The sequence below is a fragment of the Blautia intestinalis genome, from assembly GCF_014297355.1.
GTDB classification, from domain to species: domain Bacteria; phylum Bacillota; class Clostridia; order Lachnospirales; family Lachnospiraceae; genus Blautia_A; species Blautia_A intestinalis.
The window spans coordinates 1-57,671 of record NZ_JACOQE010000003.1 but is presented as its reverse complement, the minus strand read 5'-3'; the positions used below and the strand labels follow the sequence as shown (position 1 = coordinate 57,671).

Genomic DNA, 57,671 nt, shown 5'->3' with positions numbered 1-57,671 from the left:
ATTCCAAGAGGAAGAAGGATCGCCATACCTCTTAAATTCATATGAAACAGTGCGTTCAGATTTTCGATTGCAAAATTGGTATACTTAACTCCCCCAAGCATACCAAAGTTCAAGATCAGACCGAAAATCAATATTTTCCGTGCCGCTTTATGATTTCCCTTCGTTTCCACTTTCTCAATCATAAGAGCTGCAAGCCACGTAACGATCGTAGAAAACAGGATGAACACGACGAATCTCAGACCGCCTGCTATGTAATAAATATAGCTGAATACCAGAAGTGCCAGCCACTGCCATTTATGAGGCACTATGTAATAAACCAGTACAGATGCCAATACAAACAACAGAAACAGATTTGATACTAACGACATAATAATTTCTCCTGCATAGACCACAACAGGGCGCTGCACTAATTCCTTAATGCAGCGCCCTGCCTCTTTGTATTAATTTAGTGTAACTGTTCAGTACCCTCACAGTTACGAGTCAAAATGCATTCCAAATCACCTTCGGTGATGGCATTTTGCCTTATATGTCTCGGGATTTTGGCAAAAAACATGCCAAAACGCCTCGCGGGATACTGCCTTCTGAATAGTTACAATTTAGTTCAAAATTGCATTGTCCAGACATCCGTCATCGGCACCATCATCAGAGCTATCATCAGAGCTATCATCATAATCATAGCTGTTATCATAATCATAGCTGTTATCATAATCGTAGCTGTCGTCATAATCGTAGCTTTCGTTGTAATCATAACTTTCTGCAGTTGCCTGTGCTGCCGGCGCTGCTGTTGGTGTCGGTGCCAGTGCTTTCTCGGTATCCAGAGTATTGATGGATTTCTTCTGGCTTGTGCTGTCAAATACGAGGTATGCTACACTGCCTTCCAGATGAAGCTCAGCTTCTTCTGTATCACCAAACGGGAATGTATGGATTTCAGCGGTTGTTCCATCTTCAAACGTAAGCTGAATGTTGTATTTCTGAACTTCATTTTCTTTTGCTTTGGTCTCGTCCGTCTTTTCTGTATCTGCAGTTTCATCTTTTTTGTTTGTGTCAAACCACAGTTCGCGTTCTTCGTCTGCTGCAAACTTGTCGTCTTCTTTCAGAAAGTTTTCCGGATATTTCTCATCTTTTTCATTCTTAACGGCAAATCCTGTGACTACTTTACCGGTCAGATTTTTAAGTTTGACATCCAGAACACCTTCTGTTTCTTTCTCTGGTTTCTCGCCGATGGTCTTTAACTCTTCTGTATTAGCTTCGGAAGTCTCGTCTGCTTTTGCAGTATCTTCTGTCTGTGCAGTCGTATCTGCTGCCATAGCTGTCTGTGCAAATAACATGTTGCTTCCGATTATCGCTGTCATTAATACTGTTACAAGTTTTCTTTTCATGATTCTAATCTCTCCTGTGATCTCTTATCTGACTTTGCTTGTTTTAACATACTGAAGGGTACCCTTCTGTCCATAAGTGATCTTGTATCCGGTGTAACCCTTCTTGCCAAATTCACTCTGGAAATTCGGATCATATACATAAGTCTTTCCGTTGGATTTGATTTCTACCCATGCATGTGGTGCCAGACCTTTTCCTTTATTTACAGATCCTTTTACATATTTTGCATCATATCCGGCAACTTTCGCCATCTGATAGAAAGTAGCCGCCTGTACATAGCAATCACCACGGAGTGTCTGGAAGCCATATTTTGCGTAATTAGCAACGTTTTTCTTCGCAACTTTGTAGTTTCCTGCATAGCGAACGGAAGCTGACCAGTTAAATGCCTTCTTAAGGTTGCCGCCACATTTCTTCAGGCGGATAGCCGCCAGTGTCTCTACAGCGGACAGTTTCTTTGCACGACCGTTTTTGGCAATCTTATAATAAGTTTTCGCATTGTATTTGTAATATTTTTTATTTGTTACAAGTTTGCCGTTCTTTGCAAATACATAAGTATACTTGCCTATTTTCTTTACACCGGTGACCTTCTTACCATTTTTGTCATAATAATATTTATGATTTTGGCTCCATGCATTCTTAAGTGTTTTTGTGGTTGTAGTTGCTGCCGCAACTGTCTGCACATCCATGATCGGAGCTGCTGCAGGTGCTGCCGCGATCACTGCACTGAGAAGCATTGCAGTAATTTTCTTATTTACTTTCATTTTTCATTCTCCTTTTCGCTTATTTATTTTTAGTATCTCTGTGATACACTTTCCACGATTTCAGCACTTGCATCCTTACCTGTCGGGCGGAATACACTCAATTCAATATTGTCATATACATAAACGACATCGCTTCCCTTTCCATTACCAAAGCAGCTTTCACCGATAACAGATACCTTTTTGTATTTGCCGAGAAGTTTCTTGATCTGAGTTGCATTGCTGTTGATTTTGGCTGCGTTTCTGTACATTGCAGTTTTTTTCTTGTCGTATACACCTTTTGAATTAAAGAAATACAGATTAGGCATACTATATGCAGGAGAACTTCCACCACGAAGGCCTTTGACCATATGTCCCTGATAGTCAAATCCATAATATTTACCCTTGATTTTTTTGACAAGAACGCCTGTCTTGCCCATCGCAGCTTTGTTTGCCTGATAAGCTCTGCCTTTTTTGTCAAAGTAGAATCTGTATTTTTTCTTTCCCACTTTAATGGTACGCCATTTGTTGCAGACTTTCTTTCCGTTTTCGTAAGCATAATACTTGCCTTTTACTTTTTTCAGTTTGGTCTTTGTCCTGGCTGCTGCCTCTACCGTAACCGGCTGTGTGGCTGCTGTAACCACCGGTGCTGCAATAAGAAGCATGAGCAGCAGAACCGCAAATACTTTTTTGAATTTTTTCATGTTTCCTCTCCTTATTTAATATTAAAATTTTATTTTGTACTGCACTGTATATGCAGGACGAGAACTTGCTCCAAATAATGTGCCGTACATGTTGTCATAATACAGTCCATCAATCATAACAAAACTATGTCCATCCGGAATTGTAATGACATACGGCTGATAGCCAAGCTCCTTCGCTACTGCCGCTACTGAACTGGAAATACCATAACAATTGCCAGTCAGTCCATTCTGGAACATCTGAAGTGCATATTTATACACCCAGGTTTTTTTCTTAAATTCAGCCGGTGTCGGATCCATATTTCCGACAAACCGATTATACCATATAATCTGATTAAAACAAGCGCGTAATTTCTGCCGTTTGCTCATTTTTGACGTGGTATGCAGTGAAATAAATCTCCTGGCAGCTGCCTTGCAAAGAGCTTTCGTGGATGTGGCATAACCGTTTTTATTTAGCCGAATGCCATCTACAGTCTGATTCACCGCACATTTTCCTGTTTTGGATGCATAATATACCTTATTTCCAAGCTTCTTCCATCCTTTTACTGCCTTGCCTTTTTTGTCAACGAGATATGTTCTGTTCTGTATTCTGACAGCTTTCGTCTTCCCTGGAGTAAGCTTGCGTGCCAGCGAATCAAACACATAATATGTTCCTTTCACTTTGCAGGCACCGTTTCGTGCTGCAACACCATCTGACTTAAACCAGTAATACCTGCCTTTGATTTTTTTCCATTTGTTCTTTATGGTTTTGCCTTTTATGTAATAGTGGTAGCCGTCTTTCTCCCTGACCAGTCCTTTTTTGACTGTTCTGGTAACAGTTGCTACCGTGGTTTCGGCCACTTCCGGCCGTCCTTCTGTACTATCAGCATACACAGCTGTTCGTCCGGATACAATCACTAACATAATAGCAAATACCATTGCACACATTGTAATATTCAGTTTCTTTTTACCCATATCTTTTCTCACTCCTTCTATACGTTACATTTTAATATATACTCTATATAAATTCAATCTTTCAGAACTGATTTTTCGCATAAAAAACACCGATATACATCACTGTATTTCGGTGTTTCTGTCATCCATATCCTCAATCGGGGCAACAGGATTTGAACCTGCGACCTCACGGCCCCCAGCCGTGCGCGCTACCAAGCTACGCCATACCCCGGTGAGAATTATTATAGCAATCTGTTTTCTGTTTTGCAACCGTTTTCTCTCTGATTTCATCTATTATATCAGTTCTGAATATGAATCTGATTCCGCGCAGCATCGGTGTGGCTATATCTGTCATATCTTGTCTTTTTATTTGTAAAGGTTACAGCTGCCACTTTATTATTTCGATCCAGCACAACAATCCCGTTTCTGTCATTCAGACTTACATTCGAAGTCTGTGCCGTGATACTCTCAAACACATAACGCAGAGTTTTCTTTTCGCTGACCGTATACTTTCCCATCGGAAGATTGGTAAATGTGCAGCTTATCACTGCATACTCTCCGTCTGTCAGATACTCTCCTTTTCTGAATTCCACATAATCTTCATATATATGTGTAATATCACTGGTATCTGTTCCGCGGACACTGAAGCGAAACACAGGATTTCCGTGCGCCCATGTAATATCCTGTTCCCGAATCCTTTTTGTGACAGTAATCTGCCCGTCTACCGGTTCTTTTGGGATTTCTCCTTTTACCCATGAGGAATTTGTCTGCTGTGTATCCTGCATTTTATCCGAAATAATAGTTCTGGAAGCCTTGTTTTCAATAGTATAAATATTTTCATTTTTTCTGTAATGTCCATGGACTTCTATCGTGTCATTATTTCCGGCCGTGACTTTTATCCGGAAATAATAAGTCACATCGTTATATGCCTCATCCGTCTTCAGAAATGCCGTATTAGCTGTAAACGTTACTGTATTCTGTATATTTTGAATACTAAACCGATCTGTTACATCTTTTCCGGATGCAGTTGTCACACTGGCACTTTGAAACTGGAGGCATGGATCCAGTGTATCCTGTAGCGTGAAAGCTGAATAAGAACCAGGCAGAAGTCTCTGGCTGATTATGTAATCATAATTTTTTCCTTCTGTTATTTCATAAGGTGGATCAGTCTGTGTATATTCATGCCTGCTCATCTGTTCATAATCCATCCCGTCATCTCCGACTTTCTTTTCGGGACCCGGATTTGGTTCATATGTTCCCACTGTTTTACCTGTTGTCGAAAAATACGCATTTTGTGGGTATGTAGCAGTTTTCCAGTTTTCCTGTGAATTCCAGTTCACCATAAAATAACCGTCAAAATCAAGCTGACACCACGCCTTTACATCGTCACTTTCTGTATCTATCCCTTCTGGGCTTGCTATCTCATTATAAATCGAACCATTTGCTATACTTCCGGTTGTTTTCTTCAGATAATTATAACCTTTTCGCAAATATATATGATTTACACCCCATCCGTCATAAACACGAATTCCCTGTCCGGCATCCAGATCTTTCATTGTTACATGTCCTTTAGGAGATATTTTGTTTTGTGTTGCATGATCCAGAAATTCAAAGCGAAATCTTACGGTTCCTACGGCAATTGTATTTAATGCAAGTTTATCTTTGTAAAATAATACACAGGGAATAATTTTTTTGCCATTTTTCCCAACATGATTTTTATTTACAGCACCCCATTTTACAGCTGTCACTTTCAGATCCACGATTTTTCCATTATATTCCCCTACATTGCTGTATATGGCTGTGATCGGATCTGTATAATCCTTATCATCAATTGCACATCCGTAAAATGTTTTACAATAATTTTCCGTAAATCCACGTTCATCACCATACCAGTCATGCATCTTTGCATTCAGTGTTCCATTATGCCTGCTGATAGATGTAAGCTTTGTCGTATTCTTGCGAAATGCATATGTAAATGCATATTCATCCCGCATTTTATATCCTGCCTCTACCCACTGCACCGGAACACGGCTTGCCGCTCTCGCTACCATGGCTTCCGGATCAGCTGTTTCCGCTTCCTGATGATCTTCTTCTAACTCCTCGTCTCCATCCGAAAATGTTTCATCTGTATTAAATTCAATAGCCGAAACTTCTTCTGAATCAGATTCTGTGTCAGAAATCTCCACATCCTCACTTTCTGTCAGATCAATATCCGCTCCATCCTCTTCACTTTCATCTACAATAATTTCCCCGGTGTCGTTGTCTCCCACGCCATTTTCATTATCCCCGAGCGTTTCTCCGGTGTTTTCGCTTTCCGCGTCTCCCAAAATGTCTTCCAACTCTGTCACTTCTTCCGATTCTGCATAAGCCGATGCAAATTCAATAGATGTCTGTGCTCCGCACCACATACCCAAAGTTACGGCAAGTGCAAGGCAGACCCCTGTAATTTTTCTTTTCATGGCTTTTTCGCTCCTTTCCATTTCTTTATCACCGGTATACTGATGCCAGCCGCCAGCAACAGCAAGAGCATAAGTTCTACCGGCATGGAATCGCCTGTTTTTACAGAGGATTTCTGTCTGCTTCCGGTATCTTTAACAGATGCCTGTGCAGAATCTCCGGAAAGGCTCTGCGCTCCGTTTTGTTTCTGTTCTTCTGTCTGATTCACCCCGGAAGTTTCATCCTGCACAGCAAATATCCACGAAACATCTGTTTTCTTCAAAGCCCATGCATTATCCCATTCTTTCGGAATCTCCAGCAAAAATTTAAGTTCACCTGATGCCTTACTTTTGAACACTCCAAGTGAATGATTCTTTTGAAGTTTTGCAGCATCCAGTGTTCCCCTGTAAAGCACTTTTTTCCCCATAGCAATCTGAAAGCGGATATTTTTCAGCATATCAGTTTTTTCTTTTGATCTTCCCTCTGTACTGATTCTGAAAAAAATCTCCGCATCATTCTTTGTAGTATTTGACACCTTTACTGTATCCGTCAGAACATCTCCTGGCATTGCTGTTTCCAGATTCGCAAAGAAATCATCCGGGACTGCAATCAGTTTGTGGGCTTTTCCCTGAAATTCCACAGACAGTTTCCGCTCGCCTTTTTTGCAGGTCATTGTTCCGTTTGTTTCGTGAACACAATCCTGAATTTCCTGATTACCCCACGGTGACATGGCAGTAAAGTCCGGTTTGAAATTAGCCGCCTGTATCGCATCTGCCTGTACCGTAACGCTTAATTTCTGTCCGCCATGTTCTTCTGTCCACACAGCCGGAACAGATACACTCTGAAAAAGATCCACAGATTCCTGTTTTTTCAAAACCTTCGTATAATAATAGTAATCCCCGCGCTTTATCCACCCTGATGAAATTCCTTCTATATTACGGTCACTCAGCATTTCCATATCGTCTTTATCGCTTCCGTAACTGATATGCGCCCGTATCCAACATGGAAGAGCCCTGTTCTTAATACGCGGAATCTTTGAAATCCGTTCACCAGGAAATATATATGCCGGATCACGATATTTCACTTCTCCGTTCCCTTTTCGCGCAAACTCTGTCATATTTATCCGAATATCTCCCATGGTAATATGATTTTTGATTTCCAGACTATCCGAAAAATAACCATAAGCACCTGTTGCCATACAAAGCAGCGCAGCAAGAATTCCAACCAGCATTTTTCTTTTTTTCTTCACATGTCCACCTGCCTTCTCAGCCCTGTTTTTCATAAGCCTCCCATGCTGCCTGATAGGACTCATATGGTTTTGCCTCTACAGACTCCTCATACACCTGAATTTGGAAATCCTTCAATTCCTTCCAGTATGTTTTTTCAATTTTTTCCGCTTCCACCATAAATCCTGTACATAATGGTCTGGTCGATTCTCCTTCTTTCAATACATTTTTGTAATAATAAAATCCATCATCACTGTATACCCAGTCAGTCGTATTCTGCCCTTTCATCGTGACAGCCCTGCCGATATCACTGTTTGAATACGCCAGAGAAACACGTACATAACAGTCTACACTTACCCCATCCGCACCCTGTTCACGATTTGTCACCCATATTTTTTTCGTGATATCTGTATTTTTATCTGGCGCAACCGGCGTCGGAGAAGGAAATTCTTCCCCGATTTCAGTTGTATTGCTTCCCGCACGTATGATATTTTCTGCTGCATCAAAAGCACTCTGATATGCTGCTATTCCCTGCACAGTCACCAGAATCCCCATTGTAGCCGCCAGAACTGTGATTCTCTTTTTCCTTCCTGTCATACTGTTTCCCGCTTTCCGTTATTCTGTTACTTTTCCATCCTGATTCTTATTCTGATTTACATATTTTTCATAAGCTGCTTTAATCTGCTCTGGCAGATTATCTGAACTGCCACCTGTATAAGAGGTCTGTATTGCATAGGCTCTGACCGGAATTTCAAGTGTCTGTCCGTCCAGCTGCCCCTCAATCAGATTCAGAAATTTTACAGTATCAAATAAAGTTTCCGAAGTCTCCTGTGGTTTCAGTATTTTCTTGTATGCATATGTATATGTCCGTCGACTTTCTGCGTTCTGTACACTCAGCTGCGTCCAGCTGTCTTTTGCTTCAAAGGAAAATAACTCCTGCACTTTTTTACCAAGACGCTCACCATTTTCTGCCGCCGCCTCTACATTCGCCATTGGGATTGAAACCTCCATATACACAAAGGCATCATTTGTCCCTGTATTCGTGATCTGCGGATCTTTATAAATTACTTTTGACGGTTCAATCATCCTATTTTCCTCTGGTTTCCATTCCGGTTCTTTCAGTTCGATATCAACCTTTCCGACGGTAAACTCATTGGATACTTTCTCATAATCCGTCAGATACGCAGACACGCCTCCAACTGATGCCAGGCATAAAATTCCTGCCAGTGCCATAATTTTCACTGTATTTTTTTTCATATTTGTTTTCTGCGCCTTTTTTCGATGCGCTCTCCTTTCCATTCAATTACCAGAAAGACCAGTTCCTGAAAGATCATGAGCAGCAACAGCATTCCCACCGTTTTTTCCTTTAAAAGCTCTGCTGCATAACCTACAAGTGGAACTGTCAGAATCACCGTTCCTATAATCTGTTCCGATTCCAGCAGTGATACATCCTCCATATTATTTGCATCACCTTTTGTTATGTAACTCTGTTTCTGTTTTGCAACTACTCTGTGACTGACTTTTCCCTGCGCATTTCGAAACGTTACAATATCTCCGACAGATGGCTCTGTTCTTTTTGTATCTGTAAAAACAATTCCTCCTGTTTTTAGCGTCGGTTCCATAGAACCGGACATAACAATATCCACAGAAATACCGATCTTCGGTAGAAAAAAAACAGCAAGACCGAAAAGGCCGATCACAGTCAGTAAAATTCTTGCGGCTTTTTCCGCAATTCGCATAAATCACCTGCTTTCTTATCGTGGAATAAAATACAAAAATAAATGGATTTTTTGCAGATCTGCATTGATTGATAAAATCAAGATTGTCTTAAGATGGTTTAATCTTATGCCCTGAGCCCATAAAAGTCAATAAAATTCGTTCGTCATGTTCTGACAGGATTATAAGACAAAAAACGACACATCCAAAAGGATGCGCCGTTTTAATCAAAATTTACTTAGTTGTTAATGAGCTTGTCTTCGCCGTTCCAGCTGTACAGTTTACGGATTTCTTCGCCAACTTTTTCTGACGGATGTTCGGAAGCAAGTTTTCTCATTGCTTTGAAGTGAACCTGTTTTCCTGCATCAGACATATCAAGCAGGAAATCTTTTGCAAATGTACCATCCTGGATGTCTGTCAGAATCTGTTTCATAGCTTTCTTTGTTTCTGCTGTAACAATCTTCGGTCCTGTGATATAATCGCCGTACTCAGCAGTATTGGAGATGGAATATCTCATTCCTGCGAATCCTGACTGATAAATCAGGTCAACGATCAGTTTCATCTCATGGATACATTCGAAATATGCATTTCTCGGGTCATATCCGGCTTCGCAAAGTGTTTCGAAACCAGCCTGCATAAGTGCAACAACACCACCACAGAGAACTGCCTGCTCTCCGAAAAGGTCTGTTTCTGTCTCTGTACGGAATGTAGTTTCAAGAAGACCAGCTCTTGCTCCACCAATTGCAAGTCCATAAGCAAGTGCTTTGTCAAGTGCTTTTCCTGTGTAATCCTGCTCTACAGCTACCAGACAAGGAGTTCCTTTTCCAGCCTGATATTCGCTTCTTACTGTATGTCCAGGTGCTTTTGGTGCAATCATAGTAACATCGACATATTTTGGTGGAACGATACATCCAAAATGAATGTTGAAACCATGAGCAAACATCAGCATGTTGCCTTCTTCAAGGTTCGGCTCGATATCTTCTTTGTAAAGTTTGGCCTGTTTTTCATCATTGATCAGGATCATGATGATGTCAGCCTGTTTTGCAGCCTCTGCTGCTGTATATACTTTAAAGCCCTGTTCTTCGGCTTTTTTCCAGGACTTGCTTCCTTCATACAGACCAACAATGACATTGCATCCGGACTCCTTTAAGTTCAGCGCATGTGCATGTCCCTGGCTGCCATAACCGATAATCGCAATTGTCTTACCATCCAGTAATCCTAAATTACAGTCTTCCTGGTAAAAAATCCTGTTTGCCATCTTTGTTTCCTCCTAAGCTATTCGTAAAATAATGTTTATCGTTAAAGGGCTGTACCCCTTAGCAAACGTAATAAACTACTATGTAAAATGCCCTGCATCCTACAGAAATTTTACATCGCTGGCACCACGTGAAAGTCCTGTGATACCTGTTCTTGCAAGTTCCAGTATCTCATATTCACCGAGAAGGTCAATAAAAGCACCGAGCTTACTCTTACTTCCGGTCATCTCAATGACTAAAGAAGTCTTACCGACATCAATGACATTGGCACGGAAAATATTTGCAATGGAAATAATTCCCTCTCTCTGCTCCGGCCGCGCTGCGACCTTCACAAGTACCAGTTCACGGCTTACACTGTTATCCGGTTCGAGAACCTTAATATCTCTTACATCTACCAGCTTTGCGAGCTGTTTTGTAATCTGTTCCAGAATCATTGAGTCCCCACTGCATACGACTGTCATTCTGGAATATCGTTCATCCGCAGTCACGCCGACTGTCAGACTGTCAATATTATAACCTCTGCGGCTGAAAAGACCGGCAATACGACTTAATACACCGGCAGTGTTATCTACTAACAGGGACAAAATTCTTTTCTGCATAACGCACCTGCTTTCAAGTTACTGTTCACTGCATTTACAGCAGTGTTTTCAATACTTTAATCTTTTAAACAATTCCATTGTAAAATTGTCTGCATGTTTATCATTATAGCAATATTACATCGTTTGTCAATGCAAAATTTTGTATACATTACAATTTTAAAACACTTTTTTGTATTTTTATACAAGGTATTTTTTGCGCAGAGCCTCGATCGTTTTCGGATTCATGTACAGTGCTTTTTTCATAAACTGTTCAACTGAACCATAGTCTTTTTCGATGGTTTCGAATACACAGTCAAGGTATTCTTCTTTTACACGATAAAGCAGACGTATCTTGTCCATGGTTTGGTTGTCCACGATCATCTTTGACTCCAGATAGCGAACCATATGATTCATTTCCCCATCCAGATAAAGATTTGTTTTCATATAGTCTTCATAGATTGTCTCTCTCGGAACCCCCAGTGCACATAGGAGAAGCACCGTTCCCACACCTGCACGGTCTTTGCCGATGCTGCAGTGCCACAATACTGCCCCTTCTTCCTGATGAAGCAATACATCCAGAAAACGTGCATACTGTCTGACACTGTAGGAATCGTGCACCAGTGAAGCATACTGGTTCAGTACAAAATCTTCCGGAATATCTTTAAAACTTTTTATAATCTCATCCAGTCTTCCGGATCTGGTAATGCCGGTCGTTTCCTCATCCACAATCGGTATATCGCAGTATTGTACTCCCCCCATGACTGTATCCGGTTTTTCCAGAACTTCCGATTTTGTACGGAAGTCGATCACAGTCGTCAGATGATAGTCTTTCATCAGGGTGTCCTGGTCTGCGATCGAAATATGATACAGTGTTCCGCTTCGGAGAAGTCTGTGCGGAAGAATATGACGTCCGTCTGATGTCATCAGTGCACCCAGATCTCTTGTATTCGGCAGACTCTGGAGAGGGATTCTGCCGCCTTTCGGAAAACCTGTCACAATATTCGGATTCAGCGCTTTCAATAACTGAATACAGTCCTGAATCTCACGGTCCGTCAGATCAAACTGATATCTTTTTTTACGGCGTGTAATGATCACCAGCGAGCTGGTACTGAACTGCTTCTGTGCCCCGCCTTCTATTCCTTCTTTTCTTTTATATGCCCATAAGATATCTTTGCACGGAAGATAATTCATCATCATGTGTTTCGCAAAAATGAAATTACCATCCTCGATTCTTATTTTTCCGTATTTCATATTTTCTCCTTCTATATAAGCCCTAAATGTTCAAGTCCGTTACGGATACCGTAATGGAACATATCCGTCGTTACATAATCGGCCAGTTCTTTAATCTTCGGTGAAGCATTTCCCATTGCCACCTTTGTTGCTGCATATTCAAACATGGACAGATCATTGTTACTGTCTCCGAATACGATCGTGTCTTCCCATGCGATATGAAAAATCCTGCAGACTGCTGCAATTCCGACTGCTTTATTACATCCCTTCGGAACCATTTCAATCGTATTTCCCACAAAGTTATTAGATTCGTGATAGATCATATCATAATACGGAGAAAGTTCTGAGCATGCCTGCTGCGCATTGCAGCCTTTTTGTTTCTTCGCGCTGATCTTGTTGATGTGCATGCAGTTTTCATTTCCACGGATCGGTCTCCACTTTTCTCCAAGTGATTCTGTGATCAGATCAGTATACCAGTTCACATCTGTCGTATATTCATCCTTATCATAATACATATAGTCGGCACCTTCCATGACCGGAATCAGCCCATATTTACGAAGTATCTCAACAGAAAGCTTTGCTACCTCCGGTGTTCTTTCGTTATTATACAGTCTTTTTCCGTCTTTTTCGATGGTCGCACCACATGCACTGATAATACCGGTAAACGGAACTTCTTCCAGATACCGGGACACAAATGCACGGCTTCTTCCGGTACAGAGCCATGCCAGATGTCCGTTGGCAACCAGCTTTTTGATTGATTCTACTGCACTGTCCGGTACTCCTTTTTCCATATCGCAGATAGTTCCATCTGCATCAAAAAAAACTGCTTTTTTATCACTCATTGTATTGTCCTTCTTTTCTACTCTATATGGCAATCTGTTATGCAAAAAGTTCCCCTGCCACCCGGATCAGATATTCAGTGTCTTTTACGCCTGCGGTCTCATAAGGAGAATGCATGGCAAGCTGTGGAAGTCCGATATCTACTGTATTCATGGCAACCTGTGTATTGGAAATATTGCCTAGTGTCGAGCCACCGGCAATATCAGACCGGTTTACAAACGTCTGATATGGAACATCCGCCTTTGCACAAAGCTCTATAAACTCTGCAGCAGATACTGCATCTGTACAATACTTCTGATTTGCATTATATTTGATGACAATTCCCTTATTCAGAACAGGATGATTCACCGGATCCGTCTTGTCTGCGTAATTCGGATGAAGCGCATGTGCATTGTCCGCCGAAACCATAAAACTTCCGGCAAGAGTCATCAGATATTCTTCATAAGTTCTGCCAAGCCCTGTATTGATACGAAGAAGTGTATCCTTCAAAAAAGTAGATGCCGCCCCCTGTTTTGTGCTGCTGCCGACTTCTTCATTATCCAGCACACAATGTACTGCAATATTTTCTCTCGGTTCTGCCCGCAGAAGTCCCTCCATAGAAGAAAACGCACACTGCAAGTCATCCAGCCGTGCAGAGGAAACAAATTCCTGATCTACGCCCCATATCGTACCCGGCATACGATTATACAAAAATAAATCGTGGCTGAGAATATCTGATCTGTCGGCCCCGATCTGCTCTGCAATCATTTCCAGCAGCGTTCTGTCTGTATTTTCTGCTGCAAAAAGAGGCAGCATGTCTTTCTGCGGATTATATGCGGTTCCGTTATTTGCCTCACGATTCATATGAATAGCAAGATTCGGGATCATCACCAGATCACGTTCTATGTTTACCAGCTTTTCCACAAGTCTGCCATTCTCTTTTACAACAACTCTTCCGGCTACAGAAAGCGGGCGGTCAAACCACGGTGCCATCAGCATTCCGCCATATTTTTCCACATTCAGTTTTACATAGCTGCCGTCCACTTTCATTTCCGGATTTTCTTTTATCTTGAATGCCGGAGAATCACTGTGGCTTGCCATAATATGAAATGCAAACGGCGGATCTTCCGGTATTGCAAAAGCAATCAGTGCGGAATTATTTCTGGTCACTACATATTTTCCACCCGGTATGAGATTCCAGTGTTCTCTCTCCGAAAGCACCTGAAATCCACCTTCCGTAAATCGTTTTTTCATTTCATCCACTGCCTGAAATGCAGTCGGACTTTTCTCTATAAATTCCAGTAATTTTTCTGTTGTTTCTATGTACATCTGTAACAACTCCTCAGTCCCGGATCGGGTATTTTCTTAACTGTTCAGTTCCCGCACAGTTACGGGATACTGCCTGCTGAATACTGCTTATATTCTTAAATTATTTCACTACGATTATACGGTATATTTTTTCGTATGGCAACGAAAAAGAGGCAGTTTGTCAAAAACCACCTCTTTACACTGCCCAAAGGCATGATTGTTTATTCAAATTTTTATAATGCCTTGATTCTTCTGAGAGCTTCCTGTGTATTTTCATAGCTTCCGAAAGCAGTCAGACGGAAGAAGCCTTCTCCATGAGCACCAAATCCTGATCCCGGTGTACCTACTACATGTGCATTTTCAAGCAGATAATCAAAGAAATCCCAGGAACTCATATTGTTCGGAGTCTTCAGCCAGATGTACGGTGCATTCACGCCACCTGATACGGAGTATCCTGCCTCTTTCAGTCCGTTGTAGATCGTATGTGCATTTTTCATATAATATGCAACCTGCTCTTTCAGCTGTGCCTTTCCTTCCGGAGAATAAACAGCTTCACCGGCGCGCTGTACAATATACGGTGCACCGTTAAATTTTGTTCCATGCCGTCTTGCCCAAAGGTCATGCAGTGCAACACCTTCTCTTATAAGATCTTTCGGAACAACGGTAAATCCAAGGCGGACACCTGTAAATCCGGCATTTTTTGAAAAGCTTCTAAGCTCGATCGCACAGGTACGTGCACCTTCACATTCATAAATACTGTGCGGAACATTTTCTTCTGTAATATAAGCCTCGTATGCCGCATCATAAATGATCACTGCACCATTTTTATTTGCATAATCTACCCATTCCTGAAGCTTGTCCTTTGTGATTGCCGCACCACTCGGATTGTTCGGGAAGCAGAGATAGATCAGATCCGGAGTCTCTGTCGGAAATTCCGGAAGGAATCCGTTTTCCTCCAGACACGGCATATAGATCACACCGTCAAAGTTTTCTCTTTTTGTATTATACGCTCCGGTACGGCCCGCCATAACATTTGTGTCAACATAAACCGGGTAAACCGGGTCACATACAGCTACTTTATTCTCAATACCAAAGATTTCCTGAATGTTACCGGAATCACTCTTTGCTCCGTCAGAAACAAAGATTTCATCTGCATGAATGTCACATCCGCGTGCTTCGTAATCGTTTTTTGCAATTGCACTGCGCAAGAATTCATAACCGAGATCCGGTGCATATCCATGAAATGTTTCTGCATTAGCCATCTCGTCAACGGATTTATGCAACGCATTGATAATTGCCGGTGCCAGCGGCTGTGTGACATCTCCGATTCCCAGACGTACGATCTGTACATCCGGATTTGCTTCCTGATATGCAGCTACTTTCTTTGCAATTGTGGAAAAAAGATAACTTCCCGGAAGCTTCAGATAATTTTTATTTACTGTAACCATAATATTCTCTCCTAATCTGTCTACAGATTCTTTCTTCGTTCTACTTCTTTTACAAGAGCCTCGCGTACTGCATCCGGACTTGCCTTGCCCTTCAGTTCCCTCATCATCTTACCGACAAAGAATCCGAAAACTTTTTCTTTACCGCCAAGAAGTTCTTCCAGCGGTCCCGGGTTCTCATCCATGATCTTCTGTAATGTATCATTGAGAAGTCCGGTGTCTTCAACAATTTTCAGACCGTGTTCTTCAATATAAACTACCGGCTCAATGTCTTCTTCAAAGACTTTTTCAAAGACTTTCTTTGCATTTTGGGCGCTTACTTCTTTTTTCTCCACCATGGAAATCAGATCTGAAAGATGTTTTGGTGCAAAGGAAACTTTTTCTACATCAAGTCCTTTATCTTTGGTAAGGCGGAGAACTTCTCCCATAAACCAGTTGGCTGCTTTCTTCGGATTTCCGCAGAGCTTTGCCACTTCCTCAAACAGCAGCGAAAGATGTCTGGACTCTGTAAGAATCCCTGCGTCATATGCGGACAGTTCATATTCTGACTGATAACGAAGCTGCTTTTCTTCTCTGAGTTCCGGCTGTGATTCACGTATCTGCTGAATCCACTCATCAGATATATGAATCGGTGGAAGATCCGGATCCGGGAAATAACGGTAATCTTTGGCATCTTCTTTTGATCTCATTGCATGGGAAGATTCTTTATTATCATCCCAGCGACGTGTTTCCTGGATAACAGTTCTTCCCTCTTCGATCAGTTCAATCTGACGTTCTCTTTCTCCCTCGATGGCTCTTGCAATTGCCTTAAAGGAGTTCAGGTTCTTCATCTCTGTTCTTGTTCCAAAAGATTCACTTCCGACTTCACGAACAGACAGGTTGACGTCAGCTCGCATGGAACCTTCCTGCAATTTGCAGTCGGATACACCGAGATACTGCATCATACAGCGCAGTTTTTCAAGGTATGCAATAACCTCTTCTGAACTTCTCATGTCCGGTTCGGAAACGATCTCTATCAGCGGCACACCGCTTCGGTTATAATCTACCAGTGAACAATCTTCCCACTCATCATGAATCAGTTTACCTGCGTCTTCTTCCATATGCATTTCGTGAATGCGGACTTTTTTATTTCCTGCAGAAGTCTCGATTTCTACCCATCCGTCATGGCAGATTGGCAGATACAGCTGGGAAATCTGATAATTCTGCGGGTTATCCGGATAAAAATAGTTCTTTCTGTCAAATTTACAATACTGATTAATCTGGCAGTTTGCCGCAATTCCGGCCTTCAGTGCAAATTCTACTACCTTACGGTTCAGAACAGGCAGCGATCCCGGCATACCGGTGCAGACCGGGCAGGTATGTGTATTCGGAGCACCCCCGAATTCTGTGGAGCATCCGCAGAAAATCTTTGTTTTTGTTGCAAGTTCTACATGGACTTCAAGGCCAATGACTGTCTCATACTGTTTCATGCCTTTTTGCCTCCTTTCTCCGGAGTGGGGAATGCTCCCCTTACTGCCTCATAGGCAGCGGCTGCACGGAGGATCTTCTTCTCTGCAAAACAGTCACCGATCATCTGGATACCGATTGGCATTCCGGCTTTGTCCATTCCACATGGAACCGTGATTCCCGGCAAACCACAGAGATTGACTGCAACGGTATAAATATCACCAAGATACATGGCAAGCGGGTCTTTCAGACTTTCCCCGATCTTTGGTGCTGTATAAGGTGCCGCCGGTGCAAGGATCACATCATATTTTTCAAATGCCTGATCAAACTCTTTCTTGATCAGCGCTTTTGTACGCAGTGCTTTCAGATAATATGCGTCATAATATCCGGAACTTAATACAAATGAACCAAGCATAATACGACGTTTGACTTCCTCACCGAAAGCTTCGGTTCTTGTTTTTTTGTACATATCATGCAAACCTTCATACTCAGCTGCACGATAACCATATTTTACACCGTCAAAACGCTCCAGGTTTGAGCTTGCCTCTGCGCTGGCAATGATATAATATGCAGGAATCATATATTCCATAGTCTCTACAGAGAAAAACTCTACGATTGCGCCCTGTTCAGTAAGTGTCTTCAACACATTCATAAAAGAATCTCTTACTTCCGGCTCAAGGCCTTTTGCAAGAAATTCTTTCGGTACACCGAATTTCATTCCGAGAAGCTTCTTATCTTCCAGACTCTTTGAAAAATCAAGATCCTGTCTGTCGAGTGAAGTGCTGTCTTTCGGATCATGTCCGGCAATCACTTCAAGAAGCGCGGCACAGTCTGCCACATTCTTTCCTACCGGTCCGATCTGATCCAGCGAAGACGCATAGGCAACCAGACCATAACGGGATACGGTACCGTAAGTTGGCTTAATTCCGGTCACACCACAAAAAGAGCTCGGCTGACGGATAGATCCACCTGTATCAGATCCTAGTGCCATAAACGTTTCTCCTGCTGCAACTGCCGCACAGGAACCACCGGAAGAGCCGCCCGGAACATGTTCTGTGTTCCACGGGTTTCTTGTCACTCCGTAAGCTGAAGTCTCTGTAGTACTTCCCATGGCAAACTCATCCATATTTGTCTTACCTATAATGATCATTCCTGCTTTTTCCAGACGGTCAATGACCTCCGCATTGTACTGTGGAACAAAATTCTCAAGGATTCTGGATGCACAGGTTGTTTTCTTTCCTTTGATACAGATATTATCTTTTATTGCAATCGGAACACCTGCAAGCGAACCCGTATAAGTACCGTCTGCAATTCCTTTTTCCACTTCTTTTGCGCGTGCATATGCTTCTTTTTTATAAAGGTCAAGGTAAGCATGCACCGTTCCTTCCTTACTCTCAATCTGGTCAAAGACTGCTTTCACGCCATCCACTACATGGATCTGACGCTGTTTTATCTTTGCAGCCAGTTCTAATGCTGTCATTGTTTCCAGTTCCATAATTCATCTCCTCTATCCGGATCACTTCTGTTATCCGATGGTCTTCGGTACCTGATACTGTCCTTCTTTTGCCTTCGGTGCATTTGCAAGCATTGCTTCTTTATTGTCTCCGTTTGTTACCACATCTTCACGGAATACATTCTGATCACCAAAGATATGTGAAAGCGGTTCAACCCCTTTGGTATCCAGTTCATCCAGCTTTTCCACATAATCCAGCATCTTCTGCATGTCTTCTTTTGCTTTTTCCTTTGCTTCCTCATTCAAAGAAAGTTTCGCAAGAATGCATACATTTTCTATTGTTTCATCATCTATGATCTTTGCCATTTTTGTTCCTCCTGCTTATCCTACGGCTCCAGTCTGTTCAGATCTCTCGGGAACAGACATGCTTCACGGACATTCTCCTCACCAAGAAGCTGCATAGTCAGACGTTCCAGTCCGATACCAAGACCTCCGTGCGGCGGCATTCCATGTTTGAAAGTATCCAGATACTGCTCCATACCATCTTCTTCCATACCACGGGCAGCAATCTTCGCTTTGAGCTGATTGTAATCATGGATACGCTGGCCTCCGGTTGTTACTTCCAGTCCGTGGAACAGAAGGTCAAAACTTAATGTAAACTTATCATCTGCCGGATCATCCATTGCATAGAATGGACGTTTCTTTGACGGATAATGTGTTACAAAAACAAAATCAGCATCATATTCTTCTTTGAAATATCTTCCGATCAGTGCTTCTTCTTCCGGTTCCAGATCATACGGGTTACGGATCTTGCGGTTATATTTTTCAGCGACAAGTTCTTTTGCCTTGTCAAAACGTACCGCCGGAATCTGATCTACTTTCGGAAGTTCGATCTTAAGGATCTGAAGTTCCTTTGCATAGTCCTTCTTAAGCAGTTCCATCGCATACTGAAGAAATCCTGTTTCCATTCCCATGATATCTTCGAATCCGTCAATATATCCCATCTCAAAATCAAGACTGGTATATTCGTTCAGATGACGTTTGGTATTATGTTTCTCGGCACGGAATACCGGTCCGGTCTCAAACACGCGATCAAAAACACCTACCATCATCTGTTTGTAAAACTGCGGGCTCTGTGCAAGGACGGCCGGTTTGTGGAAATAGCTGAATTTGAAAAGGTTTGCACCACCCTCGGCTCCTCTTGCCCCGATCTTCGGTGTATGGATTTCAGTAAATCCCTGTTCGTAGAGGAAATCACGGAAAGCACGTGTCAACGCTTCCTGAATCTTGAATTTGGAGCGCTCCTGCACATTACGAAGTGCGATCGGACGTAAATTCAGTTTTGCCTCCAGAGAAGTATTTAATTTCCATTTATCAATTGCCAGCGGCATCGGTTCTGCCGGTGTTGAAAGAATCTCTACCTCCCGGATACGGATTTCTCTTCCATGAGGAGCTCTTTCTTCCTCATTCAGAATTCCTTTTACACGGAGGGTCATCGCTTCTTTCAGATCATGAACGGAAAGATTTGCTTTTTCATTCTCAACAACGGTCTGAAAAAGTCCCTCTCTTCTTCTCAGGATCACAAAAGCCACATCGCCCATATTACGGATGCTGTGAACGGCTCCTTCCAGAATAACTTCCTGATTTAAGAGAGAAGTACCTAACAGTTCATCCCATTCGGTTACTTCTTTTTTGTAAATACCGTTCAAAAACTCCATTTCCTCATCCTCCATATATCTCGTCTTTTTATATTGTGAAGTCCGGATCAAAAAAATCCGTTTCTTACTTCCATCATTACTGTATCAGCTTTCATACAACAGCATCAGAAGCATCTGTGCTGTCTCCACCATATTCGTTCCGGAATCCATACTGGATTTCTGGATATACCTGTATGCATCTTCTTCATTTAAATGATTTCGCTGCATCAGCATCATCTTCGCATTGGAAATATAATTCTGTTCTTTCTCCGAACGAAGTTTGGGTTTCTTTTTTTCTTTACGTCTCTTGCGATCCTGCTGCATCAGGATCATGCTGACCGTGTTGACCAGATCACCGGACTTTATCGGCATCTCCACTGAAAGAATAGAGGATGGCACTTCACAGATCACCCTCGCAGATGCCAACAGCAACATTTCAAAATCTCTCGGCAGACACTCAGACAGATCCAGATAGTTCATATCCGGCAGACGATGTCCGCAGATCAGAACACCGCTTCCAAGTTCCGAGGCATTCGAAAGGGCACTTGATGCAGTACTGCATACAGAGGCTACCGTAAATCCGTGACGTTCAAGAACGCTGCGGATTTTTTTGGCATCTTCTATTTTGGGCAATGCAATAACAATACTGCTCATAAAAGTGTCTCTCCTCTTCCCCTTGTCTTATTCATCTCACTTACAGTATGTGTAAAGTCTCATTACAGTCGATACAGATATTCTGCGATTTCCCAGTCAGTTACCTGCCTGGTATATCTCAGCCATTCATTCTTTTTCGCTGCAACATACTGCCTGCAAAATTCCTCACCAAGTACTTCTTTTACCCATGAACTGGACTCAAAATAATCAATTGCTTCCTTTAATGTTTCCGGAAGATGTTCTGCCTGCTGATCCTGTGTCGCAAGATTTGATGATTTTGTCGGTGTAATCTTGTTTTTGATTCCGTCAAGACCTGCGGCAAGGCAGACTGCCAGTACCACATATGGGTTTGCAGAAGCATCAGGGCTTCGGAGTTCTACGCGGATCCCCTCTCCTCTGGTTACCGGAATACGGACCAGCGAATTTTGGTTATTCTCAGTCCATGTAAGTTCTGTCGGTGCATCATATCCCGGAACAAGTCGCTTATAGGAATTGACCAGCGGATTGGTGATCAGCGCCATTTCCTTGCTGTGTGCCAGAAGACCTCCTATAAAATAATATGCATCTTCACTGAGTTCTCCCGGACGGTCTGCGCATTCAAATACATTTTCCCCGTTTTTGATCAGAGAAAACTGGATGTGCATACCGGAACCATTTGCTTCTGTCTTTGGCTTCGGCATAAATGTGGCATGAAGTCCATGGCGTTTTGCCACAATACGAACTGCCATCTTGAAAGTCATGATACAGTCTGCAATGTCACGCACCTCACCATAGCTGAAATCAATCTCATGCTGTGCCGGTGCTGCCTCATGGTGAGAGGATTCTACTTCCATTCCCATATCTTCCAGTGTCAGTACCATATCACGTCTTGCATTCTCACCAAGATCCAGCGGGCTCATATCCAGATAGCCTGCCTTTTCATGTGTTACGGTTGTCGGCATTCCATTATCATCTGTATGGAATAAAAAAAACTCACATTCCGGATCGATATAGCAGGTGTATCCCTCCTGCTCTGCCTCTTTTGCCACACGCTCCAGAATATATCTCGGACTGTTTTTGTATGGTGTGCCATCCGGACAGTAAAGATCACAGATCATTCTCGCAACCTTTCCCTGCTGCGGACGCCACGGCAGAATTGCAAAGGTATCCAGTATCGGGCTGAGATAAAGGTCTGAACCTTTCTCCATATCCATCCCCGCAATCTGTTCGCCGTTGATCATACAGCGATTATCTAACGCACGGGGAAGTTCCCGAGCCGTCACAGCGATATTCTTAATTGCCCCAAACATATCGGTGAACTGAAGACGAATAAATTCTACGTCTTCCTCCTCAACCATCTGCAATATTTCCTCTCTGGTATAATTCCCCATAGTATTCTCTCCTTATATTTGAAAAATAAATAAAAAAAGGGCGTACTTTCGGAAGGTTACCCTCCAAAAGAACGCCTTTGTTCATGCAGGTATTATAGCAACCGACATGGTCTTTGTCAACGTTTTTTTCCACGTACGGACCGCTTTATCTGCCGGCAGAGCTGACGCATCCACAGACGCTCCTCCTCAGTCACCGGTTCATTTCCATAGCTTGCCCTCAGGATCAGTTTCTGAAGTCTGTTGCCATCTTCCTCCGTAAATACAGGACAGAAATCCCTGATAAAGCGAATCGTTCCGCCATCTGCCGCCGTGCAGTCCTTCGACATGCCCTTTTTGTACAGAATACGACAGATATAGCGATAAATCGCCCTCACCGCCTCTGCCGGATCTTCTCCCACTCCGTAACGAGCCCTATGTGCGGCACGGATCTTTATTCCGCTTCCGAGAACAAGCATCAGCAAGCACAGTACAGCGCATAACTTCAGAATATCTGCAAGGTGTCCTGTGAACCACCCAGCAATACGGACTGCAAAACCGGATACACTGATTTCCTCCTCTTCCGTCTCCGTCTTCGCTTCCTCCGGAACACGGTCACTCTGCTCTTTCTCTTCTGTCTGGTCAACAAACTCTGTTTCCATACCCGGTGTCACTTCCACCGGAGTCCATCCGAGAAACGGCTGATAGATCTCCACCCAGGTATGCGCATTGTCATCCTCCAGAACGGCAGTATAAGTCTGGTCAGCATTTTCCGAAAAAAGCTCCTGTGGTGCCACATATCCCACCACATAACGCGCCGGAACGCCAAACATACGGAACATCATCGTCGCAGCCGCCGCAAAATGCATACTGTAGCCTTCCTTTGTGTCATAAAGAAAAGTCTCCACAAAATCCTGGCCGTCCTTCAGCTTGTCCGTATCTGTCTCATAGCTGCAGTCACGAAGAAGTCTTTTTACCACATACTTGCGAATCTCTTCATACTCATCTGCAACTGCCCAGTCCGGCATCTCTGCACCCGTCTCAGATTCTCCCCAGTGATTCTCTTCCTTCGCTTCCGCACATTCCTTCTTCAGCCTTTCAAGCCCTTTTTCCGGAATCTGAAGATCATAGGTACTGCAAAAATTCCGATACGATTTTTCCGTATCATTCAGCACACCGGAAGTATCCTTACCGTCACGATAGCTTTCCAGGATCTCTTTGGCATTGCTTCTCCAGTAGCAGGAAAAAATATCCTCCTGCCTGCTCTGTCCGCACACTGCCCCATCCCCGTTGCTGATCTGATATACATCATTCAAAAAAGCATCATATGGAACATACGTGTACTCCGGGTTGGCATTCAGGTTTTCTACTGTGATCTGGTTCACTGCACTCTCCGACTCCCCGGCATTCTTTCCTGACGACTGCTTCTCATAATACATCGTCCTCAGAAAAGGAAGATTCTGTATATAGATTGTGGAATCTCCGTCTGTTTTCCAGACAGCCGCTGCATTCTGAAAGTTTTCCTCCGCTCCCGGCTCAAAACTGTTCCCTGTATAAGTCTCACCGATATATCCTCTCAGATAGACCGTCTCCGAAGGTCTCTGCACACTGGTCACTTTCAGGGCATCCACCCCGGTAAAAAACACACCGTCTGTCGTTCCGAGTTCTCCGTTGTCCACCCCTCCGGCGATTCCTTCCAGAGAGAGCTGCAGATTTCCCCCTGAAATCTTCGGTAGAAAACTCCACAGAGACTGCAGGAGCCGATTCTGTATTCTTGTCGTGCCTCTTTGAATTGCCGGGATCTCCACTCCTGCCAATGGCATGGAAATACACCATGACGGGACAGATACTACCACGGCAGCAAGAAGTGCCGTCAGCCCCGCTTTCCATCCACAGAAATAGCTCCGCCCTGCAGTAAACAAAAGCAGAATGCTCATTGCCAGAAAATACATCCAGAGATTTCCCGGTCTGCCTCCGGCGATCATCATCAGCGCGACCAGCGGAAACAGTATGGAAAGAATCAGAAGCCAGTTTCTCCTTCTGACAATTCCAGCCCCCAGAAGCCCCGTCACCGGAAAAAGTACAGGCAGCCAGAAGATCACCATATCACCGCTTTCATATGCTCCATACAGCCTCATGTTTCCATGATAGACCTGATTGATCCTGCTCATCACAAAATCAGCTGTCTGATAAAAGCCTGCGGTGATTCTGTTCTGCAGAACAAAACAGACTGCCATATAAAGGATCACGATTGCAAGAAAACCATAGATTCTTCTCGAATCCAACCTTCTGTCCGCATAAAACCAGCTGAAAAACAGGCTGAACAGAAAGATTCCCGGTATCAGAAGCCACAATCTCTCATCCCTTATCGAAAACGCTGAAACCAGACTTCCGGCAAGAACTCCGACCGCCCCAAAAAGCACCAGAAAAGACAGCAACATTCCGCCTTTCTCTGTCTGCTTCTTTTGTGACTGAGGAACATACCCTGAATCCAGGATAAGCACCTCCATATTGTTCTGTTCCTTCTGTGTCTGTTTTTTTCTCATAAACGTCCTTCACCTTCCGGAAAATATCGCTGTATCCGTCCGTCCATCGTGATTCTGACGCCACCATGCTCCGGCACCAGAACATTGTCGGATATTCCCTGACAGATTCCCGGAATACACTCCAGTGCCTGATAAAAAGCTTCCCTTCCGTTCACCTCGAAATGCAGGGCTTCCTTCGTCCCCTTTTCCATCCAGACATATTCAAACAACTGTTCTTTCTCAACCAGCGCATTTCCCAGAGATGCCGCAAGATCCAGAAACTCATCCAGCTGATCAGGCGTTGTCTGTTCTTCCGTCCCGTCCGATGTATCCAGATAAACACTGACCATCCTTCCGGCCGGCATACTGAATTCCTTTACAAGAAGTTCATCTTCCTTGGCACTGAGCTTCCAGTGGATATTTTTGAGCATATCTCCCTGATGGTAATATCTCGTATCAAAAATCTCCTGACTGTCCGTACCTGCCCTGGCTGCATTTTCGTTGTCTTCCTCTTCCCCGTAAAATCCCTGTACTGTTTCCTCGTCCATCAGATGGATCCTGGGGATGACTGCGATTGTCCTGGCAAGAGAAGGAATCCTGATCTTTGCCGAAAAAAGTCCAAGATAGTCGAATACTCTGAGTTCTGTCACACCGACTCTGAAAAAACCGCAATGTACCGGTTCCAGAAAAATCTGCCACGAATCCCTGCTCTTTCTGTCTGCCGCAGTGTGCCGGATGATCCTGCCTGCGCCTGTGACATCCATCACGATCTGGATATCTCCGACCGGAAAAACCGTCGAGTTCTCGATCTCAAGAATAAATTTTTCCCGCTCGCCTCTGGTGACTGCAGAACTTTCCGTCTTCGCCGATACGCGAAGCTTTCCCGCCACATACCATACACCGGCTGCCATACACACTGCAAAAAGAAGCTCAAAAACCAGCAGAAAAAAAGCAAACTCTCCTCTGCCGGCTGCTGCCGCCCACAACGTAGCCAGCACCAGTACCATATATATGATCTTACTTTTCATACCTTATCTCTCCGGTCGCGGCTGTCTGACAGATTTCAGGATCTCCCCGATGATCTGCCTCTGATCTCCCTGACTTAACTTCGCCCTCGCACTGCATTTGAGACGATGCACTGCAGCCGCTGGAAAAACCTCCGCCACATCCTGCGGCAGTACAAATGTACGGTCCTGCATATATGCACTGGCTTTTGCCATCCTGGTCACTGCTATGGCACCACGGGTACTCAGTCCCAGAGACACCAGTTCATGTGAGCGCGTTGCATTTACAAGATCCACGATATATCGACAGACCGTCTCATGGACAAAAATCTCCGAGACTTCTCTCTGCATCCGGGCGAGATCATCCGCACTGATCACAGCCTTTACATCCTTCATTGCCCCAAACCCGGACTGCTCCATCAGAATCTGCACTTCATCCTGAATATCCGGATAGCCCATCTCAATACAGACCATAAAACGGTCCAACTGAGATTCCGGAAGTCTCTGCGTTCCGGCAGACCCGATCGGGTTTTCTGTCGCAATGACGATAAACGGATCCGGAACATTCCTTGTCACACCATCTACGGTAACCGTTCCTTCCTCCATAACCTCAAGAAGCGCAGACTGCGTCTTGGCAGAAGTTCGGTTGATCTCATCTGCAAGAAACAGGTTGCACATCACCGCTCCGGGCTGATAGACAAATGCCTCTTTTTCCTTGATAAACATGGAAAATCCGACAATATCCGACGGCAGTACGTCAGGAGTAAACTGAACACGGTTCTGTGTCAGGTTCATTGCCCTTGCAAAAGCAAGTGCCATGGAGGTCTTGCCGACCCCCGGGATATCCTCGATCAGAATATGACCGCCCGCAAGAATCGCCGTCATTACCTGACGGATACATTCATCCTTGCCGAAAATCACCTTACGGACCTCTCTCATGATCTCTTCTGTTTTTTTATTTTCCATTTTTCACTTTCTCCTGTCTTTCTCAGTATCATCACGATTCACTCTGACCCTGGGTCAGAGTGCTTTTATCCTTTTTTCTTCTTATCATGGTGCCTCTTTATGAGGATCAGTAAAATGATCACACCTTCTGTTACTGCCACACCTGCCATCATAAACAGGAACCATGGCCATACATCTACCACTCGCTTCGCCATTGCCGCCGGGCGGATCTGCGAAACTGTTTTTGCCTTCTCCTCCCCTGTATACGGCACACGGTGTCCTCTCACAAGAAGGCGGTATGTATTGACAGCATACGGTGTGCAGGTGACAAGCGTCACATAATCCTTTCCTTCCACAATATCCAGATCCGAAGTATCCTCCGGATCGACCACCTTGATCTGATCAACTTCATACGCAAGTACCTCATCCAGCACATGAATATAAAACTGATCTTTTTTCTGTACTTTGTCCATATCTGTAAAAAGCTTGGCATCCGGAAGTCCTCTGTGCCCTGTCAGCACACTGTGTGTGCTCTCTCCTCCCAGCGGAAAAGAAGTTTCCGGAATGTAGCCAACTCCCTTGGCCAGAACATCCTGTGATGTACCTTTATATATAGGAAGATTTACATTGATCACCGGCACGGTCAGATAGCCGATCACATCTCCGATATCCAGCATATCCACATGACTGGTGCCTGTCTGCTGCTCACCGATGGCATCCTGGGTAACTGCATTTCCAAGCTGTTCATTATACTGCTGCATGGCTTCCTTTACCGCATCGATTTTTTCTTCATCCATGTCTTTAATCTCATCATTGTACTCCGTGATCGCCTGCGAAGCATGCTTCTGCGCGAGTATATTGCTGATAGTCGGATATAATGCGAGCGAGATTCCCGCAAAGATCAGGATCATACTGAAAATCGTCGTCAGCCTTGGTTTCTTCATGACCTGTAGTTCCTTTCCCTGTGATAGCCGGGGCTTTTGACCCTGCCTCTCATTTGTCTTATATGAAGCGACCTGAGCTGTTTTTCAGACAACTTCATATAAGGCAAATAAGACACACCCACACTCTGCCTTGCGGCAGAGTGACGAGTCTGTCCTGTAGGATTTATTCAAAAAGAGGATTTATGGTAGCTAATTAATGAATTCATGTAACTGTTCAGTACCCTCACAGTCACGAGTCAAAATGCTCTTTAGTCGTTCCTCAATTCTTATTTCACAGTTTTCTTTCTGGATGCGCCGATGATCAGAACACCTGCGAATGCAAGGGCAACACCAAGAGCTGTGATAGCGATTGTACCCATACCACCAGTTACAGGGAGAACAAAACCTTTCTTATTAACAATGGTTTGAACACCTGTAAAATCAAGTCCAGTGTTAGAAGCATCTTTGTCATATTTGAATGTTGCACTGGTTTTCTCATGTTTTACCAAATGCCAAACATCATCTTCACCTTTCGTAAATTCCTTATTATCTGTCCAAGTAGTTGTGTACTTCACATTTAACTCTTTAATTTCTACCGGTTTTGTAAGAAGATTGTATCCTTCTGGTGCCTTTGTTTCTATTACATAATAGTAACCTGCTTCAAGTTTGTCTGCTTCAAAGGTTGATATATTTTCATCCGTCCATTCCTTAACTTTTGTACCCTTTTTAATTTTAGTTTCTGAAGTCAAACCTGCATTATCACATTTATACAGTGCAAAATTTGCACCTTTCAATTCATTATTGTCTTTGTCTGTTTTCTTAATTGTAAATTTAAATGTATAGACAACTGCCTTGTCCTCGATATATGCATGATCCTGTTCTTTTCCCGGATTTGGTTTATCTGTTTCATTGGATTTCGGATAAATTCCGTTTGAATAATCCAGTTTTACAGTGTTTGGATTGCCAGCAACTGTTGTAACAGCATTCCCTGTTAATTTTGCTTTGTAGTATACATAAATATTCCTATTAGCATAAGTTGCAAAAGCATTTGTTACTTTATTCGTATCTTTATTAATAAAATCTAAAATAAATCCATTGCTATTTTTAGTAATTGTATAATCTGTATCTTTTACAAGATCCGTTATTTTATTTGTACACGCTTCATCACTATATAGTTCTACAGTATTCACATCATCTGTAATGTTCATTGGTGTATCTGTAATTTTGAATGTATTAAGTTTTGCAATATTTCCCGGTACAGATACTTTTACACGATATTCAATATCTTTATTAGCTGCTGTATCTGCATCTTTTTGCCATTTAGTATTCTCTTTTACTGTCTTTTCAACATCAGGTCTTTCGTTCTTTACGGTAATAATTGCAGATTTTTTATTATCTGCTTCTCCATCTTTTACATAAGACAGATAATTTCCAGAATTTGCAGCCGGCTTTGTAATTTCACCATTATTTGCAATATCAAATTCATATGCAATGGCTCCATCCATAATATAACCATTCTCTGCACTTACCTCAAAAAGTCTGTAAGAACCATTTCCAAGACCGGAAATCGCGGCACCCTGTCCAAACTGTGTAGCATCTTTCAAGATTGCAACTTCATAATTGTATGCTTTTGTTGTAGCATTATAGCTCACATATTTCCAGGTATTGTCACTGGCTTTTTTCTGAAGTACGAATTGCGCATTTGCCTCAATTGGGACATCTGCAGCATTAACCTTTTTTATAGTAACACCCGCTTCAGTTTTTACATTTTTCGGATATACTGTTACATCATAAATCCATTTTGTTCCAGCATCTGTTTTTTTATTTGTCATCGGAACTGAAACAACAAATTCTGCTGGTGTAGATGAGATATTTGCTGGTGTTTTTGTCTCTTTCACATAGTAGTATCCAAGTTCAAGTGTATTTGTTTCAGTTTTATCTTTTCCAAATACAGCTATACCATCTGCGTTTGTTGTTTGTATAGCATCTGCTTCTTCACCTGCAACCAGCTCTCGTGCCTTTGTCACATCTGATGTGTCACCGACAACTTCAAATTTTTGACCTGTCTTTCCTTTAATGGTTACATTTCCATCAATGTCTGCAACTCGCCAAATTGAAAACTCTGCTCCTTCCAAAGGAAGTGCCTCGGCTGGAAGCTTTTCTACCGCTTCTCCTGTTCCTTCTTCAAGAGTACCCGGCTGACTATTTTTAAAATAATACTTATGGATTGTCAATGATCCTTTCAGCGATGTATCAATTGTAGCAGCAGTCATTTTCGGTGTATTTGTCTCTTCTGCTGCAAATGCAGTTACTGACATGCTGCCCAGCATCATTGCGCCGGCAAGGAGACCGGCAAGGAGTTTTTTGAATTTCTTCATACTCATTTCCTCTCTTTCTCTTTCTTCATTTCCTTTTCCATTTGGTTTTTAAAGATACCTACGTATTGTATCGCGCATTGCACTTTTGGACCCTGGTATCATATATTGAATCATCTGTCTGTTTCTTCAAGCGGTCAGGAAGTTTTGCCCTCCTTTCTCCGCTTTTGTAACAATAGATACATGATTATCACAGTTCCGGCGATGATTGCACCGGTAAAGCCAAGGATCAGTCTGCTCCAGCTTCCTGTTGCCGGCAGCTGGAATTTTGCCTGATTGGCAACCTGGATCGTAAGTGTATTCTTCTTGAGAAATCTAATGGAATTCTCGCCATCTACTGTGATGAAGTTTTCTCTTCTGTTGATCACAACCTTAATCGGTGATTTCAAAAGATTGTATCTTTCCGGAGCTTTTGTCTCTGGATTGTATCCTTCCGGAGCTTTTGTCTCTGTGATCTGATAGGTTCCATCTTCCAGATTTTCAAATTTTGCAACTCCAAGTTCTTCATTTTCTTTACCCGTTGTAACAGTCTGTGCTGTAAAGGCAGAATCAATAGTTCCATCGACAGTCAGTTTTTCAAGCTTAAATTCTGCTCCGGCAAGTTTTTCCGGATTATCTCCTGCTGTTCCTGCCTTTATTTTCAAAATCTGAATATTAGTCTTTGGTGGCTGATAGGTATTGGTAATCGTTGCAGAACCATTATTATCTTCCCCAATAGAGATTCCTGAATCACTATTGGGATTAGCATAATCATAAGAAACCTTAAACATACTCCGTTTCCCGCTAGCGTCCGTGAACTCGATGCAGCCTCCATTTTCCACAGGTGTTACTGCTGTCACATTTCCAGCTGTATCTTTTGTCAGTTTTACCTCAACAATCCGATATTGGTATTGAACCCGATCTTCAAGTGTATAGTTCACATATTTATCCAGGTCTTTAAATGAGGTTTTCCATTCATTAGTGTAAATGTTATATGTCAGCCCTGTATAAATGCTGTTGTTATATTCTACTGCCTCCCATGTGTCTGTATCTGACGACCTTCTCTGCAGCTGGATGTAAATCTCATCTGGAAGTTTTCCTGTATAAGTTTCACCTGCTGCTGTTTTCCAGAATTTTTCCACAGACAGATTTACCTTTGGTTTTTTCGTATTCTTAAATACTACTTCTGCCTGTGATTCTTCTCCCGTTGTATTTGCTGGTTTGATATATCCCTGAAGTACGGTCGTTCCGACTTTCTGCGGCACTTGCACTCCATTCAGCTTCAGCAAAATACTGTCGAGGGTGGATCCATCGGTCGGTGTTATCTCTTCGATCGTAAAGAAGGTTCCTATCGGGATCCCTGTGATCGTATAGGATTCATTGGCTTTCAGGAAAATATCCGGCACCACAATCGGTGCTGTCTCCAGACCTGCACCACCAACATTGGTAAATGTAAGTTTAAATTTATAAGTACCATCCAACTGATCTGTATGATATGCAGCTTCTTTCTTGATTGTCAGTGAACCTGTCTTAACTTTGTTGTAAAAGACTGCCTTCAATTTGGTTAACGTTGTAGTATCATCCGGTTTCGCATAAGAACGGAATACGAAGGTATCCTCCGGTACTTCTTCTGAAGTATTCTCTGAAGATTGTTTTTTGGGTCTATCTCCATCATACTTGTTATTTTCCTGAGGGTTCTTTCCTTCGGCATCAGGCAAAACTTTATTTTCTGTTCTTCCATCATTAACGGAAAACCCTGGCACCTTATTGAGACTGCTCACGCTTCCATTTGTTACAGTGCTTCCTGTTCCCATGGACGTCACCGGCTGTCCATTCTCAAGCATGGTCCAAGTCGTATCAAACAGATTTGGATCGACTTTTTCTTTCAGGTAAATATAACTGCCTCGACGGAACTGATCCTTAAATGTAATGGTTTCCTTATCCCGCAATACAAAGCTTCCATCATCCTCAATTGCATAGGCTCCTGACTTTGCAGAAGAAGTGTACACCGCACCTTTTGGATTTTCCAGTTTACCTGATCTGGCTGAATCATAGTCCGCAATATCATACTGCTTCGTCACAAATCCAGTAGAAGCTGTCAGTTCTGCCGTCGGACGGAATATAAAATCCTTCAGATAAATATTTCTTGGATAGTTATAACCGAAACGGATTTTTTTCAAGTTGCCAAAGCCTTTAATTCCTGACAATTTTGTGAGATCCAGTTTTACAGTTATCCACTTTTTGCTTGCAACGGAAACAGTACCATAAGTTCGTCCGGAAAGGGTTTCCTGTCCCAGACAGCCTGCTATCATGCCATTTGCATCTACCAATTGCAGATACATATTGGAAAGTGATGGGATATCTGCATAGTCGTAATAGAATTTAAATTTCAGATACTGCATATTGGAAATATCTAACGGATCGTTTAAAGTCAGTTCTCCATATCGCTGTGACCGACAAGTACTTTCCACGTCCTGTTCTTTCGCATACCAGTGAACAGCAGCTGATCCCTCTTTTGTAGTTTTTTCAAATATATTACTGCGGTGTGCCGGAGCAACGGTGTAAGCCAAATCACTGATCTTCACCGGTGCTGTTGTTGTGGCTGAAGCAGCTTTTTCTCCATAATGTGTTGCAAGGTTCTTAATTTTGAAATCAAACAGGTCTGTACCTTCGAATAAGCCTTTGAACAGCTCATTTACATCTGTAGTGTCCAGCTGCTTCTCCACCTGAAGCTGGTTCTCATCCGGAAAGTTAAAGGTAATCTTCATATTCGATTCCCAAAGTCCACGCTCCATGTAGAACATGGTCAAAGTATGTTCTTTTTTGTAAAAATCCAAATCATTTTTTAAAGCTTCCGGAAAAGCTGTTGTTATATTATCAGTAAATCCGCCGCCTGACTGATTCTTTACTTTACTTACCCAGGCAGTCCTGTCTTTGAAATTGATACGGCCGGATACAACATCATGAGCGCCGCCCACATCAAGAACCAGCTGATCATCTATGAACACCCATACATCATCATCACCTGAAAAGTTGAATTCTATCGGAACTTCTTTATTGCTTGTAGTTGTAACTGTTCCATCCTGTGTCAGACGAAATTTAAGCTGAAGTTTCTGTCCAAATCCATAATTCAGCTTACAGGCATTTCCGCTCTCTGATGATGAGTTTAAAGGAAAATAATTTCCAACTTCTGTGGCTGGATATCCATCCCCTACTGTCTGACCATTTACAATGTCATTCGTTGACTGCAGAAAATATCCATTCGAGGAATCATATTTCAGACGAAGATTTTTGTTTGAGTTAGTTTGATCTGCACTGTCAAAGCACCAGTAGTCAACGGTTCCTTCCTTTGAGGTATCAGCAGAACTGGTCAGTGCTTTTTTTATAAATGGAAAAGTAACATTATGGTATACATTTCCCAGGACTGTATTTTTACTGTTATTGCCTTTCAGAAAATCTTCATTAAAGAACGGGGCGATCGCACCTCCTGCCAGTGTCAGTGATCCACTTGCCAACTGTGCTCCACTTAAGCCCTGTGTTGCATTCTGTCCTCCCTGTTTTATTTCCACTCCATTAATATCCCACATCGAGTTGTTTTCATAAAAGAACTGATTATTATTAGAATATCCATACAGATTTAAAGTATCTGCAATCTCTTTAAAATGAGAACCATTATAGTTCTGGAAGTTTCCCCAATAAAGCGGATAGGTTACATTATTATTTTTATAATATGTACTTAAAGCCTGATTAAACTGTCTGAACGGCTGATAGATTCTGTGACTGGCAATATTTACTGAATCATATGCATCACGGTTCTGTCCGTTCAGCTCATAGTCTGTATAATAATCGTACAGGGTAGTATCTACATACAGAGTATTGGAATCCTTGGTGAAAGTCCCCTCTGGCACATTGACAACCGTCGTATTCTTGCCACTCTCCGCATCTCGGACGCTGCCTTTCTCGCCCCAGTATCCGCCGCGGTTGCCGCCTTTGTAGATCACATCGTCACTGTCATCTCCAAAATAACATGGATTTTTCAGGTTTTCTGGAATTTTCTCCAGTTTTGTTCCGGCACCATTCTCCGAAATAGTTTCATTTTCCACTGCATATCCTGCAAAACGGATCTTTGTGTAAACTCCAGAAAGACTAACACTCCACAGATCTGAATCTTCCACAGATGTCATCTCACCATGAACTGGATCCTCTCCATTCTCTTTGGTGGCATAGTAGTAGACCTTTGAATTACTATCATATGGAATTCCCTTGCCGCCATTTCTATCACTGCTTCTTGCATAAGACATCTTTGACAGGGTCGCATCGTAATAAACGGTTCTCTCTCCCAGCACTCCCCAGGTGGAATTTTCGGCTTTTCCGGCATATTTATAACAGTCCATGGAGCCGGCTGCAAAAAGGAAACTCTCGACATCCGCTTCGTCTGCTCCCTGATTGTAGAAGTTTGAGTAAGTATCACCTAAAAATATCTTTCCCGATGCATCCGTAAACTGTACATACGAACATGCCGCTGTTGGGATCGTTACTGAAAAACCATTCTGAATGGCTGTCATCGAAACAGGTTCTCCTACCTGCTGTAAGTTTCCCTCTGTGTTTTTCTCGTAAAAGACTGCCTTAACTTCATCCAGCGAATTTCCTGTTTTATTCTCAAAATACATGGTTTTTCCGGCGAAGAAAGTGTGATCATTCAATGGATCATACCACTCGTTGCCCCAGGCTCCGTTATTGTCACTATTTGCTATATAGAGATTTGAGTCATTATTCTGAGTGAAAGATAAATTATCTCCACTCGGCATCCATATTGCATTCCCACCATTTGCATTATCCAGAGTAAATTTAAAACTGTTGTTCGTACCAACAATCTCCTCAGTAAGCTGGATCCGAAATCTTCCATCTCTTCCTTTTGTCATTGGTTTCTTATCCCAACTAGGCGCGTTCGTAACTCCATAATTGATGGATACCTGTGCATTATCGAGCTTCCAACTAGTAGTCTGCTCCACATCCAGGAACAACCAGTCTCCAGCCTTCAACGGCCTCGCTTCCCCTACATCCTCGGCTGCCAGTTCTTCCATCTCCACCAGAACATCATCTTCCGTTTCCTGCTCTGCCTGGCTGTTCCAGATAAGTGTAAGTCTGCTTTCCTCTTCGTTCAGTGAAATCTCTTCGCCGGTTCCTTCTGGCTCACGGAACATTCTGGCTCTGAGTTTTGCCTGGAAATCATATTCTTCGGCATCTGTTGTATAAGTGAAAGATGCCTCGAACTCTGTACTTCCACCAGACGGTACTTCATATTCCAGATAGTAAGCTGAAATCTGATAATTACCGTCTTCGTCAAATACATAATCGCCATCTTCATCCAGCTGGTATTCCGTAACCGGTGTGACTGTAAGAGGCTCATTCTGGTTCAGAGCTTCCGGAAGCTGAACCGGATCCTCTGCGATCTCCTGTATACTCTCTCCACTTGAAAGAGTGACCTTAAGGTCTGTCACCGGAGTTTCATTCTGCGCATCTGTCAGATAAAGTCTGACTTTTGCCGCCTCCTGTCCTGCAGGAACGCTTGAAGAAATTTTTGCTTTGTGTACCTCTCCCTGTGCCAGCTCTGTGTTTTCTGTCTCGTCTGCCTTCTGAAGAACTGTCACAGCGGAAGCAGAATCTGGACTGACATTTTCTGTATTGCTTGTGTCTTCACATGAAAAATCTTCAATACAGTCTATGCTGTCTGTTTCGTTATTTTCCGAACCTTCCTCGGCGGCTGTTTCACTTCCGAAATTCTCTTCAGGTTCCTCTGTTGTTTCAAAAAAATCTTCTGTTGTATCTGAGAAGTCTTCTGCCGCTCTTGAGATGTTTTCTTCGTTTTCGCTTGCCGGAATAGTTTCCTCAGATATTGGTACCATATCAACAAATTCAGTTGACGATCCTTTCACCAGATCTGTAATTCCCGGCGATGACAGTATTACAGCAACAGTTGCCAGAGCTGCTGTTATCTTATGCCACTTGCGCTTCTTCATCCTCTCACCCTTCCCTCAATATTGCTTTACATCTTTTTCAATTATGTGTATATTCACATAATTTCCTCACTGCATATTTTAAATATTATTTCATTTTTTCACATGGTCTCTCTCTGAATCTCATTTTTTCTAAAACGATCCGGACTGCATCCATAGTATTCGCGGAAGCTCTTGCAGAAATACGATGGATTCGTAAATCCTGTTTCCGCACAAACCTGTACAATCTTTTTATTTGTTGTACACAAAAGCTCCTTTGCCTTTTCCAGTCTGAATTTCCTGATGAACTGAGCAAGACCTTCGCCTGTCTCTTTCTTAAAAATATAACTCATATAGCCCGGTGACAGGTACACTTCCGCACTCAGGAATTCAAGATTTATGTCTTCCTGATAATGTGCATAGATATAGCTTTTTACTTTTTCAACTTCACTCCTGTTACTGTTTTTGACAGAAAACAGTTTTTGCTCAAAAAGATGTATCGTCTCTTCCAGTGCCTCTGCAACTTCCTGAATATTTTCTACATGAAACATTTTTTCAATCACATTTGAATATTTTTCAACCGGATAATCCATCTGCGTATACATGCTCTTGATCAGATTAGTGCATACGAAATTCATATAAATATAAGAAAATCCTGCTCCATATTCCTTATATTTCATAAACTTGTTGTAATGCTCCCACAGATGTGCAATATCATGAAGCCTGATATCTTCCTCCATTTTTTCGACCATTTCAAGAGGAAGCTCATAATTCTCTTTGTTTTCCCAGTTTGTATCCGGCATAAAAATCCACTGATCAGTTCGGTAATACCTGTTTTCCATGAGACTTTCCAGTTCTTTCATTCCCTGTGGAATTGCCTCTTTCCCTTCGAGCTGACTGGAAACTGCAATATAAATCTGTCTGCCGCAGCTTTTTTCAACAAACTCAAATATATGTTTCGCAAGAATCTGAAAATCTACTTTAACATTCTGTTCAAAACAAAGGATGGAACTGTCCGAGTCATAATTCAGATAATGAAATGAAAATGGAAGTTCTTCTGTCAGCATCTGTTCAAAATCGCCGTCATAGTTCTCAAAAAAGCCATCATCACCATTCAGCAGCAGCATTCTTCCGGTTCTGTTCCACCAGGAAACATCCAGAATTTTCATTGCATCATCCATAATTTCAGATTTTCCATTATGGATAAATTTATGCAGAAAATACTGCCCAAGAAACTCCTGATTTTTCTGCATTGCTTCTTCGTTCTGTTTCTTTTTGTCCAGATATGACATGACACTATCCATGACATTTTTAAATTCCTGTGGATCTACCGGTTTCAGGATATATTCCAGCACGCCATTGCGGATTGCTTCTTTAGCATAATTAAAATCACTGAATCCACTGAAGATCACAACTGCCATATCTGGATTCATAATTTTTGCCTGGCGTGTAAGCTCAATTCCATCCATAAATGGCATCCGGATATCACTCAGCAAAATCTCCGGATTTTTTTCTTTCAATATTGTTAATGCTTCTTTTCCATTCACTGCCTCCAGAATTTCAAGATTATAATTTCCCATCTGGAGAAGAGCTGCGATTCCTTCTCGTTCGATTCTCTCATCGTCAACAATCAGAACGCTTCTCATTTAGTCTACCCCCCCCCCGAATATTTTCGGATTCGATATCTCTATTTTTTTCCTTTCTTTATTTTAACAGATACTGCCAGTCCTGCGCATGCACCTGCTGCCAGAAGGAACACAAACAATGCGATCGGTGTATTGTCTCCTGTCTTTACGCTCGTTTTCGTACTGCTTCCCGAATCATGGCTGCCTGGATTTCCTGATCCTGGTGGTGTTTCCTTTTCCGGCTGGTTAATTACCTGAAGCTCCTCTACCGTTCCTGACAGGGTTTCATATTTTCCTCCGTTTTCTGTAACTTCCCCGGCTTTGGAAATTTCAAATGAAACTGGCTTGTCGGATTTTACAAATCCATCCGGTGCTTTTGTCTCAACAAACTGATATTTTCCAAAAGGAAGCCCGGAAACCTGCAGTTGTCCATTTTTATTTGTTGTCAGTGAAACATTTAACTCTTTCCAGGAATCTCCGTTCTTTTGCTGCAGCCTGAAGCAGGCGCCTTCCAAAACGTTTCCATCCGGATCTGTTTTGTTCAGGATCACTGCACCCACCTGTGAAACACATTTCACTGTAACCTCAGGATGATAGTTTTTTTCTCCGCTTTCTGTAGATGGAAGCAGGATCAGCGTGCTCTCTGCAAGTGCCTTATCCTGTCCGGCTGTCTGTACTGCAAAATACAGTCCCGGAGGGAGTCCTTCATAAAGAAGTATTTCATTTGCTTTTTTTGTTTTCTGTATGCCCTTCAGTTTCTGTGCTGCCACATATTTTTCCAGTGTCTCTGTAATCTGTGAAACGTTTTTTGTTTCTGAAAGCTGTTTCGTCGTGATGCCACAACCCTGAAATTCTTCTGTCATTGTATATTCTTCATCTGCATACGCAGCAACCTTATACAACGTCATTTCTACTTCTGCTGCATCTGAATGAAGCTGTATTGCAATGCTTCCTGTTGTTTCTGCCTTTACCGGCAGCACCATCATCAGCAGCAGACAGATCAGTGCCAATACTGTCCATTTCTTATTCTTTTTCATTCGATCTCCTCCTTTTACGTTTGAACCATATATAAAACACGATCAGAATGATTCCCGCAAAAACTGCATAAACGACTGTACTTACAGGTTTGTCTGCCTTCTCCTGTGAATCCGCAGTCACCGGATTCTCTGTACGTTCTCCCCTGACCAGAAGCCTGTGACTGTTTACGCCATAGGGGATACACGTCAGAAGTGTTACATAATCTTTTCCTTCTTCTATCTGAAGGGCATCTGTTTCATCTGGAAGTACCACACTGATCCGGTCCACTTTATAGGTCAGTATTTCATCCAGTTCATGAATATAAAACAGATCTCCTTCTTTCATTTTATCCAGATGTGTAAAAAGCTTTGCTGTAGGAAGTCCTGTGTGTCCGGCAAGTACACAGTGCGTAGAAGCCCCACCCACTGGAAGAGATGTCTGCTCCATGTGTCCAACTCCTCTTGCCAGAACATCTTCCTCTGTTCCTTCATATATAGGAAGCATCAGCTGAAGCCTCGGAATCTCCAGATAACCAATGGCATCTGTTGCTGCAAGCATCTCATCATAGCTTATCGATGACTTACTTTCTTCTGATGCCAGACTGTGATTATATTCTATCACATTTTCTTTGATATGTTTCAACTCATCCTGACTGGTATTTCTGACAGTCTCACTGTAAATTTCAATTTCATTTCCGGCTCTATATTCACAATACCAGTTGCTTACTGTGGCATACATTGCCAGACACAGGCCCGCTGCTGTGATCAGAATCCCAATCATGAAAATAACTTTTCTGAATTTCTCTTTCATAATGATATTATACCTCATTCTCTTTATATTTTAGAAAGTTTTTCTGTTTTATTGAATATAAAAAAAACAAGAATGATGTAAATAATTTTATGTGATTTCGTATTAATGTATAAAGTAAAAAAAGAGCCATGACAATATCGCCATAACTCTTTAAAAAAAATACTATATTAGAGATTTGTATATCCCATCAGGGATTCATCTACTGCTCTGGCAGCCTCACGTCCTTCACGAATTGCCCACACAACCAGAGACTGTCCACGGTGCATATCACCCGCTGTGAACACCCGCGGAACAGATGTTTCATACGCTTCAGGTTTCGTTTCAACATTTGTGCGTCCGTTAATCGATACTTTAAATGCATCGGTAACATATTTCTGACTTCCGAGGAAACCTGCTGCGATCAGCACTACCTCTGCCGGAATTACTTCTTCTGTTCCCTCGACCGGTACCATCATCATTCTTCCGGTCTTTTCGTCTTTCTGCGGTTTCAGTTTGACAGTTTTGGCCTTGCACACGTTTCCTTTTTTATCTGCAATAAATTCTGTGACTGTTGTCTGATATACTCGCGGATCATGTCCGAATACAGCAATTGCCTCTTCCTGACCATAATCCGTCTTAAGTACTCTCGGCCACTCCGGCCAAGGATTATTTGCAGCACGTTCTACCGGTGGTTTCGGCATCATTTCAAGCTGTGTCACAGATTTTGCTCCGAGACGTATACTTGTACCTACACAGTCGTTACCGGTATCACCACCACCGATGACCAGCACATGTTTATCTTTTGCCAGTTCATACGGAACTTTCTCGAAATTCGAATCCAGAAGAGTCTTTGTTACTTGTCCGAGGAAATCTACGGCGAAATAAATTCCTTTTGCTTCTCTTCCCGGGGCTTTGATATCTCTTGGATTGGATGCTCCACATGCAAGAATGACGCGGTCATATTTCTTAAGAAGTTCTTCTGCTGTAATGTCTTTTCCTACATTTGTATTCAGAACAAATTTAACGCCTTCTTCTTCCATCAGTTGAATTCTTCTGTCCACAACTGATTTTTCAAGCTTCATATTCGGAATACCATATCTGAGCAGACCTCCTGGTCTGTCATTTCTCTCATAAACAGTAACACTATGGCCTCTTCTGTTCAGCTGCTGTGCAGCTGCCAGTCCGGATGGACCACTTCCTATGACCGCAATTGTTTTTCCTGTACGTACATGTGGAATCTGTGGTTTTACCCATCCCTCCTGCCATGCAGTTTCAATAATTGCTCTTTCATTTTCTTTTGTGGATACTGGTTCGCTGTCCAGATTGCAGGTACAGGCCGCTTCACAGAGTGCCGGACATACTCTGGAGGTAAACTCCGGAAAACTGTGTGTCTTGGAAAGTCTTAAGTATGCCTGTTTCCAATTACCTGTATAAACCAGATCATTGGTTTCCGGCACCAGATTGTGCAGCGGACATCCGGAAGCCATTCCATTAAGCATCATGCCTGACTGACAGAACGGAACACCGCATGCCATACAGCGTGCGCCCTGAATGGTCTGTTTTTCTTTGCTGATCGGAGTCCGGAATTCATTGAAGTTGGCGATCCGGACTTTTGGAGGCAGCACTTTGGCTGTCTCTCTTTTATATTCTAAAAATCCTGTTGGCTTTCCCATGTTTCCTCATCCTCCTTAATGCTTTGCTCCGATGCTTTCGTAAAATGCTTCCATCTGCGCCTGTTCACTTGTCAGACCTTTTTCTTCCAGTTTTGCACTGAGTGTGATCATCTTCTTGTACTCATTTGGAATCAGTTTCTTAAAGTGAGGCAGATAATAATCAAAGTCGGCAAGCACTTTTGCACCTAATTCGGAACCTGTAGCCGCAACATGGGCTTCGATCAGATCACGAAGTTCTTTTTTGTCATATTTATTTTCCACTTTTTCAATAGAGATCATTGCCTTGTTGATGTTCTTATACAGCTTGTTCTCCACATCCAGAACATATGCAATACCGCCGCTCATACCTGCTGCAAAGTTCTTTCCGGTTCTTCCGAGAACAACAACACGACCACCTGTCATGTACTCACATCCATGTTCACCGACACCTTCTACAACAGCATAGGCACCGGAGTTACGCACTGCAAAACGTTCACCGGCAACACCATTGATAAACGCATAGCCACTGGTTGCACCATACAGAGCAACGTTACCGATAATGATATTTTCTTCTGGTTTGTATGCAGCTTTTTCCGGAACCCTGACGATCAGCTTACCACCGGAAAGTCCTTTTCCGAAGTAATCGTTGCTGTCACCGGTCAGATTCAGTGTAAGACCTTTCGGAATAAATGCACCAAAGCTCTGTCCACCTGCTCCATGGCAGTTGATCACTACTGTGTCATCCGGCAGCCCTGTTCCGGTCTGTCTGGTGATCTCCGCACCAAGGATTGTACCGAAAGTACGGTCTGTATTGGTAACATCCACACTTAATTCCACATGTTCTCCTTTTGAGATTGCCTTTGCACATTTCTTAAGAAGAACTTTTTCATCGAGTGTCTTCTCCAGTTCAAAATTATATACTGCTTTCGGGTCAAAGGTCGCTTTCTGACCATTTCCGGCATATGGATTATTCAGAATTGCACTTAAATCCAGTTTTCCTTTATGTGGTTCGACTGCATCCGGAGACTGTTTTAAGAGATCTGTACGTCCAACCATTTCATCTACTGTATGAACGCCAAGACGTGCCATATATTCTCTCAGTTCCTGTGCAATAAATCTCATAAAGTTTTCTACATATTCCGGTTTTCCGCGGAAGCGTTTACGAAGCTCCGGATTCTGTGTTGCAACACCTACCGGACATGTGTCCAGATTACATACACGCATCATTACGCAGCCCATAGTTACAAGCGGAGCTGTCGCAAAGCCGAATTCTTCTGCACCGAGAAGTGCTGCAATTGCAACATCACGGCCACTCATCAGTTTACCGTCTGTCTCAATACGAACACGGTTACGCAGTCCGTTCATAAGAAGTGTCTGATGTGTCTCTGCAAGGCCGAGTTCCCACGGAAGTCCTGCATTGTGGATAGAGCTTCTCGGTGCGGCACCTGTTCCACCGTCATATCCGGAAATCAGGACTGTCTGTGCACCGGCTTTTGCAACACCTGCTGCGACAGTACCGACACCTGCCTCTGAAACCAGTTTGACAGAAATATCTGCATATACATTTGAATTCTTTAAATCGTAGATCAGCTGAGCCAGATCCTCGATGGAATAAATATCATGATGCGGCGGTGGTGAGATCAGAGAAACACCCGGTGTGGAATGACGTGTTTTGGCAATCCACGGATATACCTTCTTTGCAGGAAGATGTCCGCCCTCACCAGGTTTTGCGCCCTGTGCCATCTTGATCTGGATTTCTCTTGCAGATACAAGATAACGGCTTGTTACACCAAATCGGCCACTGGCAACCTGTTTGATTGCGGAACAGCGGTCATTCTTGCTTCCGGCAGAAGCAATACGTTCTGCACTCTCTCCACCTTCACCTGTATTGGATTTACCATGCAGATGGTTCATTGCGATTGCAAGTGTCTCATGTGCTTCCTGAGAAATAGATCCATAGGACATTGCACCTGTCTTGAATCGTTTTACAATTTCATCCACACTCTCGACTTCTTCGATCGGGATTGCCTTTTCCGGATAATTAAACTCCAGAAGACCTCTGAGTGCACCATGGCTTTCTTTATCTGCCAGCGCTGTATATTGTTTGAAAAGATCGTAGCTTCCGGTCCACGTAGACTCCTGCAGAAGATGGATTGTCTGTGGGTTGTAACGATGTTCCTCTCCCTGACTTCTCATTTTATGTGCGCCGACACTGTCCAGTGTAAGGTCTGTATCAAGACCTAACGGATCAAATGCCTCGGAATGCAGTTTTTCCACATTATCTTCAATGTCTTCCAGTGTAATTCCACCTACACGGCTTACGGTTCCTGTAAAGTATTTGTCAATCACTTCCTGAGAAATACCGATTGCCTCAAAGATCTGGGAGCCCTGATAAGACTGAATCGTGGAAATACCCATTTTGGACGCAATCTTGACAATACCGCTTAATACCGCATGGTTATAGTCTTCTACTGCTGCATAATAATCTTTATCCAGCATATGATTGTCAATCAGCTCACGGATGGTTTCCAGAGCAAGATAAGGGTTAACAGCACTTGCGCCATAGCCGAGCAGTGTTGCAAAATGATGTACTTCTCTTGGTTCTCCGGATTCCAGTATGATAGCAAGAGATGTACTCTTCTTTGTCTTTACCAGATGCTGATGTACCGCGGATACTGCAAGTAATGACGGGATCGGCATATGGTTTTCATCCACACCTCTGTCTGAAAGCACCAGAATATTTGCACCATCACGGTATGCTTTATCTACTTCTACAAACAGGCGGTCAATCGCACGTTCCAGTTTTGTACTCTTATAATAAAGAGTTGAAACTACCACTACTTTAAATCCCTCATGTTGCATATTCTTGATTTTCAGCATATCGGTATTTGTCAGGATCGGATGAACGATCTTCAGTACATGACAGTTCTCCGGCTGCTGTACCAGAAGGTTTCCGTCTTTACCGACATATACACTGGTAGAAGTAACAATTTCTTCACGGATCGCATCGATTGGCGGGTTTGTAACCTGTGCAAAAAGCTGTTTGAAATAATCAAATAACGGGCGGTCCTGATCAGACAGTACAGCAAGTGGTGTATCCACACCCATTGCACCGATACTCTCAGCTCCGTTCAGCGCCATGTTGCGGATAGAAGTACGATATTGTTCATACGTATAGCCGAATGCTTTCTGCAGACGTGCACGCTGTTCATCTGTATATTCTTCCATACGGATGTTCGGGATCTTAATATCTTTAAGCTGTACCAGATTGCTGTTCAGCCACTCACCATATGGCTGCATGGTTGCATATTTTTCTTTCAGTTCATCATCATCAATAACTTTTCCCTGAATGGTATCCACAAGCAGCATTTTGCCCGGATGCAGACGCTCTTTTAATACGATCTTGTCTTCCGGTACCGGCATGACACCAACTTCAGAAGAAAGGATCATATAACCATCAGAAGTAATATAATATCTGGACGGACGCAGACCATTACGGTCAAGGACTGCTCCCATCACATCACCATCAGAAAACAGAATGGACGCAGGTCCATCCCATGGTTCCATCATTGTTGCATAATACTGATAAAAGTCTCTCTTTTCCTGAGAAATCGTATCGTTATATGCCCATGGTTCCGGAATCGTGATCATGACTGCAAGCGGAAGCTCCATACCACTCATAACCAGAAATTCCAGTGTATTATCCAGCATTGCAGAGTCAGAACCATTGCGATTTACTACCGGGAGCACTTTATGAAGCTGACCTTTCAGATAAGGAGATTCCATATTCTCTTCTCTTGCCAGCATTTTATCTGCATTTCCACGGATGGTATTGATCTCACCATTGTGTACCATAAAGCGGTTCGGATGTGCTCTCTCCCAGCTCGGATTGGTGTTTGTACTGAATCTTGAATGTACCATGGCGATCGCAGATTCATAATCCGGGCTCTGCAGATCTGCAAAGAACGTGCGAAGCTGTCCTACAAGAAACATACCTTTATATACGATCGTACGGCTGCTCATAGACACAACATAAGTATTATCATTACTCTGTTCAAACTCGCGGCGTGCAATATACAGCATTCTGTCAAAAGGCAGCCCCTTCTCTACTTCTTCCGGTTTTTTGATAAATGCCTGCATAATATAAGGCATACATTCTCTTGCTTTATGTCCAAGAACCTCCGGAATTACCGGAACAGTTCTCCAGCCAAGAAGTTCAAGTCCTTCTTTTTCCACAATAATCTCAAACATCTTTTTCGCCTGTGCACGTTTGATCTCATGTTGTGGGAAAAAGAACTGGGCAATTCCGTATTCTCTCTCGTCGCCGATCTCAAATCCTTCTTTCTTACAGGCTTTTTTGAAAAATTTATGTGAAATCTGCAGAAGGATGCCAACACCATCACCGGTCTTTCCCTCTGCATCTTTACCGGCACGATGCTCCAGATGTTCTACAATCCTGAGCGCATTGGCAACTGTATCATGAGTTTTTTTACCTTTTATATTTACAACAGCACCGATCCCGCAGTTGTCGTGTTCAAATTCACTGCGGTACAGACCATGATTTTCTCTGCTTACTTCCTGCATATTCATTTACCCTTTCTTATTCCTGATTTTTCGCCTGCCGGCTTTTTTTCAGTTTTGCATAATCATCTGCAGCCTTTACAAATCCACGAAACAGCGGATGTGCATGGTTCGGTCTGGATTTAAATTCCGGATGTCCCTGTGTTCCTTCGTAAAATGGATGATCCTTGATCTCGATCATCTCTACGATGTGTCCGTCAGGAGAAGTACCTGCAATTGTCATACCTTTTGTGGCAAATTCTTCACGATATGCATTGTTGACTTCGTAACGATGTCTGTGACGCTCCTGAATTTCTTTCTTTCCAAACAATTCCAGTGCTTTGGAGCTGTCTGCAAGTACGCATGGATAGCTTCCGAGTCTTAAAGTACCTCCCAGATCTTCCACGCTCTCCTGATCCGGCATCAATGCAATTACCGGATGTTTTGTTGACGGATCCAGTTCGATACTATTGGCATCTTCATATCCGAGCACGTGACGGGCAAATTCCACAATTGCCATCTGCATGCCGAGGCAGATACCCAGATATGGAATCTTGTGTACACGTGCATACTGTGCTGCAAGAATCATACCTTCGGTTCCTCTGTTTCCAAATCCTCCCGGAACAAGAATACCGTCTACTTTATGAAGTGTCTGATCCAGATTTTTCTCATTCAGTTCTTCAGAATCGATCCAGGTGATCTCAACCTTTGCCTTGCAGGAAATACCACCATGTTTCAGAGCTTCTACCACACTTAAATAAGCATCATGAAGCTGTGTATATTTTCCTACCATTGCAATATTTACAACGCTTTCCGGATTTCTGAGGTCATTGACCATCTGAATCCACTCACTTAAGTCCGGTTTACGATTTTCAAGTCTTAAGGATTCCAGTACTACATCTGCCAGTTTCTCACGTTCCATGGCAAGCGGTGCTTCATATAGATATTCCACATCCAGATTCTGCAGTACATGGCTGACCGGTACGTTGCAGAACAAAGCGATCTTTCCTTTGATTTCATCAGTCAGCGGATGTTCGCTTCTGCATACCAGTACATCCGGCTGTATTCCCATTCCCTGCAGTTCCTTAACACTCGCCTGTGTCGGTTTAGTCTTCATTTCTTCGGAAGCTCTCAGATACGGAATCAGTGTTACATGTAGAAGAATTGCATTGTCATGTCCTACATCATGCTGGAACTGACGGATAGATTCCAGAAACGGCTGGCTTTCAATATCTCCGACGGTTCCGCCAACTTCAATAATTGCAATTTTCTCTTCATCCTGTGATTTTGCACGATAGAAACGACTCTTAATCTCATTTGTAATATGAGGGATAACCTGCACGGTTCCTCCGCCGAAATCTCCGTGACGTTCCTTCTGTAATACAGACCAGTAAACCTTACCGGTCGTTACATTGGAATTTTTGTCGAGGCTTTCATCAATAAATCTTTCATAATGCCCCAGATCCAGGTCCGTCTCTGTACCATCGTCCGTAACAAAAACTTCTCCATGCTGGATCGGATTCATTGTACCCGGGTCAATATTGATATAAGGATCAAACTTCTGCATAGTCACCTGATATCCGCGCGCTTTCAGAAGTCTTCCGAGAGACGCTGCCGTAATACCTTTACCAAGTCCGGATACTACACCACCTGTTACAAAAACATATTTTACTGCCATTACCGATTTCCTCCTCTATCCTGTATCTTAAAATAAAAAAGGCGCCAGAAGCGTATAAGGGACTATCCCCAATCGCTCCTGACGCCTTTGTCAGAATAAGATCCTAAAATATGAAATTTACTATACCTTATTTTTTTTCGTTTGTAAATATGTATTTTTGTAAAAATATCAACATCCACAGTCGATTTTTTTGTTGAGTTCTGCTTCCACATCCATCGGATACTTACCGTCGAAGCAGGCTTTACATAACGGAAGATTACCTGCCATTCCCTCAAGATATTCACTCTGCATATATCCAAGAGAATCAGCTCCGATCATCTCACAGATTTCCTGTGCACTGTGATTGCTTGCAATCAGCTGATCATTGGACGGTACATCTGTTCCGAAATAACATGGATGCAGGAACGGCGGTGAACTGATTCTTACATGAACCTCCAGCGCACCTGCCTTCTTCAGCATACGGATCAGATTTGCGATCGTAGTTCCTCGCACGATGGAATCGTCTACCAGTACGATACGTTTACCTTTAACTGCTGAATCCAGTACACTCAGTTTCAGATGGACACTGGACTCACGTTCTTTCTGTGTCGGTTTGATAAAGGTTCTTCCGATATAGCTGTTCTTATAAAATGCAAATCCAAACGGGATTCCCGATTCTTCTGAATAACCTTTCGCTGCCGGAATACCGGATTCCGGAACACCTGTAACCAGATCCGCATCTACCGGGTAGGATTTTGCAAGGGATTTACCGCCACGGATACGTGCATCATAAATCTTTACCCCATCCATCATACTGTCCAGTCTTGCAAAATAAATATATTCAAATACACAATGGGCATGTTTGCCGGTACTCAGTTCTTTGTTGGATTCGATTCCGTTCTTTGAAATCGTGATCATCTCACCCGGTTCAATGTCTCTGACGAATTCAGCACCTACAGAAGTAAGTGCACAGCTTTCAGAAGCAAGCACATACGTATTGTCACGCTTACCAAGGCAAAGTGGTTTCAATCCAAGCGGATCACGGACACCGATCAGTTTTCTCGGGCTCATGATTACAAGCGCATAGCCTCCCTTTAGCTTGCGGGCGGTTTTCAGAACTGCTTCCTGAACAGTTTTAGAATGTACCCTTTCTCTTGCCACATGGAATGCAATAACCTCTGAGTCTGTTGTCGTATGGAAAATCGCTCCATTCTGAATCAGTTCCCATTTCAATTCAGGGGTATTGATCAGGTTACCATTATGTGCAAGTGCGAGTGTTCCCTTAATATAAGACAGAACCAGCGGCTGTGCATTCTCCGCAACAGATGCACCGGTTGTGGAATAACGTACATGTCCGATTCCGAGATCCCCCTCCATATTCCGTATGGTATCTTCACGGAGAACTTCACTTACCAGTCCGAGATCCTTATGAAACTGAACATTACCGCGCTCTCCGTTCGTTTTGGAAACTGCAAGTCCGCAAGACTCCTGTCCACGATGCTGAAGTGATGTAAGGCCATAATAAATGGATGGAACAACATTACCTCCATCCAGATCATAAATACCAAATACACCACAGGCTTCCTTAATTCCTGCCATCAGAATTTCCTCCCATTATCTATGAAATTTACCTGTGAATCTACCTGAAATTATAATAGAAGATCGACTTTTGTCAACCCTTGTCCCTGCAAAAAGCCATACAAATAAATTCATCTGACCAAACAAAAAATTTGAAATTTTTTTCACAAAAAATGTTGACAAGAGTTTTTTTTTGTGTATACTACATCACATAAGCAACGGCGCTTTGGATTAGATTCCAAGGCGCCTTTTTTGTTTATCACTAAGATCATAACGATTAATGGAATCGAAAATCGAAAGGAGACTTTACTATGGGACATAGCATTCCTGAAATTTATGGCAGTCTTGTTTTTAACGACAAGATCATGCGTGAGAAATTACCGAAAGATATGTACAAGGCGCTGAAGAAAACAATCGAGAACGGTACACATCTGGAGCTTGATGTTGCCAACTCTGTAGCAGTTGCCATGAAAGAATGGGCACTGGAACACGGCGCTACCCATTATACTCACTGGTTCCAGCCAATGACCAATTTTACAGCAGAGAAACATGACAGTTTCATTTCTCCTACTGTTGACGGTCAGGTTATTATGGACTTCTCCGGCAAGGAACTTGTAAAAGGTGAACCGGATGCATCCAGTTTCCCGTCAGGCGGTCTTCGCGCCACCTTCGAAGCAAGAGGTTATACAGCATGGGATCCTACTTCACCGGCATTCATTAAAGACCGTACACTTTATATCCCGACAGCTTTCTGTTCTTACAGCGGCGAAGCACTGGATAAGAAAACTCCTCTTCTTCGTTCCATGGATACCTTAAATAAAGAGGCTGTTAAGATTCTTCGTCTTCTTGGCAATACAGAAGTCAAACACATCAACACAACCGTAGGTCCGGAGCAGGAATATTTCCTTGTAGACAAAGACCTCTACAATAAGAGAAAGGACCTGATCTTCTGCGGACGTACACTGGTCGGTGCTCCGGCTCCTAAAGGACAGGAAATGGAAGATCATTATTTCGGAACTCTGAAGCCACGTGTTGCCGCTTACATGCATGATCTGGACGAAGAGCTCTGGAAACTCGGTATTCCGGCAAAAACGAAACATAATGAAGTTGCTCCTGCACAGCATGAGCTTGCTCCTGTATTTGATACAACAAATGTGGCTGTCGATCACAACCAGCTGACTATGGAAATCATGAAAAAAGTTGCAGCAAAACACAACATGGTTTGCCTGCTTCATGAAAAACCATTCGAAGGAATCAACGGCAGTGGTAAACACAATAACTGGTCCATGAGCACAGACACCGGAGTCAACCTTCTGGATCCTGGCAAAACACCTGCCGAAAATACACAGTTCCTTGTATTCCTTGTAGCTGTTATCAAAGCAGTTGATGACTACGCTGATCTGCTTCGTATTTCTGTTGCAAGTGCCGGAAACGACCACCGCCTCGGTGCAAACGAAGCTCCGCCGGCTGTAGTATCCATCTTCCTCGGTGATGAACTTACCGAAGTACTCAAGGCAATCGAAAACGATGAATTCTTTGCCGGACACGGTGCTGTTCAGATGGATATCGGTGCAAAAGTACTTCCTCACTTCGTAAAAGATAACACAGACAGAAACCGTACTTCACCGTTTGCATTTACCGGAAATAAGTTTGAATTCCGTATGCTTGGCTCCTCTTCTTCTGTAGCCAACCCGAACATCATCCTCAACACTGCTGTTGCAGAGGTACTTCATCAGTTCTATGAGGAACTGAAAGATGTTCCGGCTGAAAATATGGATACCGCTGTTCATGAACTGCTGAAAAAGACGATCATTGATCACAAACGAGTTATCTTCAACGGAAACGGTTATACAGATGAATGGATTGAAGAAGCAGAAAAACGTGGTCTCTACAATCTGGTTTCCACACCGGATGCACTGCCGCACTTCATCGATGAAAAAAATGAAAAACTGCTTACCAGTCATCATATCTTCACTGATGCAGAACTTCATTCACGTTATGAGATCAAGCTCGACAACTATGTGAAAACTCTTCACATTGAAGCAGGTACTTTAGCTGAGATCATTCAGAAAGATCTTCTTCCGAGCATTACTACATACATGGAAAAAATTGCACAGACCGCAGCACTTAAGAAATCAGTCGTTCCGGATATTTCCGTATCCGCAGAGGCTTCTCTTCTTACACAGCTGACAGAGCTTTCCGAGGCCATGACAAAAGATCTCGAAACCCTGAAAAAAGATACTGCTATGGCTGAATATGAAGCCGGCAAAGATCTTCTTAAAAGTGCTAAACTTTATCAGAGCGTTGTCCTTTCTGATATGGAAAAGGTTCGTGCTTCCGCTGATGCAGCCGAAGTTCTGATCCCGGATTCCATCCTTCCATATCCGACATACGGAAAACTTCTGTTTTCTATCTCTGACTGAGGAAAAACAATTTCACAATGGTAAAATCAGGGGATGTCACTATGAACATGAACTACTTCATACTTCATAATTCATTATCGATTTCCTCATCCATTAATCACACGATACAACATCCCCTGTTTTACATATATATATTTGATTCGTAAAGGCGCGGAGAATGATATAACATCATTCCCGTGCCTTTTCAATTTTGTAACCATTAACTTATTCAACTTTTTTAGGGAAAGAGAGGTAACTTTATGGATTATTCAGCAGTAAACACAATATGGGTACTTTTAGGTGCCGCACTTGTCTTCTTTATGCAGGCCGGTTTTGCAATGGTCGAAACTGGTTTTACCAGAGCCAAAAATGCCGGTAACATTATTATGAAAAACCTGATGGACTTTTGTATCGGTACTCCTACATTCTGGATCGTCGGATTCGGAATCATGTTCGGAGCCGGAAACGGATTCTTCGGAAAGATCGGTGGAATTGCTACCGAAGCTAATTATGGTTCCGCAATGCTCCCTGACGGTGTTCCGTTCTGGGCATTCCTGATCTTCCAGACAGTCTTCTGCGCAACATCCGCTACAATCGTATCCGGAGCTATGGCAGAACGTACAAAGTTCTCATCCTACTGTATCTACAGTTTTCTGATCAGCCTGATCGTTTATCCGGTATCCGGACACTGGATCTGGGGCGGTGGTTTTATCAGCCAGATGGGATTCCATGATTTTGCCGGTTCCTGTGCAGTACATATGGTCGGTGGTGTTGCCGCATTTGTCGGTGCTCTCATCCTCGGACCTCGTATCGGAAAATACTCTAAGAGCGGCAAATCAAAAGCCATTCCGGGACACAACCTTACCATCGGTGCTTTAGGTGTATTCATCCTCTGGTTCTGCTGGTTCGGATTTAACGGTGCATCTACTGTCAGCATGGAAGGCGATGCTATCGTAAGTGCAGGTAAGATTTTTGTAACTACCAACCTTGCTGCTGCTGTTGCGACAGTTGCCGTTATGCTCATCACATGGGTAAGATACAAAAAACCTGATGTTTCCATGTCTCTGAACGGATCTCTTGCAGGTCTTGTTGCTATTACAGCCGGATGTGATACCGTATCTCCGGTATCTGCTGCTATCATTGGTATTATCTCTGGTTTTGTAGTTGTATTCGGTATTGAATTTATTGACAAAGTACTTAAAGTAGATGATCCGGTTGGTGCAGTCGGTGTCCACGGATTAAACGGTGCTTTTGGTACCCTTGCAGTTGGTCTTTTCTCTGACGGAGCTGGCACAGGCTGGAAAGGTCTTCTGGTTGGCGGCGGTCTCCATGGATTCGGCGTACAGCTCGTCGGTATGCTCATCACAATCGCATGGGTTGCTGTTACTATGACAATTATTTTCCAGGCGATCAAACATACCATCGGCCTTCGTGTATCCGCCGAAGAAGAAATCGAAGGTCTGGATTCCAAAGAACATGGTCTTACAAGTGCTTATGACGGATTTGTTGTACATGACACCATGACTGTTCCTACTCCTATGGGCGTTGCAAAGAAAGCAGCCTCTGCAAATGTTTCTGCAAATGTAGCTCCGGCTGAAGTTGTTAACACAATTCCGGAACTTCCAAAAGAAGGCGTACACAAGCTGACAAAAGTAGTTATTATCACACGTCAGAGCAAACTTGAAGAATTCATGCATGCAATGAATGAAATCGGTGTTACCGGTATCACAATTACAAACGTTATGGGATGTGGTGTACAGAAAGGTGCCCGCTCCTACTACCGTGGTGTTGAGATGGATATGAACCTGCTGCCTAAGATTAAGATTGAGATTGTTGTCAGCCTGGTACCAGTCAAAACAGTTATCGAAACTGCCAAGAGAGTTCTTCATACCGGTCAGTACGGTGACGGTAAAGTATTTGTATACGATATCGAAAATGTTGTCAAGATCCGTACCGGTGAAGAAGGATTTGAGGCACTCCAGGACACACAGCCTCTGGAATAAACTTCCGGTAAACCCTTAAAATTTCCTCTATAAGTAAAATGAACAAAAGCAGCTCCTCTCCGATTCGGAGAAGGGCTGCTTCTTTGTCTGCAACAATATTCAATTCTCTTCTTCACGTGCAAGTTTCGGAAGATTCCAGCGGTAATGTGCGGCCAGATACCGGATCAGAACTACGACTGCCGATGCTCCTACCATAGATGCAACCGCACCAAAATGACGGTACAGAACCACACAGACGATTGCTCCTACGATTGATGCACATGCATAAATATGGCGCACAAGAATGTATGGTGGTACTCCTGCCATAATATCTCTCAGTAATCCACCACCAACGCCGGTAATCGTCCCAAGAAACACAAGCAGAAACATATAATCCACATATCCATGTGAAATTCCGGTGTTTACACCTACTACCGTAAATATCCCAAGTCCGATCGAGTCCATCACAAGCATGACTTTGTCATAAGTCTCACGATTGTGCCCCTGTAAAAGCTCTTTCTTTAAATATAAAATCAGAAAGACTACACAGGATGTAATCGTTGCCACCAGTGTATAAATCGGATTTCTGAACATTGCAGGTGGTACGATTCCAAGAATCACATCACGTATCGCCCCACCGCCGACAGCTGTCGTAACTCCGAGCACGATCACACCGAAAATATCCATGGCACGATCTACCGCTACCATAGCTCCGGACGCTGCAAACGCCACTGTTCCGAGCATTTCCATGATAAATGTAATAAGCTGCTGATAATCCATAATTTTCCCTCTCCAGTTCCCCCATCATTATCTTCTTATTAGAAGTCCTGATGTTCATTATAACTGTCTGAGAGAGTTCTTGCAATCAGATATCGCAAAACGCTTTCCTTCTTTTCACTCTGCTGCAACTTTTTTGTTCCTCCATTCTGTTTGACTTTAAAATAGTTCTTTGTTAGTATAATTATAATTAACTCAAGGAGGCATACAATGAAAATAATTTCCATAAAAGATTTTGACAATATCCGCATTGGTAATGCCCAAAACACCTCGGCCGGAACAGGCTGTACCGTCATTATAAGCGAAACCGGCATGTGCGCAGGACTCGATGTACGTGGAGGCGGACCGGCTTCCCGTGAAAGCGAGCTGTTGAAACCTCTTGCTGCTGCCGATCGGATTCACGCAGTCCTGCTCGGCGGTGGAAGTGCTTTCGGACTTGATGCTGCCGGCGGTGTTATGCAGTTTCTGGAAGAAAAAGGAATCGGGCTCGATGTCGGCATCGCGAAAGTTCCTCTCGTATGTCAGTCAGATATTTTTGATCTGACTGTTGCTGATCCATATACCCGTCCGGATAAAGCCATGGGATACGAAGCCTGTGTCGGTGCCTGGCAGAATAATTACCAGGATGGCTGCTTTGGTGTCGGAACCGGTGCAACCATTGGCAAATTAAACGGCATGGAACACTGCATGAAATCCGGCATCGGAAGTTATGCAGTACAGATTGGAGAATTAAAGATCGGCGCTATCGTCGCTGTCAATGCCCTGGGGGATATTTATGATCATCACAATGGTCAGATCATCGCCGGCATGCTCTCTGATGACCGGAAATCTTTTGCTGATTCTGCACAGTTTCTTTACCGGTCATATGACATCCACGAAAACAAATTTGTGGAAAATACCACAATCGGTGCGATCATCACCAATGCTGCCTTCACCAAAAGCCAGCTCTGTAAAATTGCCGGCATGACACACAATGGCTATGCACGTTCGATCCGTCCTGTGCATACCTCAGCTGACGGAGACAGTATTTACGCACTTTCTGTCGGAAACATACCTGCTGACTGTGATATGGTCGGAACACTTGCTGCAGATGTGATGGCAGAAGCAATTCTCTGCGCAATCAGAAACAGCGAATCAGCTTATGGTTTTCCTGCTTATAAAGATCTCAGTTTCGTATAAAATTTGGGGTTACTTACTAAGTACGTGTGTATAGAAATTGCTTTTGAGGAATTAAATTATTTAATGAAATCTTTTTTCCAGATAGGGTCTGTTTGTTTCATTGATCTTTCTTTTTGTATTGTGTTCGATCCCAGATTCCTTTTATTTTTTTCCATCCTCCTGTTGCAACGAGGAAGAATTTGGCGTCAATCTATTTTTTCGAAATAATAACAAACTGACCCTCACTCCGGAGGGAGAGCTTTTTTATAAAAGTGCAGAAGAACTTCTTGCACATGCGGATTCCGTAGAATCTGAATTTCTAAATCTATTCATAACCAAAAAGATAGCTGACACAAGGTCAACTATCTTTTTTTCGGTTCCACGCTCCGGTCTCATCTTTGATACCGAATTTTGCCGGATCAAACACCGGATTCTTACCGCTTTTCTTTTGTTTTTCGTAATCTCGCAGGATTTCTACAGCTTTTGGTGCAAGAAGTGCGATTGCAATGATATTTGCCCATGCCATAAGTCCATATCCGATATCACCCATTGCCCATACAGCATCTGCATTTACAATTGCCCCAAGGAAAGATGCTGCAAGGAACACTGCTCTGGCGATTGCAACTGCCTTTTTGCTGTTACCTGTCAGATAACGGATATTGGATTCTGCCTGATAACAATATCCCGTCATAGACGTAAATACAAACAAAACAATAATGATGGCAAGTGCCTTGCCACTCCACGTTCCAAAAGTACTTATCAATGCATGCTGTGTCCATTTGATTCCAGATTCCAGACCGCCGGTCTGACTGATCAGAAGATTTCCGGCTGCATCAGCTACATCAAATGTACCTGTCAAAAGAACGATCATGGCTGTTGCTGTTCCGATAAATAATGTATCCACATAAATGGAAAATGACTGGATCAGTCCCTGTTTTGCAGGATGTGAACATTCTGCCGCTGCCGAAACGATCGCACCACATCCCATTCCCGCTTCATTGGAATAAATACCACGTTTGACTCCCCATGAAACTGCAGAACCAACAATACCTCCCAGTACTGCATGCACTCCGAATGCAGACTGAATGATCAGCTTCAGGATTCCCGGAAGTTTGGTAATATTGAGTCCCAAAATAATAACTGCTGCAAGAATATATACCGCACACATCGCCGGTGCAAGTAATTCCGCAATCTGTGCAATTCTTTTAATACTTCCATAAACAACAATACCGAGAATTACACAGCAGATAGCACCGACAAGAATTTTATTTACAGAAAATGCTTCTTCAAAAACTGTTACAAGTGAGTTGATCTGCACACCCGGCATGAGAAATCCAGGTCCCAGAAATGCAACAATTGCAAAAAGGATCGCATACGGTTTGCATTTTAAACCTTTTTCTATGTAATATGCAGGGCCTCCTGAAAACTCTCCATCCGGATTTTTGACCTTGTAAGCCTGTCCCAGCGCAGATTCTACAAATGCAGAAGCCGCTCCGATTGCCGCGATCATCCACATCCAGAATACCGAACCCGGACCTCCGTAAAAAATTGCAGAAGCAACACCGGCAATATTTCCCATGCCAACACGAGCACCTACCGTTGTCGCAAATGCCTGAAACGGAGTAATTCCGCTTTCACTTTCTTCTTTATCCATTAAAAGATGAATCATTTCTTTCATCAGTCGAATCTGTGGAAATTTCATTCTGATTGAAAGATACAATCCCACACCGAGACATAATGCAACAAGTACCATGCTCCATACTAACGAGTCTACGTTGTTCACAAATACTGAAAAACTTTCCATACATTCCTCTTTTCTGATTTTCTTTTTATCTGATATTCAAAAAATAAAAGGCTCCCCATGGTACGCACACTTTATCGTGTTATCGTGGAGAGCTGTTAACTCATTAAATTTATAATACACTTTGTTTCAATAAAAAGCAATAAAAAGTGACAATTTGGTGTCCTCTCTGGTGCTCCTGTATCCTGTATATTCTATGAAACGCAAAAAGCCGGAAAGTCTTAATTTAAAAGACTTCCCGACTCACTAAGAACAGGGGATGAGAGAATCGAACTCCCACCAAAGGTTTTGGAGACCCCTATCATACCATTTGACCAATCCCCTACATTATCGTATCTTCAAAACCACATACATGTTGACATTTGCAACCAAATCATGACCATGCTTTCTTGGTCAAGCCCTCACCCTATTAGTAGCAGTCAGCTCCATGTGTTACCACACTTCCACCTCTGCCCTATCAACCTCGTCGTCTTCAAGGGGGTTTACTCCTTTCGGATGGGATATCTCATCTTGAGGGGGGCTTCACGCTTAGATGCCTTCAGCGTTTATCCCTTCCGGGCTTGGCTAC

At 43.0% G+C, this 57,671-nt stretch carries 40 protein-coding genes, 2 tRNA genes and 1 rRNA gene (1 of these 43 running past the window's edge); 3 read left to right on the top strand and 40 right to left on the bottom strand.

The window, feature by feature from the left end:
• The 36 genes from H8Z79_RS06660 to purF all read right to left on the bottom strand — a co-directional run.
• On the bottom strand, window positions 1-368 hold the 5' end (the start) of the coding sequence (locus tag H8Z79_RS06660) for an MBOAT family O-acyltransferase (RefSeq protein WP_015543096.1). The gene continues 1,144 nt to the left of window position 1, outside the view; the window shows 368 of its 1,512 coding nt (coding positions 1-368); its start codon is at window positions 366-368; its stop codon lies beyond the left edge, outside the window.
• Between the two features lie 228 nt (window positions 369-596).
• Window positions 597-1,379: a hypothetical protein gene (locus H8Z79_RS06655; RefSeq protein ID WP_118039601.1), complete on the bottom strand. Its 783-nt coding sequence runs from the start codon at window positions 1,377-1,379 to the stop codon at window positions 597-599.
• 24 nt (window positions 1,380-1,403) lie between these two features.
• Window positions 1,404-2,138 (bottom strand): transglutaminase domain-containing protein, encoded by a 735-nt coding sequence (locus tag H8Z79_RS06650; protein ID WP_015543098.1) that lies wholly within the window; start codon window positions 2,136-2,138, stop codon window positions 1,404-1,406.
• 29 nt (window positions 2,139-2,167) lie between these two features.
• Window positions 2,168-2,818 (bottom strand): hypothetical protein, encoded by a 651-nt coding sequence (locus H8Z79_RS06645; RefSeq protein WP_015543099.1) that lies wholly within the window; start codon window positions 2,816-2,818, stop codon window positions 2,168-2,170.
• Between the two features lie 21 nt (window positions 2,819-2,839).
• Window positions 2,840-3,769: a hypothetical protein gene (locus tag H8Z79_RS06640; RefSeq protein ID WP_118039602.1), complete on the bottom strand. Its 930-nt coding sequence runs from the start codon at window positions 3,767-3,769 to the stop codon at window positions 2,840-2,842.
• 137 nt (window positions 3,770-3,906) lie between these two features.
• Window positions 3,907-3,980 (bottom strand) — tRNA-Pro (locus H8Z79_RS06635).
• A 67-nt stretch (window positions 3,981-4,047) separates the two neighbouring features.
• Complete coding sequence (locus H8Z79_RS06630) at window positions 4,048-6,207, bottom strand: isopeptide-forming domain-containing fimbrial protein (RefSeq protein WP_118039603.1); 2,160 nt, start codon at window positions 6,205-6,207, stop codon at window positions 4,048-4,050.
• Window positions 6,204-7,466: a hypothetical protein gene (locus H8Z79_RS06625; protein WP_118039604.1), complete on the bottom strand. Its 1,263-nt coding sequence runs from the start codon at window positions 7,464-7,466 to the stop codon at window positions 6,204-6,206. The genes H8Z79_RS06630 and H8Z79_RS06625 overlap by 4 nt, the downstream gene beginning before the upstream one ends.
• Complete coding sequence (locus tag H8Z79_RS06620; RefSeq protein WP_118039605.1) at window positions 7,450-8,007, bottom strand: hypothetical protein; 558 nt, start codon at window positions 8,005-8,007, stop codon at window positions 7,450-7,452. The genes H8Z79_RS06625 and H8Z79_RS06620 overlap by 17 nt, the downstream gene beginning before the upstream one ends.
• Before the next feature lie 18 nt (window positions 8,008-8,025).
• Window positions 8,026-8,667: a SipW-dependent-type signal peptide-containing protein gene (locus tag H8Z79_RS06615; RefSeq protein ID WP_015543104.1), complete on the bottom strand. Its 642-nt coding sequence runs from the start codon at window positions 8,665-8,667 to the stop codon at window positions 8,026-8,028.
• Entirely contained in the window at window positions 8,664-9,149 is a 486-nt protein-coding gene (locus H8Z79_RS06610; protein WP_015543105.1) for a signal peptidase I, read from the bottom strand. The genes H8Z79_RS06615 and H8Z79_RS06610 overlap by 4 nt, the downstream gene beginning before the upstream one ends.
• A 215-nt stretch (window positions 9,150-9,364) precedes the next feature.
• Window positions 9,365-10,384, bottom strand: coding sequence for a ketol-acid reductoisomerase (gene ilvC, locus H8Z79_RS06605; protein ID WP_015543106.1), 1,020 nt, complete (start codon window positions 10,382-10,384; stop codon window positions 9,365-9,367).
• A 99-nt stretch (window positions 10,385-10,483) separates the two neighbouring features.
• The gene (ilvN, locus tag H8Z79_RS06600; protein WP_015543107.1) at window positions 10,484-10,981 is read right to left on the bottom strand and encodes an acetolactate synthase small subunit; all 498 of its coding nucleotides are present in this window, start codon (window positions 10,979-10,981) and stop codon (window positions 10,484-10,486) included.
• Window positions 10,982-11,158: 177 nt separating this feature from the next.
• Entirely contained in the window at window positions 11,159-12,211 is a 1,053-nt protein-coding gene (locus H8Z79_RS06595) for a tyrosine-protein phosphatase (protein ID WP_118039606.1), read from the bottom strand.
• An 11-nt stretch (window positions 12,212-12,222) separates the two neighbouring features.
• Entirely contained in the window at window positions 12,223-13,032 is an 810-nt protein-coding gene (locus tag H8Z79_RS06590; RefSeq protein WP_118039607.1) for a Cof-type HAD-IIB family hydrolase, read from the bottom strand.
• 37 nt (window positions 13,033-13,069) lie between these two features.
• Window positions 13,070-14,338, bottom strand: a complete 1,269-nt coding sequence (locus tag H8Z79_RS06585; protein ID WP_118039608.1) for a M18 family aminopeptidase — start codon at window positions 14,336-14,338, stop codon at window positions 13,070-13,072.
• Window positions 14,339-14,550: 212 nt separating this feature from the next.
• The gene (locus H8Z79_RS06580; RefSeq protein WP_118039609.1) at window positions 14,551-15,765 is read right to left on the bottom strand and encodes an LL-diaminopimelate aminotransferase; all 1,215 of its coding nucleotides are present in this window, start codon (window positions 15,763-15,765) and stop codon (window positions 14,551-14,553) included.
• Between the two features lie 20 nt (window positions 15,766-15,785).
• Window positions 15,786-17,231, bottom strand: a complete 1,446-nt coding sequence (gene gatB / locus H8Z79_RS06575) for an Asp-tRNA(Asn)/Glu-tRNA(Gln) amidotransferase subunit GatB (protein WP_118039610.1) — start codon at window positions 17,229-17,231, stop codon at window positions 15,786-15,788.
• On the bottom strand, window positions 17,228-18,703 hold the full coding sequence (gene gatA / locus H8Z79_RS06570; RefSeq protein ID WP_118039611.1) for an Asp-tRNA(Asn)/Glu-tRNA(Gln) amidotransferase subunit GatA: 1,476 nt from the start codon (window positions 18,701-18,703) through the stop codon (window positions 17,228-17,230). Before gatA ends, gatB begins: the two co-directional genes overlap by 4 nt.
• Window positions 18,704-18,733: 30 nt before the next feature.
• Window positions 18,734-19,027, bottom strand: coding sequence for an Asp-tRNA(Asn)/Glu-tRNA(Gln) amidotransferase subunit GatC (gene gatC / locus H8Z79_RS06565; protein WP_015543113.1), 294 nt, complete (start codon window positions 19,025-19,027; stop codon window positions 18,734-18,736).
• Between the two features lie 20 nt (window positions 19,028-19,047).
• Entirely contained in the window at window positions 19,048-20,379 is a 1,332-nt protein-coding gene (aspS, locus tag H8Z79_RS06560) for an aspartate--tRNA(Asn) ligase (protein ID WP_118039612.1), read from the bottom strand.
• An 84-nt stretch (window positions 20,380-20,463) separates the two neighbouring features.
• Window positions 20,464-21,012, bottom strand: coding sequence for an ANTAR domain-containing response regulator (locus H8Z79_RS06555; protein ID WP_015543115.1), 549 nt, complete (start codon window positions 21,010-21,012; stop codon window positions 20,464-20,466).
• 62 nt (window positions 21,013-21,074) lie between these two features.
• Window positions 21,075-22,382 carry a type I glutamate--ammonia ligase gene (gene glnA / locus H8Z79_RS06550; RefSeq protein WP_118039613.1) on the bottom strand — a complete coding sequence of 436 codons (1,308 nt, stop codon included), beginning with the start codon at window positions 22,380-22,382 and terminating at the stop codon, window positions 21,075-21,077.
• A 116-nt stretch (window positions 22,383-22,498) separates the two neighbouring features.
• Window positions 22,499-24,904 (bottom strand): transglutaminase domain-containing protein, encoded by a 2,406-nt coding sequence (locus H8Z79_RS06545; protein WP_118039614.1) that lies wholly within the window; start codon window positions 24,902-24,904, stop codon window positions 22,499-22,501.
• A complete protein-coding gene (locus tag H8Z79_RS06540) occupies window positions 24,901-25,911 on the bottom strand; it encodes a DUF58 domain-containing protein (protein WP_118039615.1) in 1,011 nt (336 codons plus the stop codon). Before H8Z79_RS06540 ends, H8Z79_RS06545 begins: the two co-directional genes overlap by 4 nt.
• Before the next feature lie 3 nt (window positions 25,912-25,914).
• Window positions 25,915-26,853, bottom strand: coding sequence for an AAA family ATPase (locus H8Z79_RS06535; RefSeq protein WP_118039616.1), 939 nt, complete (start codon window positions 26,851-26,853; stop codon window positions 25,915-25,917).
• A 65-nt stretch (window positions 26,854-26,918) separates the two neighbouring features.
• The gene (locus H8Z79_RS06530; RefSeq protein WP_015543120.1) at window positions 26,919-27,776 is read right to left on the bottom strand and encodes a class C sortase; all 858 of its coding nucleotides are present in this window, start codon (window positions 27,774-27,776) and stop codon (window positions 26,919-26,921) included.
• A gap of 266 nt (window positions 27,777-28,042) precedes the next feature.
• Window positions 28,043-30,133, bottom strand: a complete 2,091-nt coding sequence (locus H8Z79_RS06525; RefSeq protein WP_182279226.1) for a SpaH/EbpB family LPXTG-anchored major pilin — start codon at window positions 30,131-30,133, stop codon at window positions 28,043-28,045.
• A gap of 134 nt (window positions 30,134-30,267) precedes the next feature.
• A complete protein-coding gene (locus H8Z79_RS06520; protein WP_118039618.1) occupies window positions 30,268-36,129 on the bottom strand; it encodes a SpaA isopeptide-forming pilin-related protein in 5,862 nt (1,953 codons plus the stop codon).
• Window positions 36,130-36,227: 98 nt separating this feature from the next.
• Window positions 36,228-37,751, bottom strand: a complete 1,524-nt coding sequence (locus H8Z79_RS06515) for a response regulator transcription factor (protein ID WP_118039619.1) — start codon at window positions 37,749-37,751, stop codon at window positions 36,228-36,230.
• Window positions 37,752-37,792: 41 nt separating this feature from the next.
• A complete protein-coding gene (locus tag H8Z79_RS06510; protein ID WP_118039620.1) occupies window positions 37,793-38,767 on the bottom strand; it encodes a prealbumin-like fold domain-containing protein in 975 nt (324 codons plus the stop codon).
• The gene (locus H8Z79_RS06505; protein WP_118039621.1) at window positions 38,754-39,557 is read right to left on the bottom strand and encodes a class C sortase; all 804 of its coding nucleotides are present in this window, start codon (window positions 39,555-39,557) and stop codon (window positions 38,754-38,756) included. The genes H8Z79_RS06510 and H8Z79_RS06505 overlap by 14 nt, the downstream gene beginning before the upstream one ends.
• Before the next feature lie 167 nt (window positions 39,558-39,724).
• Complete coding sequence (locus H8Z79_RS06500; RefSeq protein ID WP_118039622.1) at window positions 39,725-41,209, bottom strand: glutamate synthase subunit beta; 1,485 nt, start codon at window positions 41,207-41,209, stop codon at window positions 39,725-39,727.
• 15 nt (window positions 41,210-41,224) lie between these two features.
• On the bottom strand, window positions 41,225-45,778 hold the full coding sequence (gene gltB / locus H8Z79_RS06495) for a glutamate synthase large subunit (RefSeq protein WP_330607532.1): 4,554 nt from the start codon (window positions 45,776-45,778) through the stop codon (window positions 41,225-41,227).
• 10 nt (window positions 45,779-45,788) lie between these two features.
• On the bottom strand, window positions 45,789-47,426 hold the full coding sequence (locus H8Z79_RS06490; RefSeq protein WP_118039623.1) for a CTP synthase: 1,638 nt from the start codon (window positions 47,424-47,426) through the stop codon (window positions 45,789-45,791).
• A gap of 168 nt (window positions 47,427-47,594) precedes the next feature.
• Window positions 47,595-49,004, bottom strand: a complete 1,410-nt coding sequence (gene purF, locus H8Z79_RS06485; RefSeq protein ID WP_072520887.1) for an amidophosphoribosyltransferase — start codon at window positions 49,002-49,004, stop codon at window positions 47,595-47,597.
• Window positions 49,005-49,294: 290 nt separating this feature from the next.
• Between purF and H8Z79_RS06480 the strand changes: the two genes are divergently transcribed.
• On the top strand, window positions 49,295-51,406 hold the full coding sequence (locus H8Z79_RS06480) for a glutamine synthetase III family protein (protein WP_118039624.1): 2,112 nt from the start codon (window positions 49,295-49,297) through the stop codon (window positions 51,404-51,406).
• Between the two features lie 239 nt (window positions 51,407-51,645).
• Window positions 51,646-53,388, top strand: coding sequence for an ammonium transporter (locus H8Z79_RS06475; RefSeq protein WP_118039625.1), 1,743 nt, complete (start codon window positions 51,646-51,648; stop codon window positions 53,386-53,388).
• 99 nt (window positions 53,389-53,487) lie between these two features.
• Here H8Z79_RS06475 and H8Z79_RS06470 read toward each other — a convergent pair whose 3' ends face one another.
• A complete protein-coding gene (locus H8Z79_RS06470) occupies window positions 53,488-54,147 on the bottom strand; it encodes a trimeric intracellular cation channel family protein (protein ID WP_072520884.1) in 660 nt (219 codons plus the stop codon).
• A 207-nt stretch (window positions 54,148-54,354) separates the two neighbouring features.
• On the opposite strand from H8Z79_RS06470, the gene H8Z79_RS06465 reads away from it, so the two are divergent.
• Window positions 54,355-55,323, top strand: a complete 969-nt coding sequence (locus H8Z79_RS06465; protein ID WP_072520883.1) for a P1 family peptidase — start codon at window positions 54,355-54,357, stop codon at window positions 55,321-55,323.
• Between the two features lie 337 nt (window positions 55,324-55,660).
• Here H8Z79_RS06465 and H8Z79_RS06460 read toward each other — a convergent pair whose 3' ends face one another.
• The 3 genes from H8Z79_RS06460 to H8Z79_RS06450 form a co-directional block, all read right to left on the bottom strand.
• A complete protein-coding gene (locus H8Z79_RS06460; protein ID WP_118039626.1) occupies window positions 55,661-57,106 on the bottom strand; it encodes an alanine/glycine:cation symporter family protein in 1,446 nt (481 codons plus the stop codon).
• 250 nt (window positions 57,107-57,356) lie between these two features.
• A tRNA-Trp gene (locus H8Z79_RS06455) sits at window positions 57,357-57,427 on the bottom strand.
• A gap of 65 nt (window positions 57,428-57,492) precedes the next feature.
• Window positions 57,493-57,671: ribosomal RNA gene (locus tag H8Z79_RS06450) — 23S ribosomal RNA — on the bottom strand; the annotation flags it as partial.

What these genes read in the sequence shown, in the direction of transcription:
- H8Z79_RS06535 (WP_118039616.1), bottom strand. Translation starts at nt 26,853, where the DNA reads ATGGAAAATAAAAAAACAGAAGAGATCATGAGAGAGGTCCGTAAGGTG.
- H8Z79_RS06470 (WP_072520884.1), bottom strand. Translation starts at nt 54,147, where the DNA reads ATGGATTATCAGCAGCTTATTACATTTATCATGGAAATGCTCGGAACA.
- H8Z79_RS06610 (WP_015543105.1), bottom strand. Translation starts at nt 9,149, where the DNA reads ATGCGAATTGCGGAAAAAGCCGCAAGAATTTTACTGACTGTGATCGGC.
- H8Z79_RS06505 (WP_118039621.1), bottom strand. Translation starts at nt 39,557, where the DNA reads ATGAAAGAGAAATTCAGAAAAGTTATTTTCATGATTGGGATTCTGATC.
- H8Z79_RS06655 (WP_118039601.1), bottom strand. Translation starts at nt 1,379, where the DNA reads ATGAAAAGAAAACTTGTAACAGTATTAATGACAGCGATAATCGGAAGC.
- gatB (WP_118039610.1), bottom strand. Translation starts at nt 17,231, where the DNA reads ATGAAACAGTATGAGACAGTCATTGGCCTTGAAGTCCATGTAGAACTT.
- H8Z79_RS06585 (WP_118039608.1), bottom strand. Translation starts at nt 14,338, where the DNA reads ATGTACATAGAAACAACAGAAAAATTACTGGAATTTATAGAGAAAAGT.
- H8Z79_RS06500 (WP_118039622.1), bottom strand. Translation starts at nt 41,209, where the DNA reads ATGGGAAAGCCAACAGGATTTTTAGAATATAAAAGAGAGACAGCCAAA.
- H8Z79_RS06620 (WP_118039605.1), bottom strand. Translation starts at nt 8,007, where the DNA reads ATGACAGGAAGGAAAAAGAGAATCACAGTTCTGGCGGCTACAATGGGG.
- purF (WP_072520887.1), bottom strand. Translation starts at nt 49,004, where the DNA reads ATGGCAGGAATTAAGGAAGCCTGTGGTGTATTTGGTATTTATGATCTG.
- H8Z79_RS06640 (WP_118039602.1), bottom strand. Translation starts at nt 3,769, where the DNA reads ATGGGTAAAAAGAAACTGAATATTACAATGTGTGCAATGGTATTTGCT.
- ilvC (WP_015543106.1), bottom strand. Translation starts at nt 10,384, where the DNA reads ATGGCAAACAGGATTTTTTACCAGGAAGACTGTAATTTAGGATTACTG.
- aspS (WP_118039612.1), bottom strand. Translation starts at nt 20,379, where the DNA reads ATGGAGTTTTTGAACGGTATTTACAAAAAAGAAGTAACCGAATGGGAT.
- H8Z79_RS06540 (WP_118039615.1), bottom strand. Translation starts at nt 25,911, where the DNA reads ATGAAAAGTAAGATCATATATATGGTACTGGTGCTGGCTACGTTGTGG.
- H8Z79_RS06630 (WP_118039603.1), bottom strand. Translation starts at nt 6,207, where the DNA reads ATGAAAAGAAAAATTACAGGGGTCTGCCTTGCACTTGCCGTAACTTTG.
- H8Z79_RS06595 (WP_118039606.1), bottom strand. Translation starts at nt 12,211, where the DNA reads ATGAAATACGGAAAAATAAGAATCGAGGATGGTAATTTCATTTTTGCG.
- H8Z79_RS06580 (WP_118039609.1), bottom strand. Translation starts at nt 15,765, where the DNA reads ATGGTTACAGTAAATAAAAATTATCTGAAGCTTCCGGGAAGTTATCTT.
- H8Z79_RS06545 (WP_118039614.1), bottom strand. Translation starts at nt 24,904, where the DNA reads ATGAGAAAAAAACAGACACAGAAGGAACAGAACAATATGGAGGTGCTT.
- H8Z79_RS06490 (WP_118039623.1), bottom strand. Translation starts at nt 47,426, where the DNA reads ATGGCAGTAAAATATGTTTTTGTAACAGGTGGTGTAGTATCCGGACTT.
- gatC (WP_015543113.1), bottom strand. Translation starts at nt 19,027, where the DNA reads ATGGCAAAGATCATAGATGATGAAACAATAGAAAATGTATGCATTCTT.
- ilvN (WP_015543107.1), bottom strand. Translation starts at nt 10,981, where the DNA reads ATGCAGAAAAGAATTTTGTCCCTGTTAGTAGATAACACTGCCGGTGTA.
- H8Z79_RS06650 (WP_015543098.1), bottom strand. Translation starts at nt 2,138, where the DNA reads ATGAAAGTAAATAAGAAAATTACTGCAATGCTTCTCAGTGCAGTGATC.
- H8Z79_RS06515 (WP_118039619.1), bottom strand. Translation starts at nt 37,751, where the DNA reads ATGAGAAGCGTTCTGATTGTTGACGATGAGAGAATCGAACGAGAAGGA.
- H8Z79_RS06475 (WP_118039625.1), top strand. Translation starts at nt 51,646, where the DNA reads ATGGATTATTCAGCAGTAAACACAATATGGGTACTTTTAGGTGCCGCA.
- H8Z79_RS06510 (WP_118039620.1), bottom strand. Translation starts at nt 38,767, where the DNA reads ATGAAAAAGAATAAGAAATGGACAGTATTGGCACTGATCTGTCTGCTG.
- H8Z79_RS06480 (WP_118039624.1), top strand. Translation starts at nt 49,295, where the DNA reads ATGGGACATAGCATTCCTGAAATTTATGGCAGTCTTGTTTTTAACGAC.
- H8Z79_RS06525 (WP_182279226.1), bottom strand. Translation starts at nt 30,133, where the DNA reads ATGAAGAAATTCAAAAAACTCCTTGCCGGTCTCCTTGCCGGCGCAATG.
- H8Z79_RS06460 (WP_118039626.1), bottom strand. Translation starts at nt 57,106, where the DNA reads ATGGAAAGTTTTTCAGTATTTGTGAACAACGTAGACTCGTTAGTATGG.
- glnA (WP_118039613.1), bottom strand. Translation starts at nt 22,382, where the DNA reads ATGGGGAATTATACCAGAGAGGAAATATTGCAGATGGTTGAGGAGGAA.
- H8Z79_RS06590 (WP_118039607.1), bottom strand. Translation starts at nt 13,032, where the DNA reads ATGAGTGATAAAAAAGCAGTTTTTTTTGATGCAGATGGAACTATCTGC.
- H8Z79_RS06465 (WP_072520883.1), top strand. Translation starts at nt 54,355, where the DNA reads ATGAAAATAATTTCCATAAAAGATTTTGACAATATCCGCATTGGTAAT.
- H8Z79_RS06555 (WP_015543115.1), bottom strand. Translation starts at nt 21,012, where the DNA reads ATGAGCAGTATTGTTATTGCATTGCCCAAAATAGAAGATGCCAAAAAA.
- H8Z79_RS06625 (WP_118039604.1), bottom strand. Translation starts at nt 7,466, where the DNA reads ATGAAAAACAGGGCTGAGAAGGCAGGTGGACATGTGAAGAAAAAAAGA.
- gltB (WP_330607532.1), bottom strand. Translation starts at nt 45,778, where the DNA reads ATGAATATGCAGGAAGTAAGCAGAGAAAATCATGGTCTGTACCGCAGT.
- H8Z79_RS06615 (WP_015543104.1), bottom strand. Translation starts at nt 8,667, where the DNA reads ATGAAAAAAAATACAGTGAAAATTATGGCACTGGCAGGAATTTTATGC.
- H8Z79_RS06530 (WP_015543120.1), bottom strand. Translation starts at nt 27,776, where the DNA reads ATGAAGAAACCAAGGCTGACGACGATTTTCAGTATGATCCTGATCTTT.
- H8Z79_RS06645 (WP_015543099.1), bottom strand. Translation starts at nt 2,818, where the DNA reads ATGAAAAAATTCAAAAAAGTATTTGCGGTTCTGCTGCTCATGCTTCTT.
- gatA (WP_118039611.1), bottom strand. Translation starts at nt 18,703, where the DNA reads ATGGAACTGGAAACAATGACAGCATTAGAACTGGCTGCAAAGATAAAA.
- H8Z79_RS06520 (WP_118039618.1), bottom strand. Translation starts at nt 36,129, where the DNA reads ATGAAGAAGCGCAAGTGGCATAAGATAACAGCAGCTCTGGCAACTGTT.